At 71.3% G+C, this 56822-nt stretch carries 49 protein-coding genes (1 of these 49 cut by a window edge); 23 read left to right on the top strand and 26 right to left on the bottom strand.

Going from position 1 to position 56822, the window contains the following annotated elements:
* Positions 1 to 161: 161 nt before the first annotated feature.
* Genes AB0K12_RS16400 through AB0K12_RS16385 form a run of 4 tightly spaced genes read left to right on the top strand, consistent with a single transcriptional unit; the run spans position 162 to position 4542 of the window.
* Complete coding sequence (locus tag AB0K12_RS16400; protein ID WP_364560996.1) at positions 162 to 1106, top strand: ABC transporter substrate-binding protein; 945 nt, start codon at positions 162 to 164, stop codon at positions 1104 to 1106.
* A gap of 54 nt (positions 1107 to 1160) precedes the next feature.
* Positions 1161 to 1790 carry a TetR/AcrR family transcriptional regulator gene (locus tag AB0K12_RS16395; RefSeq protein WP_364560994.1) on the top strand — a complete coding sequence of 210 codons (630 nt, stop codon included), beginning with the start codon at positions 1161 to 1163 and terminating at the stop codon, positions 1788 to 1790.
* Positions 1787 to 3124, top strand: a complete 1338-nt coding sequence (locus tag AB0K12_RS16390; protein WP_364560991.1) for an MFS transporter — start codon at positions 1787 to 1789, stop codon at positions 3122 to 3124. Before AB0K12_RS16395 ends, AB0K12_RS16390 begins: the two co-directional genes overlap by 4 nt.
* On the top strand, positions 3121 to 4542 hold the full coding sequence (locus AB0K12_RS16385) for an aspartate aminotransferase family protein (RefSeq protein ID WP_364560988.1): 1422 nt from the start codon (positions 3121 to 3123) through the stop codon (positions 4540 to 4542). The genes AB0K12_RS16390 and AB0K12_RS16385 overlap by 4 nt, the downstream gene beginning before the upstream one ends.
* A gap of 41 nt (positions 4543 to 4583) precedes the next feature.
* Here the strand turns inward: AB0K12_RS16385 and AB0K12_RS16380 are convergent, their stop codons facing one another.
* Positions 4584 to 5669, bottom strand: coding sequence for a histidine kinase (locus tag AB0K12_RS16380; RefSeq protein ID WP_364560985.1), 1086 nt, complete (start codon positions 5667 to 5669; stop codon positions 4584 to 4586).
* Between the two features lie 54 nt (positions 5670 to 5723).
* The gene (locus AB0K12_RS16375; protein WP_364560982.1) at positions 5724 to 7658 is read right to left on the bottom strand and encodes a family 10 glycosylhydrolase; all 1935 of its coding nucleotides are present in this window, start codon (positions 7656 to 7658) and stop codon (positions 5724 to 5726) included.
* Between the two features lie 178 nt (positions 7659 to 7836).
* On the opposite strand from AB0K12_RS16375, the gene AB0K12_RS16370 reads away from it, so the two are divergent.
* Positions 7837 to 9387: an N-acetylmuramoyl-L-alanine amidase gene (locus AB0K12_RS16370; RefSeq protein ID WP_364560980.1), complete on the top strand. Its 1551-nt coding sequence runs from the start codon at positions 7837 to 7839 to the stop codon at positions 9385 to 9387.
* A gap of 352 nt (positions 9388 to 9739) precedes the next feature.
* Complete coding sequence (locus AB0K12_RS16365; protein ID WP_364560977.1) at positions 9740 to 10489, top strand: AAA family ATPase; 750 nt, start codon at positions 9740 to 9742, stop codon at positions 10487 to 10489.
* Positions 10490 to 10551: 62 nt separating this feature from the next.
* On the opposite strand, the gene AB0K12_RS16360 is transcribed toward AB0K12_RS16365, so the two are convergent.
* Together AB0K12_RS16360 and AB0K12_RS16355 are read right to left on the bottom strand one after the other, a co-directional pair.
* Positions 10552 to 10776, bottom strand: a complete 225-nt coding sequence (locus AB0K12_RS16360) for a DUF397 domain-containing protein (RefSeq protein WP_345392106.1) — start codon at positions 10774 to 10776, stop codon at positions 10552 to 10554.
* Complete coding sequence (locus AB0K12_RS16355; RefSeq protein ID WP_364561430.1) at positions 10766 to 11557, bottom strand: helix-turn-helix transcriptional regulator; 792 nt, start codon at positions 11555 to 11557, stop codon at positions 10766 to 10768. The genes AB0K12_RS16360 and AB0K12_RS16355 overlap by 11 nt, the downstream gene beginning before the upstream one ends.
* Positions 11558 to 11917: 360 nt before the next feature.
* Between AB0K12_RS16355 and AB0K12_RS16350 the strand changes: the two genes are divergently transcribed.
* Complete coding sequence (locus tag AB0K12_RS16350; protein WP_364560973.1) at positions 11918 to 12136, top strand: hypothetical protein; 219 nt, start codon at positions 11918 to 11920, stop codon at positions 12134 to 12136.
* A 155-nt stretch (positions 12137 to 12291) separates the two neighbouring features.
* On the opposite strand, the gene AB0K12_RS16345 is transcribed toward AB0K12_RS16350, so the two are convergent.
* From AB0K12_RS16345 to AB0K12_RS16325, 5 genes are all read right to left on the bottom strand, one after another.
* Entirely contained in the window at positions 12292 to 13053 is a 762-nt protein-coding gene (locus AB0K12_RS16345; RefSeq protein ID WP_364560970.1) for an SDR family oxidoreductase, read from the bottom strand.
* Positions 13054 to 13073: 20 nt separating this feature from the next.
* Complete coding sequence (locus AB0K12_RS16340) at positions 13074 to 13652, bottom strand: helix-turn-helix domain-containing protein (RefSeq protein WP_364560967.1); 579 nt, start codon at positions 13650 to 13652, stop codon at positions 13074 to 13076.
* Positions 13653 to 13732: 80 nt separating this feature from the next.
* Complete coding sequence (locus AB0K12_RS16335; RefSeq protein WP_364560964.1) at positions 13733 to 14968, bottom strand: hypothetical protein; 1236 nt, start codon at positions 14966 to 14968, stop codon at positions 13733 to 13735.
* Positions 14965 to 15477 (bottom strand): SigE family RNA polymerase sigma factor, encoded by a 513-nt coding sequence (locus tag AB0K12_RS16330; RefSeq protein ID WP_364560960.1) that lies wholly within the window; start codon positions 15475 to 15477, stop codon positions 14965 to 14967. Before AB0K12_RS16330 ends, AB0K12_RS16335 begins: the two co-directional genes overlap by 4 nt.
* A 64-nt stretch (positions 15478 to 15541) precedes the next feature.
* A complete protein-coding gene (locus AB0K12_RS16325) occupies positions 15542 to 15919 on the bottom strand; it encodes a helix-turn-helix domain-containing protein (RefSeq protein ID WP_364560956.1) in 378 nt (125 codons plus the stop codon).
* Positions 15920 to 16061: 142 nt separating this feature from the next.
* Here AB0K12_RS16325 and AB0K12_RS16320 point away from each other — a divergent pair, with 142 nt between their 5' ends.
* The gene (locus AB0K12_RS16320; RefSeq protein ID WP_364560953.1) at positions 16062 to 16913 is read left to right on the top strand and encodes an MBL fold metallo-hydrolase; all 852 of its coding nucleotides are present in this window, start codon (positions 16062 to 16064) and stop codon (positions 16911 to 16913) included.
* On the opposite strand, the gene AB0K12_RS16315 is transcribed toward AB0K12_RS16320, so the two are convergent.
* The 3 genes from AB0K12_RS16315 to AB0K12_RS16305 are packed head-to-tail and all read right to left on the bottom strand — an operon-like array spanning position 16910 to position 19181.
* Entirely contained in the window at positions 16910 to 17224 is a 315-nt protein-coding gene (locus tag AB0K12_RS16315; protein ID WP_364560951.1) for a hypothetical protein, read from the bottom strand. The genes AB0K12_RS16320 and AB0K12_RS16315 overlap by 4 nt on opposite strands.
* Positions 17224 to 18369 (bottom strand): glycosyltransferase family 9 protein, encoded by a 1146-nt coding sequence (locus AB0K12_RS16310; RefSeq protein ID WP_364560948.1) that lies wholly within the window; start codon positions 18367 to 18369, stop codon positions 17224 to 17226. The genes AB0K12_RS16315 and AB0K12_RS16310 overlap by 1 nt, the downstream gene beginning before the upstream one ends.
* Positions 18366 to 19181, bottom strand: a complete 816-nt coding sequence (locus tag AB0K12_RS16305; protein ID WP_364560945.1) for a glycosyltransferase — start codon at positions 19179 to 19181, stop codon at positions 18366 to 18368. Before AB0K12_RS16305 ends, AB0K12_RS16310 begins: the two co-directional genes overlap by 4 nt.
* Before the next feature lie 83 nt (positions 19182 to 19264).
* On the opposite strand from AB0K12_RS16305, the gene rfaE2 reads away from it, so the two are divergent.
* Positions 19265 to 20689, top strand: a complete 1425-nt coding sequence (gene rfaE2 / locus AB0K12_RS16300) for a D-glycero-beta-D-manno-heptose 1-phosphate adenylyltransferase (RefSeq protein WP_364560942.1) — start codon at positions 19265 to 19267, stop codon at positions 20687 to 20689.
* A 1-nt stretch (position 20690) separates the two neighbouring features.
* On the opposite strand, the gene AB0K12_RS16295 is transcribed toward rfaE2, so the two are convergent.
* Positions 20691 to 21512 (bottom strand): alpha/beta hydrolase, encoded by an 822-nt coding sequence (locus AB0K12_RS16295; RefSeq protein ID WP_364560939.1) that lies wholly within the window; start codon positions 21510 to 21512, stop codon positions 20691 to 20693.
* Positions 21513 to 21565: 53 nt separating this feature from the next.
* Positions 21566 to 23092, bottom strand: a complete 1527-nt coding sequence (locus AB0K12_RS16290; protein WP_364560936.1) for an IucA/IucC family C-terminal-domain containing protein — start codon at positions 23090 to 23092, stop codon at positions 21566 to 21568.
* 81 nt (positions 23093 to 23173) lie between these two features.
* Between AB0K12_RS16290 and AB0K12_RS16285 the strand changes: the two genes are divergently transcribed.
* From AB0K12_RS16285 to AB0K12_RS16275, 3 genes are all read left to right on the top strand, one after another.
* On the top strand, positions 23174 to 24673 hold the full coding sequence (locus AB0K12_RS16285) for an IucA/IucC family protein (protein WP_364560933.1): 1500 nt from the start codon (positions 23174 to 23176) through the stop codon (positions 24671 to 24673).
* Positions 24674 to 24747: 74 nt separating this feature from the next.
* Positions 24748 to 25179, top strand: a complete 432-nt coding sequence (locus AB0K12_RS16280) for an STAS domain-containing protein (protein ID WP_364560929.1) — start codon at positions 24748 to 24750, stop codon at positions 25177 to 25179.
* 57 nt (positions 25180 to 25236) lie between these two features.
* A complete protein-coding gene (locus AB0K12_RS16275) occupies positions 25237 to 26643 on the top strand; it encodes an NAD(P)/FAD-dependent oxidoreductase (protein ID WP_364560926.1) in 1407 nt (468 codons plus the stop codon).
* 5 nt (positions 26644 to 26648) lie between these two features.
* Here the strand turns inward: AB0K12_RS16275 and AB0K12_RS16270 are convergent, their stop codons facing one another.
* The 3 genes from AB0K12_RS16270 to AB0K12_RS16260 form a co-directional block, all read right to left on the bottom strand.
* Positions 26649 to 27065, bottom strand: a complete 417-nt coding sequence (locus AB0K12_RS16270) for an STAS domain-containing protein (RefSeq protein WP_364560923.1) — start codon at positions 27063 to 27065, stop codon at positions 26649 to 26651.
* Positions 27066 to 27157: 92 nt separating this feature from the next.
* Positions 27158 to 28159, bottom strand: a complete 1002-nt coding sequence (locus tag AB0K12_RS16265) for a hypothetical protein (protein WP_364560920.1) — start codon at positions 28157 to 28159, stop codon at positions 27158 to 27160.
* Entirely contained in the window at positions 28156 to 29349 is a 1194-nt protein-coding gene (locus tag AB0K12_RS16260) for a hypothetical protein (RefSeq protein WP_364560917.1), read from the bottom strand. Before AB0K12_RS16260 ends, AB0K12_RS16265 begins: the two co-directional genes overlap by 4 nt.
* Positions 29350 to 29666: 317 nt before the next feature.
* On the opposite strand from AB0K12_RS16260, the gene AB0K12_RS16255 reads away from it, so the two are divergent.
* The 3 genes from AB0K12_RS16255 (at position 29667) to AB0K12_RS16245 (ending at position 34297) form a co-directional block, all read left to right on the top strand.
* Positions 29667 to 31808 carry a transglycosylase domain-containing protein gene (locus AB0K12_RS16255; RefSeq protein WP_364560914.1) on the top strand — a complete coding sequence of 714 codons (2142 nt, stop codon included), beginning with the start codon at positions 29667 to 29669 and terminating at the stop codon, positions 31806 to 31808.
* Between the two features lie 226 nt (positions 31809 to 32034).
* The gene (locus AB0K12_RS16250) at positions 32035 to 33006 is read left to right on the top strand and encodes a LacI family DNA-binding transcriptional regulator (RefSeq protein ID WP_364560911.1); all 972 of its coding nucleotides are present in this window, start codon (positions 32035 to 32037) and stop codon (positions 33004 to 33006) included.
* Positions 32993 to 34297, top strand: a complete 1305-nt coding sequence (locus AB0K12_RS16245) for a serine/threonine-protein kinase (protein ID WP_364560907.1) — start codon at positions 32993 to 32995, stop codon at positions 34295 to 34297. The genes AB0K12_RS16250 and AB0K12_RS16245 overlap by 14 nt, the downstream gene beginning before the upstream one ends.
* 89 nt (positions 34298 to 34386) lie before the next feature.
* Here AB0K12_RS16245 and AB0K12_RS16240 read toward each other — a convergent pair whose 3' ends face one another.
* On the bottom strand, positions 34387 to 35478 hold the full coding sequence (locus AB0K12_RS16240; RefSeq protein WP_364560904.1) for a cellulose binding domain-containing protein: 1092 nt from the start codon (positions 35476 to 35478) through the stop codon (positions 34387 to 34389).
* 262 nt (positions 35479 to 35740) lie between these two features.
* On the opposite strand from AB0K12_RS16240, the gene AB0K12_RS16235 reads away from it, so the two are divergent.
* The gene (locus AB0K12_RS16235; RefSeq protein ID WP_364560901.1) at positions 35741 to 36802 is read left to right on the top strand and encodes a lytic polysaccharide monooxygenase; all 1062 of its coding nucleotides are present in this window, start codon (positions 35741 to 35743) and stop codon (positions 36800 to 36802) included.
* On the top strand, positions 36799 to 37329 hold the full coding sequence (locus AB0K12_RS16230) for a hypothetical protein (protein WP_364560898.1): 531 nt from the start codon (positions 36799 to 36801) through the stop codon (positions 37327 to 37329). Before AB0K12_RS16235 ends, AB0K12_RS16230 begins: the two co-directional genes overlap by 4 nt.
* Before the next feature lie 301 nt (positions 37330 to 37630).
* On the opposite strand, the gene AB0K12_RS16225 is transcribed toward AB0K12_RS16230, so the two are convergent.
* Together AB0K12_RS16225 and AB0K12_RS16220 are read right to left on the bottom strand one after the other, a co-directional pair.
* On the bottom strand, positions 37631 to 40426 hold the full coding sequence (locus AB0K12_RS16225) for a glycoside hydrolase family 9 protein (RefSeq protein WP_364560895.1): 2796 nt from the start codon (positions 40424 to 40426) through the stop codon (positions 37631 to 37633).
* Positions 40423 to 43314 carry a glycoside hydrolase family 48 protein gene (locus AB0K12_RS16220; protein ID WP_364560892.1) on the bottom strand — a complete coding sequence of 964 codons (2892 nt, stop codon included), beginning with the start codon at positions 43312 to 43314 and terminating at the stop codon, positions 40423 to 40425. The genes AB0K12_RS16225 and AB0K12_RS16220 overlap by 4 nt, the downstream gene beginning before the upstream one ends.
* A gap of 357 nt (positions 43315 to 43671) precedes the next feature.
* Here AB0K12_RS16220 and AB0K12_RS16215 point away from each other — a divergent pair, with 357 nt between their 5' ends.
* Positions 43672 to 45984, top strand: a complete 2313-nt coding sequence (locus AB0K12_RS16215; RefSeq protein ID WP_364560890.1) for a glycoside hydrolase family 6 protein — start codon at positions 43672 to 43674, stop codon at positions 45982 to 45984.
* Between the two features lie 156 nt (positions 45985 to 46140).
* Here AB0K12_RS16215 and AB0K12_RS16210 read toward each other — a convergent pair whose 3' ends face one another.
* The 5 genes from AB0K12_RS16210 to AB0K12_RS16190 form a co-directional block, all read right to left on the bottom strand.
* A complete protein-coding gene (locus AB0K12_RS16210; protein WP_364560887.1) occupies positions 46141 to 46542 on the bottom strand; it encodes a DUF1992 domain-containing protein in 402 nt (133 codons plus the stop codon).
* A 13-nt stretch (positions 46543 to 46555) separates the two neighbouring features.
* On the bottom strand, positions 46556 to 47455 hold the full coding sequence (gene folP / locus AB0K12_RS16205) for a dihydropteroate synthase (protein ID WP_364560884.1): 900 nt from the start codon (positions 47453 to 47455) through the stop codon (positions 46556 to 46558).
* A gap of 73 nt (positions 47456 to 47528) precedes the next feature.
* The gene (locus AB0K12_RS16200) at positions 47529 to 48002 is read right to left on the bottom strand and encodes an ATP-binding protein (protein ID WP_364560882.1); all 474 of its coding nucleotides are present in this window, start codon (positions 48000 to 48002) and stop codon (positions 47529 to 47531) included.
* A 93-nt stretch (positions 48003 to 48095) separates the two neighbouring features.
* On the bottom strand, positions 48096 to 49145 hold the full coding sequence (locus AB0K12_RS16195; protein WP_364560879.1) for an NAD-dependent epimerase/dehydratase family protein: 1050 nt from the start codon (positions 49143 to 49145) through the stop codon (positions 48096 to 48098).
* Positions 49146 to 49186: 41 nt separating this feature from the next.
* Complete coding sequence (locus tag AB0K12_RS16190; protein ID WP_364560876.1) at positions 49187 to 50368, bottom strand: zinc-dependent alcohol dehydrogenase; 1182 nt, start codon at positions 50366 to 50368, stop codon at positions 49187 to 49189.
* A gap of 96 nt (positions 50369 to 50464) precedes the next feature.
* Between AB0K12_RS16190 and AB0K12_RS16185 the strand changes: the two genes are divergently transcribed.
* A complete protein-coding gene (locus tag AB0K12_RS16185; RefSeq protein WP_364560873.1) occupies positions 50465 to 50794 on the top strand; it encodes a hypothetical protein in 330 nt (109 codons plus the stop codon).
* A 7-nt stretch (positions 50795 to 50801) separates the two neighbouring features.
* On the opposite strand, the gene AB0K12_RS16180 is transcribed toward AB0K12_RS16185, so the two are convergent.
* A complete protein-coding gene (locus AB0K12_RS16180) occupies positions 50802 to 52553 on the bottom strand; it encodes a 1-deoxy-D-xylulose-5-phosphate synthase (protein WP_364560870.1) in 1752 nt (583 codons plus the stop codon).
* A 121-nt stretch (positions 52554 to 52674) separates the two neighbouring features.
* Between AB0K12_RS16180 and AB0K12_RS16175 the strand changes: the two genes are divergently transcribed.
* From AB0K12_RS16175 to AB0K12_RS16160, 4 genes are all read left to right on the top strand, one after another.
* The gene (locus tag AB0K12_RS16175; RefSeq protein WP_364560867.1) at positions 52675 to 53724 is read left to right on the top strand and encodes a polyprenyl synthetase family protein; all 1050 of its coding nucleotides are present in this window, start codon (positions 52675 to 52677) and stop codon (positions 53722 to 53724) included.
* Between the two features lie 13 nt (positions 53725 to 53737).
* A complete protein-coding gene (locus AB0K12_RS16170) occupies positions 53738 to 54679 on the top strand; it encodes a 4-hydroxy-3-methylbut-2-enyl diphosphate reductase (RefSeq protein WP_364560864.1) in 942 nt (313 codons plus the stop codon).
* Between the two features lie 27 nt (positions 54680 to 54706).
* Positions 54707 to 56128: a family 2B encapsulin nanocompartment shell protein gene (locus tag AB0K12_RS16165; protein WP_364560862.1), complete on the top strand. Its 1422-nt coding sequence runs from the start codon at positions 54707 to 54709 to the stop codon at positions 56126 to 56128.
* 82 nt (positions 56129 to 56210) lie between these two features.
* Positions 56211 to 56822, top strand: the beginning of a protein-coding gene (locus AB0K12_RS16160; RefSeq protein ID WP_364560858.1) for a terpene synthase family protein. It continues 1605 nt past the right edge of the window; the window shows 612 of its 2217 coding nt (coding positions 1-612); the start codon lies at positions 56211 to 56213; its stop codon lies beyond the right edge, outside the window.

Genomic DNA, 56822 nt, shown 5'->3' with positions numbered 1-56822 from the left:
CCGCAGGGGGCCGACTTCCTCAAGTACACACTGGTGTACGACCGGCGCCGCGTCAGCCGCTACTCTTTGCCCGCGACCTGGAAGCCCGTGGCGGGCGACCTGGAGCGGGCGATGGAAAGTACTGGGCGCCTGACTGAGCCGGTCGCGGGCAGGAGAACGGCGTGCTCAGCATCGGGGTCCCGCTCTCGCTGTCCGGCCGGTACGCCCGGTTCGGCGGCCAGGCCGCGCGCGGCCTCGACGCCTGGCGGTCGCTCACGGACGGCGTGGAGCTGGTCGTCGAGGACGACCAGAGCGACCCCAAGATGGTCGAGCGTGTGCTGCGCGACCTGGCGGGGCGCTGTGACCTGCTGCTGGGGCCGTACTCCGCGGGGCTCGCCCGCCGGGCCGGCCGGGTCGCCGTGGAGCAGGGGCTCCTGCTGTGGAACCACGGCGGCTCCGGAGGTCCCGCCTTTCCCGGTCACGTGGTCCCCGTCCTCACCCCGGCGAGCCGGTACGCCGAGCCGTTCGTCCGGCACCTCGTACGCGGCGGCGACTCGCGCCCGCTCTGGATCGTCCAGGGCACCGGCCGCTTCGCCCGCGAGGTCGCGCTGGGCGCGGAGCGGCGGGCGAGGATCGCGGGCCTGCCGGTGACCAGGCAGCGGCCGCGCGACCCGTCGTGGCACCTGTTCAGCGCGGGCTCGTTCGACGAGGACGTCACCACGGTGACGCACACGGAGGTGCCAGGCGCGGTGTGCGCGGTGGCGGCGGGCGTGCGCGCGTTCGGCGAGTCCGTACCCGATCCGCGCGGCGTCTACGGCGTCGGCCAGTGGTTCCCCGGCAGCGGCGCCGAGGCGGCGATCGGGTGCGCCGAGCCGGACTTCATCGCCGCGTACGGCGGGCCGCCCGACTATCCCGCCGTCCAGGCCGCGGCGGCGGCGATCCTCGCCGTCCACTGCGCGGAGCTGGCGGGCGGCACCGCGCCCGATGACCTGTGGCGGGCCGCCGCGGCGCTGCGGACCACCACCCTGTACGGCGCCTTCGCCCTCAACCCCGGCACCGGCGTGCAGACCGGCCACCGGACGGTGCTCACCCGCTGGGAACCCGGCGGCCCGGTCAGTTACGAGTAAAGCTCTCCATCAAGTGATTGACCAAGAGGCCGGACCAGAACTACCGTCGGCTCCATGACCCCTGAGGAGAGCACGCAGGCCGCCCTGATCCTCAAGGTCGCGACCCACCTGTTCGCGGCGCTCGGCTACGACGGCACCTCCACCCGCCAGATCGCCGAGGCCGCCGGGCTGAACATCGCCACCGTCAACTACCACGTGGGCGGCAAGCGGGAGCTCTATCTCGCCGTCATGGAGGCCGCGCACCAGGCGGAGAAGGCCGCGCTGGAACGCGCGCTCGAACGCCTGCCCGGCGACGACCCCGTGGCCGCCCTGCACCGGCTCACCGACGACTACCTCGACTTCTGCGTCGACCACCCCGAGGTGCCCGCCCTGTGGATGCACCGCTGGCTCTCCGACGCCGGCGACATCACCCAGCTCGAACGCCAATACGTCAAACCCCTGATGGAGACGGTGACCGCGGCCCTGCGGCCGGCCGTCGAGTCGGGGCTGATCTCCCCAGACGCCGACGTCGAGTACACCGTCTGGACCGTCATCTGGGCCGTGCACGGCTTCGCCAAGGGCGGCGTGCTCGACGCGGAGGGCCGCCGCAGGGCGGCCGGCGACCGTGCGGCGCTGCGCCGCTTCCGCGCCCACCTGCACCGCGTCGTGCACCGCACGCTCGCCCTGCCCGGCGACCCCCGGTGACCGCCCGAGCAGCCGCCCGCGGCGCCGCGCCGCTCGGGCGCGGCCGGCTGCTCGGCTACGGCGTCGGCTCCGTCGGCACCGGCGTGTTCTCCGCCGTGCCCGGACTGCTCCTGCTCTACTACCTGACCGACATGCTCGGCGTGCCCGCGGCCGTGGCCGGCGTCGTGCTGGTCGCACCCAAGATTTGGGACGTGCTGCTGAACCCGCTGGTCGGCGCCGCCAGCGACCGCGAAGCCGTCAGGACGGGCCGCAGAACGCGGCTGCTGATGACCGGGGCGCTGGCGCTGCCGGTGGCGTTCGCGCTGATGTTCGCGGTGCCGGGCGACGTGCCGGGGGCGGTGTGGGCGGGGGCGGCGTTCCTGCTCGCGGCCACCGCGTTCGCCTGCTTCCAGGTCCCGTACGTGGCCCTGCCCACCGAGATGTCCCCCGACCAGGGCGAGCGGACGCGGATCATGTCCTGGCGGGTGGTCTGCCTGACGGTCGGCATCCTGGTCGCGGGCGGCCTGGCCCCCGCCCTGGTCGAGCTGGCGGGCGGCGGGCGGGCCGGTTACGCCGTGATGGGCGTGACGATCGGCGCGATCATGGCGGCGGCGCTGGTCGCCGCGACGCTGGCCACCCGGTGGGTGCCGTCGCTGCCGGGGCCGCGCCAGCTCGGCCCGGTGGCGGCCTTCAGGCTGGCCCGGGGCAACCGGCCGTTCTTCGTGCTGCTGGCCGCGTTCGTGACGCAGGCGCTGGCCGTGGCGGTGATGCTGGCGGGAGCGCCGTACGTCGCGGCGTACCGGCTCGGCGACGACGGCCTGACCTCGGTGATGTTCGTCTGCCTCGTGGGGCCCAGCATGCTCGCCGTGCCCGCCTGGGCGTGGCTGGCGCGCGTCCACGGGCCGGTGCGCTGCTACCTGGCAGCGTCGATCGGGTTCTGCGGGGTCGCCGTGGCGCTCGTCCCGGCCATCGCGGCGGGCGGGCTGCTCGCGACGCTGGCGCTGACCGCGCTGGCCGGCGTCTGCTACGCGGCGCTGCAACTGCTGCCGCTGTCGCTGCTGCCCGACACCGTGCACGCCGACGCGGCGCGTACCGGGCAGGCGCAGGCCGGGGCGTTCACCGGGTTGTGGACTGCCGGCGAGACGGCGGGCCTCGCGCTCGGCCCCGGCCTGTACGCGCTGGTGCTGGCCTTGTCCGGGTTCGTCTCCGCGGCGACCCCCGTCGCGCAGTCCCCTGGTGCGCTGACCGGGCTGCTGCTCGGCTTCACCGCGCTGCCCGCCCTGCTCATGCTGATCAGCCTGCCGTTCGTCCTCCGTTACGGCAGGCTCACCCTCACCGGAAAGGAGGCCGTGTGAACCTCCCCCCTGCCGGACGGCCCGCCGAGGACCTGCTGGCGGAGATCGCCCGGCTCAAGGAGCACGACCTGCCCGTACGCGGCGGCCAGGTGACCGCCTACGTCTACGACACCGGCCGGGCCGCCGTACACGACGCCGCGACCCGGGCGTACCTGGAGATGCTGGAGGTCAACTGCCTCGACCCGACCGCGTTCCCCAGCGTGGTCGAGATGGAGCGGCAGGTCGTCGGCGCGGTGTCCGACCTGCTCGGCGGCGGCCACGGCATCTTCACCAGCGGCGGCACCGAGTCGATCATGCTGGCCGTGAAGGCCGCCCGCGACCGCGCCGCCCTCGACCGGCCGAACCTGGTGCTGCCCGTCACCGCGCATCCCGCCTTCCACAAGGCGGCCCACTACCTGGGCGTCGAGGTCAAGGCCGTGCCGGTGGACCTGGAGACGTACAAGGTGCGGCCCGCCGACGTGGCCGCCGCGATGGACGAGCGCACGGTGCTGGTCGTCGTGTCCGCGCCGTCGTACCCGCAGGGCGTGATCGACCCGATCGAGGAGGTCGCGGCGCTGGCCTCGGCCGCCGGGGTGCCGTGCCACGTGGACGCGTGCGTGGGCGGGTGGCTGCTGCCCTGGTTACGGGAGGCGGGCGCGGCGGTGCCGGCGTTCGACCTGTCGGTGCCCGGTGTCACGTCGCTCTCCTGCGACCTGCACAAGTTCGGCTACGCGCCCAAGGGCGCCTCTGTGCTGCTGTTCGCCGATCCCGCGATGCGGCGCAAGGCGTATTTCGCCTCCGCCGCCTGGCCCGGGTACACGATCATCAACGCGACCGTGCAGAGCTCGCGTTCGGCCGGGCCGCTCGGCGGTGCCTGGGCGACGCTGCAGGCGCTGGGCCGCGAGGGGTACGTGGCGCTCGGCCGGGCCACGCTGGAGGCGACCCGCCGGCTGCGCGACGGCCTCGCCGCCATCCCCGGGCTGCGGGTGCTCGGGGAGCCCGAGTCGTCGCTGGTGGCCTTCACCGGTGACGACGTGGACGTGTTCGTGCTGGCCGACGAGGCGCGGGCGCGCGGCTGGTTCCTGCAACCGCAGCTCTCGTACGCCGGCATCCCCGCGAACCTGCACATCACGGTCACCGGCGTCACGCTGTCCGGGGTGGAGGCCATGCTGAAGGTCATCGCCGAGTCGGCCGACGCCGCCCGCGAGCGCGGGCCCGCCGTACTGCCCGACGGTCTCGTGGAGCTGGTCGCCGGGATCGACCTGGACGCGATCGACGACGCCACGTTCGCCGAACTGAGCGCGTCGGTCGGCGTCGATCTGCGGCCCGGCTCGGGACAGCCGGAGATGGCCGTGGTGAACGCCGTCCTGGACGCCCTGCCACCCGCGTCCCGGGAGGCGGTGCTGGTGCGCTTCCTGTCGGTCATCTACGGCGGCTGACCCCCGGCGCCGGGTTCGGCCGTCCACGGCCGGTCCCGGCGTCAGGTCGGGAACGTGGCCTCGATGCGGTGGCCGCCCTCCGGCAGGGGGGCGCACTCCAGCGTGCCGCCCGCCAGCTCCACCTGGCGGCGCAGGTCGAGCAGGCCCATGCCGGAGGTGGCGGTGAAGTGGGGCACGCCGGCGTCGGGCCGGCCGCCGGTGTGCCGCACGGTCACGCGTACCGCGCCCGGCAGCCACCGCACCAGCACGCGCGCACCCGCCCCCGGCGCGTGCTTGCGGGCGTGCGCCAGCGCCGCCTCCACCACCACGTACGCCGTCCGCCCCACCAGCCCCGGCACCGGCACCGGCGTGCCGTCCACCGACAGCTCGACCGGCAGCCCCTCCCTGGCCGAGTCGATCACCAGGGGCCGCAGGTCGGGCAGCGGCAGCCCGAGGTCGAAGCCCTCGCCGGTGCCGCGCCGTAACAGCGCGACCATGTGGCGCAGCTCGTCCAGCGCCTCCGACCCCGCCGCCCTGATCTCCTCGGCCGCCGCCCTGGCCCGCTCGTCGCCGGTGTTCATCGCCATGACCCCTGCCTGGAGCACCATGCGGCTGACGCGGTGGGTGACGACGTCGTGCAGCTCGCCGGCGAGGCGCTCGCGTTCGACGCGCTGGTCGCGCTCGGCCAGCTCGGCGCGGAGGCGGTCCCTGACGCGGACGTAGCGGCCGTACATGACGGACAGGGCGATGACGGCCTCGGTGCGTCCGGCCAGCGGGAGCCGGTCGGAGAGCGCCAGCACGCCGAGCGCCAGCACGATCACCGGCAGCCAGCGCGCCAGCGGCCGCCCGCCGGAGGCGAACGCCATCGCGGCGTACGCGGCGAACGGCCCGGCGGGCGGCCAGATCGGGGCACCGGGCGCGGGCGGCGGCACCACCGAGGGGAAGAGCACCGCGAGGACGGGCAGCGCGACCGCCGTGGCAGCGCCGACCCAGGCCACCGCGAGCGGAGCGCGGCGCAGCCACAACACCGGGACCGCCGCCGCCAGCAGGATCGCCAGGACCGCACCCGTATGGCCGGTCGCGAGCGTCAAGCCGGCCGCGACCAGGACCGCGATGGCGTCGATCGGTCGCGGGCGGGCACCGTCCACCGCCTCATCGTACGATCACCCGCCGTGCCTGCCCACCCCCGATCCGGTAGCCGCTCAGACCCGAGTGATGCGGACGGCGTCGGCGATGACGTACCCGGTGGTGGACGTCCAGCGGCTCACCCCGACCACGTTGTACGTGCCGGCGTTGAGGGAGAAGGTGCCTATCGACCGCCAGGCTCCGCCGTTGCTCCGCTGGTCCACGGTGACGGTCTGGTTCCCGCCCGAGGCCGCCACCACGTACGGCGTCGCGCTGTTGTAACCCGTGTTGGCCGGATACCACACCTCGACCCGGTAGCTGCCCGCGCTCGGGATCGCGGCGCGGAACCACGCGGGATCGCTGGCCGCGACAGGATCGGCGAAGCGGTAGTCGGTGCCGTGCAGCTGCCCCGAGTACGTCGAGGTACCCCACGCGGAACCGGCCGTGAAGGCGGCGTCGGCGTTGTCCACCACCACGCTGAAGCCGCCGCCGCCACCGCCCGGCGCGCGGCCCTGGCTGGGCGCGCTCTCCTGGTGGGTGCGGTTGAGCGCGGCCACGTGGTAGGTGGGCGACGCGGTCGGGGCGGGGTCGGTGAACGTCTTCTGCCTGGTCGTCCCGATCAGGTTCTTCGCGTCGGCGAACGAGCACTCGCCGGCCGTCCCGTCCACCCGGTAGACCGCGTACGCGGTGCCCGAGCCGGTCCAGGCGAGCTGCACGCTCCCGCCCGAGCGGGTGGCCGACGTGATCGACGGCACGGCGGGCGCGGCGGCGGACCCGCGCGCGGGCACCAGCGCCGGCCTCGTGTAGTGGTCGCGGACGACCTTGGTGAACGCGCCGATCCTGTCGGCCTTGACGTCCTTCGCGCTGAAGAAGACGTCCCCGGTGATCTCGGGATGCCGGCGGTTGTCGAGGAGGTGGTCGCTCAGCTCGGCCGGGTCCTGCCAGGCGGCGTCCTGCCCCGACGCGCCCGCCCGGTAGGCGGCCTGGCCGACGACGAGCTGCACTCCCGTGCCCCTGACCACGTCGGACCACCAGGCGGTGAGCACCTCGTACGCGGCCGTCGGGAAGCCGATGTGCCAGTAGATCTGCGGCGCCAGGTAGTCCACCCAGCCCTGCTTGACCCAGGTGCGGGTGTCGGCGTAGATCGCGTCGTACGACTGCAGGCCCGTCGTGCGCGAGCCGAGCGGGTCGGTGGCCGCGTTGCGCCAGATGCCGAACGGGCTGATGCCGAACGCCACGTGCGGCTTGGCGGCGTGGATGCGCTGGTCGAGCTCGCGTACGAGGCGGTTGACGTTGTCGCGGCGCCAGTCGCCGACGTTGCCGAACGAGCCGCCGTAGCGGGCGTAGGCGTCGGCGTCGGGGATGTTCTGGCCGCTGACCGGATACGGGTAGAAGTAGTCGTCGAGGTGCACGCCGTCCACGTCGTACTTGCTGACGGCGTCCATGATCGCGTCCTCGATGAAGGCGCGGACCTCGGGGATGCCCGGGTTGTAGTAGAGCTTGCCGCCGTAGGCGAAGCGCCAGTCGGCGTGCTGCCGCGCGGGGTGCGTGGAGACCAGCCTGGACGGGTCGTCGTGGTTGGCGATCCGGTACGGGTTGAACCAGGCGTGGAACTCCAGGTTCCTGGCGTGGGCCTCGGCGACCATGAAGGCCAGCGGGTCGTAGCCGGGGTCGCGGCCCTGGGTGCCGGTCAGCCACTGCGACCATGGCTCGTACGGCGACGGCCAGAACGCGTCGGCCGTCGGCCTGACCTGCACGATCACGGCGTTCATGCGCTTGGAGACGGCCAGGTCGAGCCAGGCGCGATACTCGGCCTGCTGCGCGGAGACGCTGAGCCCGGTGCGGCTGGGCCAGTCGATGTTGGCGACCGAGGAGATCCACATGGCCCGGAGCTGGCGCTTCGGGGTGGCGGGGTCGGGGGTGCAGGCCGCGGCCGCGGCGACGAGGGGGTTCACGAGGCTGAGGAGTGCGGCGGTGAGCGCCGCCAGGACGATACGCGGAAGCGCGGTCACGAAGGAAAGTTTCAGCGCAATCGACGGATTGCGCAATGGTCTTCAGAAACATCGGAGGACCCACACATCCGTTGAAGGGCGAGAAGTTTCACTTAACTCGGAAGTAATGTCAATTATCGACATTTGTCAGGAGATTGCCGTAGCGTGCTGCCGTCACGTCTGTGAACGAGGAGCCCCCATGACTCTCGCCCGCACGCGATTAGCAGCCCTCGCCACCGCGATCCTCACCCTCATCCTCATCGGCGCAGGCCAGCCCGCCTGGTCCCAGGCCGCCGAGCCCCCACTGCCCGCCGCCTTCACCAAGGCGGCCGAGACGCACGACGTACCGCGTGACCTGCTGGTCGCGCTCGCCTACGCCGAGACCCACCTCGACGGACACGGCGGCGAGCCCAGCGCCAGCAACGGCTACGGCGTCATGCACCTGGTCAGCAACCCGACCAACCACTCGCTCGAACAGGCCGCCAAGCTCACCGGCATCCCCGCCGACCAGCTCAAGAAGGACGACGCGGCCAACATCCTCGGCGGCGCGGCGGTCCTGCGCGCCCACGCCGACGCGCTCGGCCTCGACGACAGCGCCCGCAAGGACCCGGGCCGCTGGTACCCGGCCGTCGCCAAGTACGGCAACGCCTCCTCCCCCGAGCTGGCCCGCCTGTACGCCGACGCCGTCTACGAGCAGCTCGGACTCGGCATCGACACCAAGGGCGTCCGCGTCGCGCCCCAGGAGATCACCGCGGACCGCGGCGAGTACGCCAAGGCCCGCGACCTGAACGCGCGCGCCGGCGACAAGTCAGGCCAGGAAGCCGAGACCCCCGCCGCCATCGCCAGCGCCGACTACCCGCCGGCCGCCTGGGTCGCCGCCAGCTCCAGCAACTACCGCGTCTCCAACCGCGAGACCAGCTACAACATCGACAAGGTCGTCATCCACGTCACCCAGGGCTCCTACGCCGGGACCATCTCCTGGTTCCAGAACCCGGCCGCGCAGGTCTCCGCCCACTACGTGGTCAAGTCCTCCAACGGCGCCATCACCCAGATGGTCCGCGACAAGGACGTCGCCTGGCACGCCGGCAACTCCACCTACAACAACCGCTCGATCGGCATCGAGCACGAAGGCTTCGTCAACGACGCCTCGTGGTTCACCGACGCGATGTACCGGGCCTCGGCCGCGCTCACGCGCTACCTGTGCGACAAGTACAACATCCCGAAGAACCGGACCGGCATCATCGGCCACAACGAGGTGCCCGGCGCCACCCACACCGACCCCGGCTCCAACTGGAACTGGACCACGTACATGAACTACGTGACCGGTGGCGGCGGCACCCCGAGCTGGACGACCACGGTCGACAACAGCACCTCCGGGCAGTTCACCGCCAGCGCGAACTGGGGCACCTCCAGCTACTCCAGCCAGCGCCACGGCACCGACTACCGCTTCGCCGACCCGGTCGCCTCCAGCGACCCGGCCTGGTACTCGGCGACCATCCCCAGCGCCGGCACGTACCGGGTCGAGGTCTGGTACCCGGCCGACCCCGGCTACAACAGCTCGGCGCCGTACATCGTGGCAACGTCGAGCGGCAACCAGACCGTGTACGTCGACCAACGCTCGGGCGGCGGAGCCTGGCGCTCCATCGGCACCTTCTCCCTGAACGCGGGCACGTACAACGTGGTCGGGGTGAGCCGCTGGACCTCAGGCACCGGCCTCGTCATCGCCGACGCCGTCCGCATCAGCCGCTGACCCTCTGAATAACCCCGGCCCGCGCCCGCTCACCTCCCGGGCGCGGGCCGCATTCCTCCCAGCGACCGTGCCCGTCTCGCGTAGGCTCTCGGTCCTTGGGAGGAGGCTCGGCATGTACGTCTCGAAGCTGACCGTCCACGGCGTCCGCGGCTTCCCCGGCGCGCGGGAAGTCGATCTCGACTTCGCTCGCCCGGACGGCTCGTACCGCCGATCAAACGCAATGACCTGCGCTTCAGCCCCGGCGAAGACTGCTTCCTCACCGGCTACGGCGCCTTCCGCCGCCTCTCCCCAGCGACACTGAGTCGCCGGCCTACGCAGCCTCTTCGACGACGACGTCCCGCTCCTCGAAGGCGTGAACTGGCTCATCCAACAACACCTGTACGCCTTGGAGCAACGACCAGGCGCCGCCGACCTCCTCGAAGCAGCCCTGGCCATCCTCGCCGACGGCCTACCACCCGACGACCACAGGGTCGTCAGGGTCAACTCGGACGGCCTGTGGCTCAGAGACGACAAGGGCGACGACCTACGGCTCCAGCAGATGAGCGAAGGCCACCGCACCATCACCGCCCTGGTCGCCGACATCATGCGCCAACTGCACCTCGCGTACGGATCCCTGCGGGTCACCTACGACGACGGCACCCCCACCCTGCTCTACCCGGGCGTCGTCCTTGTGGACGAGATAGAGAACCACCTGCACATCGGCTGGCAGAAGAGGATCGGCGACTGGCTCAAGACACATTTCCCGCTGGTCCAGTTCATCGTGACGACCCACAGCCCGTACATCTGCCAGAACGCCGACCCCAATGGGCTCATAGCGCTGCCTGGCCCGAACGATCCGCGAGGGCCGTACGTCATAGACCAGGACCTGTACCAACGCGTCGTGCTCGGCAGCGGCGACGACGCCATCCTGACCGAGCTCTTCGGCATGGACAGCCCTTACTCCCGGCACGCGGACAACCTGAGACGCACACTCGGAGACCTCGAAGAGCAGGTCCTCAGCGGCTCGGCGTCACGAACGGCAGTGGATGCATATCGAACGCTCAGCGAGATTCTGAAAAGCTCGCTGAGCGCCCGCGTAGACGAAGTCTCAAGCCGACTCTGAGCGCACCGGGTCACGCGCCCGGCCTGCCTCTCACCCGGGCTGCAGTCCCCCGCCGTCACGACTCAGAAGTCGAACTCCCCGAGCTTCGCACCACCCACAAAGGCTCGGAACACCCCACCCCGCAGCACCATCGGCGGAACGTCCGGCTGCTCGGAATCCCGGATCGCATACCGGTCGCCGTTCAGCTTGGCGGCGTAGAGGCAGTCCCCACCATCCGGGCCGGAGAGCGTGGACTTCACCCATCGAGCCTGCGACAGCTCGGCACGCAGTTCGTCACTAATCCCCATACCGTGCCGCCACCTCATGCAGTAGACACTGGCTTATATGTACTGGTTGTGCCCATTTGTGGATCGCGTCATACCTAACCTTGAGAAGCCGCACGATATCCTCCCGAGCCGAGACAACGTCCTGAGCTGCGGCATTGATGCTGACATGGTCGGGTATGCCATCACCTTGAGCTATTGAAAAGCCTCCAGCCACCCCTGCCGTGGCTCCCACATCAAGCGGGACGACCTGCAACGAAATATTGAGGCGCTGAGTCATCGAGAGCAGATGCTGTAGTTGCTCTCGCATCACGTCCTTACCGCCCACCGGCCGGAGGAGGGCGCATTCGTCGATGAGCCCCCAGTACAGGGGCGGCTGCTCGCGGTCGAACACGACCTGCCGCCTCATCCTCGTCTCAACGGCCTCTTCGATCCATCGCTCGGTGGCTTGCGGCGCGGCGGCGAGGACGGCGCGCGCATAACGGGCGGTCTGAAGAAGCCCCGGCACCAAGAGCGGTTGCCAGGTTCGTATGGTGTGCGCTCTTTCTTCGACTTTCGGCCACTCACTGAACCACTTCGGCACGGACATGGCCGTGGTGTTGGGGAGGAGGTCGAAGAGTTCGCCGTTGAGGCCGAGGACTGCTTCCGCGGTGAGCGTGAACTGCCTGGTCGGTCTGCGTTTTCCGCGTTCGATCAGCCCTACCAGGCTTTCGCTGCACGAGAGCAGCTCTCCCAGAGCCGTCTGCGAGAGGCTTGCTCGCTCGCGGGCCTTTCGCAGGATCTCGCCGTATGTCCCCTCGGCCATGGTTCTCACGCCCATCCGTCCGGGTACAGACCGTGACTTCGCGATTACAAAATAGCGGTGAAGCGCCACGCTGGTAAGGGCGTGCGGACAACGGGCTCACCTGCTGTCGGCACGAAACAGCGGCAATTCACAGCAAAGTCGGTGATCGCATGCGTACGGCAACGGAGATTCCAGACGTTCACCTATGGCGGGATATGACCCTGCGTCGAAACGACAGGACCTCGTGGCAGGCGCGGCAGGCGATCGGGCTCTGGCTGGTCGACAGTCACCCCGCCCTGCGAGCGGACGCCCTCCAGGTCGTCGCCGAGCTCGTCGCCAACGCCGTGCGGCATGTGCCGGGTGGGAGGCGGCGGGGCTTGGGTGAGGGTGCGGCTCGGGTTCGGGGACCGGTTCGTTCGGGTGCAGGTGATCGATCCGGGGACGCGGACGGCGGCGCCCTGCTACGCCGCCGCGACCGGGGGTCTGGAGGAGTCGGGGCGGGGGCTGGGGATCGTGGCCGCTCTGAGCATCAGGTACGGGACCGAGGTGCTCAAGCGCGGCCACCGTCTCGTCTGGGTCGATCTCGCGGCCACGCTGTGAACAGACGATTCCCCGGGTGGGAGATTCTGGAGGGTGCCGGGGGCGGGTACATCGCGTACCGGACTGTTCTCGTGGCCCGGACCGGTGGGTTGTCCAATGTCCGGTGTGGGGCCACACTCGATGAGTTGTTCCGGCACCTTGCTCAGGACATGGCGTCAGGCGGTGGCGCCGCCGTCTATGACGTGGTCGGTGCCCACCACGAAGCTTGACTCGTCCGACGACAGCCACAATGCGGCGGCGGCGATTTCGTCCGGGGTTGCGACGCGGCCGATCGGGAGTGAGCTCTTCATGCGGGTGTCGCGGTCTTCGCGGGTTTCGCCGGGGCGCATCGACATGGGGGAGTCGATGGGGCCGGGGCTCAGGGCGTTGATGCGGATGCCGTCGGTGATGTGGTCGCGGGCGGCGGTTCTCGTCAGGTGGCTCACCGCGGCTTTTGAGGCGGCGTAGGCGCTGGCCCCTGCCAGGCGCCAGTGGGCTCCCAGGTTCGACGCGACGTTCACGATCGTGCCGCCGCCGTTGGCTCGCATGTGAGCGATCTCGTGCTTCATCGACAGGAACACGCCCTTGAGGTTGACGGCGACCACGTCGTCCCAGGTGTCCTCGTCGTAGTCGGCCAGCGGGGCCACTGTGCCGAAGATGCCGGCTGCGTTGAGTGCGATGTCGAGGCGGCCGTGGCGGGTTATGGCGGCGTCCACCATGGCGGCGACCGACGTCGAGCGCGTCACGTCCACCGCATACGAGCTCGCTTGCCCGCCGCTCTCCTCGATCAGTTTCACCAGCTCCGTCAGCCGGGCCTCGTCGCGGCCGGCGACCAGGACCGCCGCGCCCTCCCGCGCGTACGCCAGCGCCGCCGCCCGTCCCACGACCCCGCTCGCGCCCGTGACGAGCGCGACCTTGCCTTCGAACCTTCGCAACATGAATTCCATACCAATCGTTCTCATATTTGGACGGCCATCATGGCCTGGTCGACCGCATCGCGCAGGCGGCGCGGGTCGGGGTCGGCTCGGGCGAGGACCTGGAGACCCTGCAGCAGGACGAGGAGGAACGCGGCCAGCGCCTGCGGGTCCTTCCCCGGAGGGATCTCGCCCTGGGCGCGGGCCCGCACGAGCGCGCCGGTCAGCGCCGTCTCCAGCTCCGTCCAGCTCGCCGCCACCTTCGCCAGCACGGCCGGGTCGCGGGCGGCGAACTCGACGGCCGAGTTGACCACCATGCAGCCCCGCCGCAGCTCGTCGGCCAGGCAGGTGGCCACGTACGAGTCCAGGAGCGCCCGGATGGCGGGCACCGCGGGCCCCGGCTGGGAGAGCGGGCCGATCACGTCGCGCCCGCGCACGTAGCGGTCGAGCGCCTTGACGTAAAGCTGCCGCTTGCCGCCGAACGTCGCGTAGATGCTCGCCTTCGCGACGCCGAGCCGCTCCACGAGGTCGGCCATCGAGGTGGACTCGTAGCCGCGCTCCCAGAACAGCTCCAGCGCATGCTGCAGCGCCACGTCCGGGTCGAACTCCTTGGTCCTTGCCACGGCCGTGACGCTAGCAGTATCGAGACTGATCGGTCAAAAATACGTCTCGCCGAGCTGCCGGTAACATCGGCTGCCGCCCCTCAGCGCGGCGTGAGGACTGCCCTCCAGGCGCCGTCCGCCTGGCTGTTGGAGTTGGCGGCGAGCTGGGTGGCCCTGGAGCCGTCCACGCTGACGAGCACCAGCCCGTTCTTGAACTCGTTCTCGCACTTGCCCGCACACCCGAGCGCGATGACCTCGTCGTCGCCGGCCCAGGCGTGCAGCTGCAGCACCCGCTGACGGCCGGCCACCTCGCCGGTCCTGACATCGGTGATCTTCGTGGGCAGCCCGTCGTCACCGAGCAGCAGGCGGCCGTCCGGTGAGAGCGCCGAGTGTCGCGAGTGGCCGACGTAGTGCTGCCCCGCCGGTGCCTCAGCCTCCTTGCCGTCGATCGTGTACCAGACGCGGTCGGGGTGGGTGTTCGTCAGGCTCCAGATCAGCGTGCCGTCGAGGCTCCAGCCGAGGTCCTGGCGGGCGTTCCCCTCCAACTGCCGCCTGCGGACGGCGGGATCACCCGGGGCGCGTTGGGGTAGGAGGGATTCGCCCATGGTGGGCAGCGGCGCCAGCTCGTGGTAGTCGGTGGTGCCCGCCGGCACGTCGATGACGTAGTAGCCGGTGCGCGGGCTGGGGGCCATGCGCGGGCCGAACTCTTCGCCCAGGGATTCCTGCAGGTCAGGGTATTCGGAGTAGGCGGTGGCGAGGATCCTGGTGCCGTCCGGAGACCAGGCGACCGAGGCCACGTCGTGCTCCAGCTCGTACCAGGCGAGCATCTGCCGGGTGTTCATGTCGAGCACCCCCACCCGCTTGCCCATCACGTCGCCCTCGACGACGGCCGCGACCTGGAGCCCGGGGGCGACGTCCACCCACGCGTACGGGGTCCGCTCGTAACCGCCGGTGCGCGGGTCGTACAGGGACCAGGCGTACCGGACGCGCTTCAGACCGTTCTCGATGAGCTCGACGCTGTACTGGTAGTACGCCGACACGGCCATGGTCCCCGCGGCGATCAGCTTGGCCGGCGGGACGTTCTCCGTGTCGGTACGCACGTCCGTCGGCGCGGGCGACGGACGGGCGGGCAGCTGCACCCCGTCGGCGGGCACCACGACGGGGTCGGCGCGCCAGGTCACGAACACGGCGACGGCCGCGATCATGGCGCCCACCAGCAGCGCGGCCCCGATCGGCAGCCACGGCGCGCGCCTGCGCAGCGCCCGGTCGGCGAGGTCGCCCGGCACCTCGGCCTCGTCCGCCCATTCCTCGAACGTGTCACGCAGCAACCTGGTCATCTGGCCGCCTCCTCCATTCCCTGTGCCAGCTCGGGGGCGATCTCGCGCAGCCGCGCCAGCGACCGGTGCGCCGTGCTGCGCACGGTGCCGACGGTGCAGCCCAGCATCTTCGCCACGTCCTGTTCAGGCAGGTCCTCGAAGTACCGCAGCACGAGCACAGCCCGCTGCCGGGCGGTCAGCCTGGACAGGGCCGAGCGCAGCACGAGGCGCAGCTCGCTCTGGTGGTGGGCGTCGCGCGCCGCACGTTCCGGCGGGCTCGCCTGCACCACCTCGGGCCGGCGCACGCTCGCCCGCCACCAGCTCACCTGCTGCCGGTACATGATCTGCCGGACGTACGCCTCCGGCGCCGCCACCCGCCGCCATCTGCCCGCCAGCTTCGCCAGCGCCGTCTGCACCAGGTCCTCGGCCGCGTGCTGGTCCCCGCCGGTCAGCAGGTACCCGAGCCGCATGAGGGCAGGCGATCGCGCGGCGACGAACTCGCGGAACAGGTGTTCGTCCGCGGCGTCCACGGTCACCTCCAAGGGGATCGACAATCACCCTTGCAGACGCCGCGGGGCCGCCCAGCTATGCGACCTATCGAAAATCGTAGCGATGCTGGGCGGCCTGCAGCGCCGGGGTGTTGTCGCTGAACCAGCTCAGCAGCGCGCACAGCTGCCGCGCCAGGCTCCGCCCGAGTGGCGTCAGGCGGTAGCTGACCTGCGGCGGGACGGTCGGCTCCACCAGGCGTTCGGCCAGCCCGTAGCGCACCATCGACTTGAGGTGCTGCGACAGCATCTTCTGGCTGATGCCGCCGACGTGCCGGTGAAGAGCGGAGAAGCGCATGGGCCCGGGAACCAGCGCGGCGATGATCAGCGCACCCCACCGGCCGGTCACCTCGGCCATGACCGGCCGGGTCGGACAGTCCTTGTCGAAGGAGTCCGCCGGAAGCTCGAACTGCTCACTCACCGTCATGCCATGAGCTTACAAAAAGGTACGTACTTACGAAAGGTGAGCCGCAGCCCTAGAGTCGACCCACCGAAACCCGACGAATGGATTCAAAGTGGTAGCAAGTCGTGTATCCCCGGCCTTTCTCGGCTGGGACCTCGGAGGCATCGTGGTGCGCCGAGTCGACGAGATCGACATGTCACCGGCGACCAGTCAATGGCTGCTGCCCGACGCCACCCCGGAGCACCTGCACCACCCCTTGCTCCACCCCGGCTTCACCGCCGTCGCGATGCACGTCCACCTCTTCGCCATCGAGGCGAACGGCAAGCGCATCCTGGTCGACACCGGTATCGGCAACGACAAGCCCCGGCAGATTCCCGACGCCGACCACCTGCGGACCCCGCTGCTGCACCGGCTGACCGCCGCGGGCTTCGCCCCGGACGCCGTCGACCTGGTGATCACCACGCACATGCACGTCGACCACGTCGGCTGGAACACCCACCTGGCAGACGGACGCTGGACGCCGACCTTCCCGAACGCCCGCTACCTCGCCGACCGCAGGGAATGGGACCACTGGACCGCCGTCGCGGAAACCGACGAGGACGTCGCCCAGGTGCACCGCGACTCGCTGCGTCCCATCCGCGACCACGACCTGTACGACCTGCTCGACATCCCCGCCTCGGGCCTCGACGTGGCCGACGGCGTCCGCCTGGTGCCGACCCGCGGCCACACGCCCGGCCACCTGTCGGTGAAACTGACCGGCACCGGCCGCAACGCACTGATCAGCGGCGACAGCCTGCATCATCCCGTGCAACTGGCGTACCCGGACATGGGAAGCGTCGGCGACGTCGATCCCGCCGAGGCACGGACCACCCGCCGCCTCCTGCTGACCGAGCTGGCCGGCACCGACGATCTGCTGCTGGGCACCCACTTCACGCATCCCACCGGCGGACGGGTCCGGCAGCGGGACAACGGATTCCAGCTGCTGGACGCGTCCCCCGCCCTGCTCCCGCCCGCCTAGCGATCTTCGCCTTCGGGGCGGGTCGGCGTGGGATTGAGGTATTCGAGCGACGCGTCGTCTCCCGGCACCTCCAGCAGGCCGAGCGTGTCCTGCTCGCCCCTGCGGGTGATGACCGCGTTGATGGCCTCGGTCAGCTCCTGCCTGTCGTAGGCGCCCTCGGGCAGCTCATTGAGGTGCCCGAGCAGGTCGGCGGGCAGGCTGACGTGCCGGGACGCCTGCGCGTACACGTCTCTCATCGCCACCCGCTCACGCCCCTGAAAGGCCTCGTCGATGGCCTGGCGCAGCTCGTCGAGCACCGCGTGTTCCGTCATCAGCTCTCCCCCGGAGTTCCGTGGAGCAGGTCGTCCGCCTGCTCCGCCACCATGTCCACCGTGACGTCGCGCACCCAGGACTCCACGTGCGGGCAGCGCTCGGCCGCCGGGTCCACGCCGTCCGCGCCGCAGGCCGGGCAGGACGTGGTCCACGAGATCAGCGGCCGGTGCGCGGCCCTGCTGAGCGGGCCCGCGTTGATGAGGTTGCCGCACCAGTAGACGGCGACCGTGGGGGTGCCGACGGCCGCGGCCAGGTGGCGCGGGCCGGTGTCGTTCGCGATGAGCAGGTCGCAGCGCTCGTAGAGCGCGGCGAGGCCGCCCAGCCCGAGGGTGCCGACGACGGGGATCGCGGGCCGCCGCATCGCCGCGACGACGCCCGTGACCAGGTCCTCCTCCGCACGGGTGCCGGTCACGACCACCGGTCTTCCGGTACGGTCGGCGGCCTCGGCGAAGCGCTCGACCGGCCAGCGCCTGCGCGGGTCGGTGGCGCCGGGATGCACGGCGACCAGCCCCTGCGGCGTCCTGCCGAGCACGCGGGCCAGCTCGGCCCGGTCGCCGTCGGTGACCTCGACGCGCGGCTCCAGCCCGCCGCCCACCCCGCCGACCAGCGCCGCGACCTGGAGGAAGCGCAGGGTGTCGTGGTGGTAGTGGATGTACGGCAGCCACCGGTCCAGGCTCTCCGCGCCCGGCGCGCGCAGCCCTGCGGTCACCCGGGCGCCCAGCCGGCGCACGAACGGGTTGGAGTAGCGCCCGCCGCCGTGGATCTGCACCGCCAGGTCGAAGCGCCGCTCCCGCAGCTCGTCGTAGAGCACGTCGGGGGCGCTGCGCCCGCTCTCGTACGTGGAGACGCCCGTGATGGGCGGCAGCGCCACCACGTCGTCCACGGGCCCTGGACGCCCGGTGAGGAACGCGGCATGCCACGGCGTGGCGAGCAGGGTCAGATGCGCACCGGGATAGGCGCGCTTGAGCGCGTCCAGCGCCGGGACGGCCATGAGGTAGTCGCCGAGCGCGTTCGCCCGGAGCACCGCGATCCGCCGCACATCCGCCACCAGCCCGCCGCCCGCTTCCGAGCGCGCCGCAGGGCCTCGCCCGGCGGCCGGTTCTGTGCCGGCCTCATGCACCCGACCGGCGCCGATCATGGTCATGACGGCTCCATCACGTAGTCGTAGCACTCGGCGGCGCGGTCCACGACGGTGGTCGGCAGCTCCAGGTGGTAGGCGCGGCTGGGCAGCAGCCCGGCGCCGCCGTGCCGTTCCATGACGCGCAGCTGCGCCACGACGTCCTCATCGGCGTGCGCGACCGGCACCGACCGCCAGAACTCGAACCCGCCGCACCCCTCCACCAGGGCCCGGTCGTAGAGCACGCACCCGCCGATCCAGGCCACCTTGTACGCCCGCCACGCCGCCCTGATCCCCACCTTCTCGGCCAGGTGCAGCGGGTTGGCCGCGTTGTGCAGGGTGTGCCGCCGCCAGGCGGGGCTGTCCCTGCGCACCCGCTCGGGCCACACCTGCCGGGCCCACTCCTCGTACGGCGCCAGCTCGTGGGGCCGCCGATCGTGCCGGTAGGAGAGCCCGTGCAGCCCGTACCCGACGAACCCGCACCCCAGCTCCCCGAGAGCGGACACCAGCACGGAGACCGCACCCGGCTCGAGCCACACGTCGTCGTCCAGGTAGAGGCACCACCGCCGCTCCGTCTGCTCCAGCAGGAACTGCCGCTGCTCGGCGAGCCCGCGCGCGGGCACGTGACGCAGCAGCGAGACGGGATGGCCGCGGTGCTCCAGGATCCGTACGGCGCTCGCCACCAGCGGGTCCCCGGTCACGGGCACGGACGACTGGTCGGAGATCACGACCCGGAACCCGCGCGCGTCCTGCGCCGCGAGCCCGGCCAGCGTCACCGCCAGCGAAGCCGGGCGGTCCTTGGTCGGTACGAGCACATCGAGGTCTCCAGGGCCGTGCATAGCCGCCTGGCTACCCGCCCCCTATCGCGCCTAACTTCCGGTATGCCGGGTTTGAGCAGGGCTTTTACTGGTACCTCCCCCTCATGGGCACAGACAAGATCCCCAGCGCCGTGGTCGTCGGCGACGTCATGCTCGACTCGTGGCTCCATGGCTCTGCCAAGCGTCTCGCCCCGGAGGCGCCGGTGCCCGTGATGAGCCTGGAGACCACCGAGGACGCCCCCGGCGGCGCCGCCAACACCGCCGCCAACCTGGTGGCGCTCGGCGCCCGCGTCCGGCTCGTCGGCGTGGTGGGCGACGACGAGTGCGGCGCGACGCTCGTCGAGTCGCTGCGCCTGCTCGGCGTGGGCGTCGATCTCGTGACCGTGCCCGGCCGGCGGACGGCGCACAAGCGGCGGCTGATCACCAGCGGCCAGCTCACCGCCCGCTACGACGAGGAGGACCACGGCGAACTCCCCGAGGACGCCGAGCGCGAGCTGCTCAGCCGGCTGACCGACGCCCTGGCCGGAGCCGACGTGGTCGTGGCCTGCGACTACGGGGGCGGGGTCTGCACGCCGGCGGTCCGCAAGGCCCTGGCGGGACTGCCGCTGCTGGTCGTGGACGCGCACGCGGTCGCCCCTTGGCGCGAGTGCGGCCCGTACGCGGTGCTGCCGAACTTCGCCGAGGTCGTCCGCCTGCTCGACGACGAGGACGAGACCGGCGACCGGCCCGCGTACCTGATGGCCAGGTCCGAACAGCTCCTGGAGCTGACCGGCGCGCGCATGGTCGTCACCACCCTCGACGGCGAGGGCACGCTGCTGCACCGCCCGGGGCAGCCGCCGTACCGGACCTACGCCCAGCCCGCGCCGCAGCACATGGCGACGGGCGCGGGCGACACGTACACCGCCGCGTTCGCACTCTGGCTGGCCGGCGGCGCGGCCTCCGAGGAGGCGGCGCGGGCCGGGCAGGCGGCGGCCGGCGTGGTCGTCCGCCGCCAGGGCACCGCCGTCTGCACCCGGTACGAGCTCCAGCGCGCCCTGCGCCGCCAGGAGGGCCAGGAGGGCACCGTGCAGGCCGCCGAGCAGCTGGCCGGGCTCCTGGACGAGCACCGGCGCAGGGGCGAGCGGGTGGTGTTCACCAACGGCTGCTTCGACGTGCTGCACCGGGGGCACGTGACGTACCTGGAGCAGGCGAGCCGGCTCGGCGACGTGCTGGTGGTGGCGGTGAACGGCGACGCCGGCGTGGCCAGGCTCAAGGGCCCCGGCCGTCCGGTCAACCCGTGCGAGGACCGCATGTCGGTGCTGGCCGCGCTCACCTTCGTGGACTACGTGACCGAGTTCGACGAGGACACCCCGGAGCGGCTGCTGCGGATGATCCGCCCGGAGCTGTACGTGAAGGGCGGCGACTACACCGCCGAGATGCTGCCCGAGGCGCCGCTGGTGCGGGCGCTGGGCGGCGAGGTGCGGGTGCTCGACTACCTGCCCGACCGCTCCACCACCGCCATCATCGGCCGCCTGCGCCTGCTGCCCTGACTCATCCCAGCGCCTTGGACAGCCACGGACGCAGGACCGGCAGCACGTTGACCGGCTGCATCGCGCTCATGTGATCGAGCCCGTCGAGCACCTCGACGTCCCAGCCCCGCTCCACCAGCTCGGCGCGGTGCCGGACGAGCGGGCCGCGCAGGTCCACGGTCACGCCGCCCCACTTCTCCTCGTAGCGGATCTCGTCCTCGGATCCCGCGAAGCACAGGCGCGGACAGGTCAGCCCGGCCTTCGTGTCGTCGAAGCCCTGCAGCCCCTCGTAGAGGGTGACGAACTGCCTGGCCTGCTCCTCGCTCGGCAGCCCGTCCGCCGACGACCAGGGGTCGTCGCTCTGCTCGGGCGCGGGCGGGTCGACGGCCATCTCGTACGTCGCCATCGTCACCTTGAGCATCTCCGCGTACGGCCCCGCGTACGGCGGGAACCCGCCCATGACCAGCGCGGAGAGGCGGTCGGTGCGGAGGGCGAGCTGGAGCCCGCTGAGCGCCAGCCACGAGTACCCGTAGTAGGCGAACCGCTCGGCCCCCGCGGCGTCGGCCACGGCCAGGAGGTCGCGGGCGACGTTCTCGGGGGTGAGGGTGCCGGGTTTGGGGTGGTCCATCACGTGCCCCTGGTAGTCGAAGACCACCACCTGGAAGGCGTCCGACAGCCCCTCGACGAAGGTGCGGCCGAGCGCCGGGTCCATGCCCCACTTGCGCATCTCCTCGGCCCGCTCGCCCTCCACAGGCTGTGGATCGACCGGCAGCAGCACGGCGGGACCCGACCCGTGCACCTCCACCTCGATCGTCTCGCCGTCGTGCATCGTCGCCTCGGCCATGGCGCCCTCCCCTGATTCGTTACGCCATAAAGAGTTAATGAGGAGACAATAGCTTATGCCGTAAAGAGTCTCAACGGATTGGGGACGGGCACCCAGCGCATGGCCGCGCCGTCGGCGTCCAGCCAGCGCAGCAGCAGGTTGGCCTTGGCCGGCACGGACGCGGCGGCCAGCAGCTCGCGCAGCTCCCGGGGATCGCCGTACTCCTTGCCCGCCGCCGCGAAGACCGCCCTGGCCCGCGCCCACAGCTCCGCCCGCAGCCCCGGATGCCGCTCGGTCAGCGCGCCCGCGATCTCGCACAGGTTGTTGGTGACCAGGCAGTAGACCAGCCGCTCCCACGCCCGTACGGCGCCCAGCAGCGGCCCCGCCGCGTGCCGCTCGGCGACCAGCTTGACGCCCTCGTAGTCGCGGAACAGCGCCTGCGCGGGCAGCCCGGCCGCGTCCACCGCGACCAGCACGTTCTGCAGGTGGCATTCGAGGACCACCCCATGCCGCAGGTACGCGTGCAGCACCGGCGGCACCACGTGCTCCAGGTAGCGCTGCCACCACACCAGGGCCGCGTCCTCGTCCAGGCCGTCCAGCGGGTTACCGGGGAAACCTTCCGCGATCCCGGCCGCCAGCAGCGGGGTCAGCCCCGGGCGTACGTGCTCGCCCAGCCCGTCCCTGACGATCACCGCCAGCGCCTCGCCGCCGTCGCCGTCCCGCTCGGCGCTGCGGTGACCCCGATCCCGGAGCAGCGACGGGCCGGGCAGGTCGTCGAAGACCGTCTCCAGCAGGGCCGCCACGACGGGGAGGTGGCGCAGGTCGTGCAGCCACAGGCGGCGCACGTCGTTGGTGATCCGCACGTCCAGGCTGAACTTGAGGAACAGGTCCGCGTCCGGCAGGTAGACGGTGCGGATGGAGGCCGTCGCCACCGCCATGCCCTGCGTGTGTCCCAGCCTGCGCAGGTCCGGCAGCCCGCCGAGCAGCTCGACCTGCCAGGGATGAGCGGGCAGCGGCCCGCCGAGCCGGTCGAGCGCGCTTACGTCCCCTTCTTCGATCAGCCTCCCGTCCGGCACGTCCAGCAACGTCAGCGGAAAGCTCGCCCGCACCTCCGGCGAGTACGGCAGCCACGACTCAGGCCCCATCCCGCCCCTGGCCTTAGGGGCGGGATGGTAGGGGTGCCCCGCCATCAGCGCCTGCTCGGAGCGCAGGTAGAGGTCGGCGGGCAATGGCGCGTCCCGCCTGGCGGCGAGCAGGGCGGCGGCGACGTCGCGGCTGTGCAGGATCTCGGCCGGCACCACGTCGTTGCCCACCCCGGTGCCCGCCCGCAGCTCGGCTGCGGTCAGCTCGACCAGCTCGTCCAGCGTCAGGGGCCGCCACCCGCCGGCGGCCCGCAACAGCGGCGCACCCGGCCGCCGACCACCCGCCACGCGCAACAGCTGCCCGGTGGCAGGCAACCGATAGACCTGCGCGGGCTGTGCGGGCTGGGCCACTTCCCTGATCAGGCAGTTGAGCAGGGCCGTCGTCGCGAGTGCGGAGGCTTCGCCGGCCCCGTCGGATGGCGGGCCGGTGGGTGGGAGTACGTCGTCGGTGGCTGCCATGGCGACCGTACTCCTACCCTTTTGTCCCCGTTGGTGCCCACAGGGTAGCCAGCGGGAATGGGGACGCGGAAGGTGGAGATCATGAGGCCGGTGGAGGCCGCGTTCGCCGGGGAGCTGGCGCGCGTACGGCCCGAGCTGTCGGGCCGGTACGCCGCCGAGCTGCCGGGCGCGCGGGCCGCCGTCATGGGGCGGCTGTGGCGGGGACTGCTGTACGAGCCGCTGCCCGGCCTGAGAGCGGCCGGACCCGGGTGGGTGATGCTCGCCGACGGACGCCGGCTCATAGGGCCGGAGCGGCGGCCGTACGACGTCCGGGACGAGCCCGAGCTGCTGCTGGACGGAAAACCCTGCACCCACCCGGCCGCGCTGCTCGAAGCGCTCGCCCTGCCGGGCACCGCCGCCCTGGTCGAGGACCTGGACAACAGCGTCGCCTCCCTCGCGCTCTCCCGCGCCGGCGCGTCGAAGGAGGCCCCGAAGACGGCCGAGGAGCACGAGCAGAGCGTGATCGACGGGCATCCCTACCATCCGGGGTGCCGCAACCGGCCAGGGGTGTCGGTGGCCGAGCAGCTGGCGTACATGCCGGAGCACCGCCCCACCGTCCACCTCGACCTGCTGGCCCTGCCCGCCCGCGACTGCCTGGTCACCGGGCCATGGCCCTTCGTGGACGGCGACCGGCTGCTGCTGCCCGTGCACCCGTGGCAGACCCGCCACGTGCTCGCCGGACTGGGGTTCCGTCCCCATGCGACGGGAGCGCTGCCCGCGCGGCCTCTCATGTCCGTACGGACGCTCGCCCCGCTCGACGGCGGCCCCCATCTCAAGACGGCCTTCACCACCCGCATGACCTCGGGGGTCAGGGACATCTCCCCCGGCTCCGTACGCGACTGCGTCCCCCTGTCCGCCTTGCTCACCACGGTGGCCGGGCAGGGCGGCGGGCTGCGCATCGCCCGCTACCTGGCCGGGGCCGCTGGGCCGGTCGACGGGCGGCCCAGCGCGGACGTGTCGGTCATGCTCCGCGACCCCACCCCAGAACCGGGCCCTGTCCTTCCCCTCGCCGCCCTCCCCGCCCAGGCAACGGCCACCTGGCTGGGGGCGCTCGCGCGGCTGCTCTGGGAGGGCGCGCTGGGGATGCTGGCCCACGGGATCGCGCTGGAGGCGCACGGCCAGAACCTGCTGGTGGTCCTGGACGGCGACGGGCGGCCGTACCGGCTGATCTACCGCGACCTGGCCGACGTGCGGATCAGCCCGGAGAGGCTCGCCCGCCACGGCATCGAGACCCCGCCGGTCAGCGCGCGGCTGCTCACCGACGACCCGGCCGTCCTGCACGCCAAGCTGCTCGGCTCGCTGGCCGCGACCACGTTCGGCAGCCTGATCTCCGCCGCCGGCCGGGGCGACAGGGCCGTGGAGGGCGAGCTGTGGCACGTCGTGGCCGCCGCCGCCCGCGACGCCGCCGACGTGCTGCCGGCCGCCGACCGGGCCGCCCTGTTCGCCGAACGGCTCCCGGCCAAAGCTCACCTGCTCACGCGGGTGAGAGGCACCGGCGATCACTGGACGAGCCTGCCGAACCCCCTTCAGAACGTGCTTTAGGACCTATCCGATCGCGCGCGGCAGGAGGAGGATGGGGTGCGCTGACGCGCCCCGGACATGAGAGGGGGCTCGCAATGATGCAGCTTTCCGTCCGTCTCGTCCCCGTGGACGGCCACACCTTGGTGGTCTCCCTGACCGGCGAGCTCGACCACACGACCAGGCCCGTGCTGTCCTCGGTCCTCGACCCCGTCCCCCGATCACCGCTCATGCACGTCCTGGTCGCGGCGGCCGACCTGTGGTTCTGCGACCTCAACGGCCTCGAACGGCTCACGCTCACCCACCGCGCGCTGCGGGCCAAGGGCGGGCACCTGGCCGTCGCCGAGGCCCGCCCGCCGCTGCGCCGCCTCATCGCGCTGATGGGCGAGCAGGCCGGCATGCCGGTGCACGCCACGATGGCAGACGCGCTGGCCGCCGCCCACGTGGCCGCCTACCGCCTCCTCACGCCCGCCCGCCGCCACCTTCCCAGCCTCCGCCGCATCCAGCCCACCCCCCGCCACGCCCGCTGACAGCCGCGACATGAAAACATCTCCTCATAGGCCGAGCGAGTGCTTGGGGAGGCAGCGGTGGCTGACGAGTTCGATGTGATCGTGATCGGCGCCGGACCCGCCGGCGAGAACGTGGCGGACCGCGCGGTGCGCGGCGGGCTGACCGCCGCGATCGTCGAGGAACGGCTGGCCGGCGGCGAATGCTCCTATTGGGCGTGCGTCCCCAGCAAGGCCCTGCTGCGGCCGGTCGATCTGGCCGCCGAGGTCGCCAGGGTGCCGGGGCTCACGCTGGGCGAGATCGACGTCGCCAGGGTGCTGGCCAGGCGCGACGAGGCGGTCTCCGGCTACGACGACGGCGGGCAGGTGCGTTGGATCGAGGGCGTGCCGATCGAGTTCTTCCGCGGGCGCGGGCGGCTCGACGGCCCCAAGCGGGTGCGGGTCACCACCGAGGACGGCGATGAGCGCGTGCTGACCGCCCGCCAGGCCGTCGTGCTCGCCACCGGCAGCACCGCCGCCGTGCCGCCCGTGCCCGGCCTGGCCGAGGCGAACCCGTGGACGAGCCACGAGGTGACGGCGGCGTCCTCGGTCCCCGAGCGGCTGGTCGTGCTGGGCGGCGGCGTGGTCGCCTGCGAGATGGCGCAGGCCATGCACGGGCTGGGCGCCCGGCAGACGACCGTGGTGGTACGCGGGGGGCGCCTGCTCGGCCGCATGGAGCCGTTCGCCGGCGAGCTGGTCGCGGAGTCGTTCGCCGAGGCCGGCATCGACGTGCGCTTCCACGCGCAGATGGAGCGGGTCGAGCGGCCCGAGCCGGGCGGCAAGGTCACCGTGCACCTCGGCGACGGCCCGCCGCTGGAGGCCGACGAGGTGCTGGTGGCCACCGGCCGCGACGTCGCCACCCGGGGGCTCGGGCTCGACACGATCGGCCTGCCCGACGACGCCCCCGTCGAGGTCGACGACAGCATGCGGGCCACCGGCGTGGCCGACGGCTGGCTCTACGCCGTGGGCGACGTCAACGGGCGGGCACTGCTCACGCACATGGGCAAGTACCAGGCGCGGATCTGCGGTGACGTGATCGCCGCCAGGGCGCGCGGCGACGAGCTGCCCGCGATGCGCGACCTGGCCGGCTCCTACGGCTCGCCCCAGGTCGTCTTCACCGACCCGCAGGTCTGCGCGGTCGGCCGCACGGAGGAGCAGGCCCGCCACGAGGGCTTCCAGGTGCGGGCGGTCGAGTACGACATGGGCGCCGTCACGGGGGCCTACCTGCTGGGCGACGGCTATCGCGGCAAGGCCAAGGCCGTCGTGGACGAGGACAGGAAGGTCCTGCTGGGCGTCACCTTCGCCGGGCCAGGCGCGGCGGAGCTGCTCCACGCGGCCACGATCGCGGTGACGGCCGAGGTGCCGCTCGACCGCCTCTGGCACGCGGTCCCGTCCTTCCCGACGGTGAGCGAGATCTGGCTGCGGCTGCTGGAGACGTACGGGCTCTGAGGCGGTCAGCCCGTGGCGCGGCGGGCGGCGCCGGGGTGTTGTTCCTCGGGCTCCGAGGGGTGCAGGGTCAGCTCGGTGACCGTCTCGGCGACGCTGTCGCGCAGCTCCACGTGTGACAGCAGGTCGGTCTGCCGCAGCACGGTCAGCAGATGCGCCGACGGCCGGACCAGGATGATCCGGCCGCTGCCGCCCTCCTCCTCCATCCGCTGCAGCGCCATGCCGAGCACCCCGATGATCGAGGCGTCGTAGAAGTCCAGGTCGGCCAGGTCGAACACGAGGACGGGGCCGACCGACCAGTTCCAGACGAGGTCGATGCAGGAGCTGAAGCGCACGCGGCCGGAGTGGTCGAGCACTCCGCCGGCCCGGACGACCGTGCAGTGCAGGTGCCGGGTCGTCTCGATCCGCAATCCGCTCGTTCCCACAGAAGAACACTGCCCGCTGAGCGGCGTTTTCACAGGTGATCACGATATAAGCCGCTAAAACTGGGCGGATCCGGCATGCGACCTGGGGCGGGTCAGACCGACTGCGTACCGGACTCCAGCGTCGCCACGCAGTCGGGGCACGGCCCCAGCATGACGAGCAGCGGCGAGGTGGACGGGCTCGGCACCACCAGCTCGGTCACGTTCCCCTGCACGCTCTGCGCGGGCTCGCCCAGGGAGCCGTTCCTGACGCTGAGCACCCGCTCGACCGGCGGCGCGGCCGAGTGCAGCAGCTTCCTGGTGGCGTGCCGCAGCCAGCGCAGCTCGCTGTTGACCCGCTTCCACGTCGCGGGGATCATGCTGACCGCCTCGGCCCGCGTGCCGAGCCGCAGCGTGATGTCCCCGCTGGAACCGAACCGGTCCTTGAGCACGGGGTTGACCACGAACATCCCCGAGCGCAGCACCCGCGCACCCTGCCGGTTGACGTTCGCCAGCCCGCCCGCGCTGATCAGCGAGTAGAGCTCGCAGCGCGACCCGTCGAGCGTGTCGGGGTCGTAGTCAACGGGCGGCGGCTCCTCGAAGACGACCTTGTCCAGGCGCACCCCGGCCACCCCGTCGGACGCGATCCGCCCGGAGACGGCCTCGCGGACCTCCTCGCTGATGCCGTCGCCCTCGGTGATGTCGAGGACCTCGACGCAGATGAGCCCGTCGTCGGGGATCTCCTCCGGCGTCAGGTCGAAGGCCACCCTGGCGTGCGCCCTGCGGCCGCGCAGCAGCACGCACTGCCGCAGCCGGCCCTGGGACCTGACCTGGAGGAAGCGCGGCACGGGCCCCAGCGGCTCGGCCCGCCCCTCGTGCCAGCCGCTCACCGACCGCTCGTCGGCCGACAGCGACACCTGCACCCGCAGCGGCCGCCCCTGCGCCGAGACCTTGAACCCGGCCAGCCCCGACGTCTCGAACCTGCCCACGATCTGGCTGCCCCTGCGCAGCCGGTCGGTGACCTGCAGCGGGGCCACCTTGCCGCTGCTCAGATGCACAGGCGGGATGGCGGGAAGGATCACCGGGTCCACGTCGGTGACTGATCCTGAGCTGCTCATCGGGTGTTCCTCCAGGGGGTGCACGTGATGTCCTGATCGTGGAAGTCGAAGCGGGTGAGCACGGGGTCGCGCCGCTCCCACAGCCGGGCGACGGCGCTGAACAGCGGGTCGCCGTCCGGCTCGACGTGCCGCAGGTTGACGGCGAGCACCCGCGCGTAGTCGTCGCCCTGCTCCCAGTGGGGCAGGAGCTGGCTCGGCACGTCGGCGCCGCAGCGGCGCAGCCAGAGCCAGAGGCGGGCGCGCTCGCGCTGCTCCGGCCCGAGGATGCTCTCGCCCTTCGCGTGCCTGGCGATGGCCTCGCCCAGCAGCGCCCGCAGCTCCGACGGGGTGGCCGGCGCGTGCACGGCGCCGCACGCGCGGCCCGCCGACCAGCCGGCCTGGATGACGGGGATGCCGAACGCGGGCAGGTCGCTGTCGCCGAACGTGACGGCGGCGTCGGTCATGCTCCACAGCAGGTTCGCCGAGAGCTTGCCGTCCACCCGCCGGGTGCGGGCGTGCCAGGTGACGGGGTCGTGGAAGAGCCAGTTCGCGGACTCGTCGGAGGCGGCGTACTGGGTGATCGCGGCGAACATGCGGTCGTCGCGGCCGGGCGCGTGGGCGTGCACGGCGATCGTGGGGCGGTCGGGGTCGAGGCCGAGCCTGGCGCAGCCGTAGTGGCGGAGCTGGCGGCGCTCGGTCTCCGTGCGGACCTGGTAGCCGCGCCGCGCCCGCCTGGTCACCCGCTCGGCGCCCGGCCTGATCGCCTCGCGGCGGGGCCAGACGTGCCGCTCGAAGAACGCGCCGACCCTGGCGGGCAGCTCCTCGTCGATCGAGCATGCCCCCTGGTCGGGGAAGAGCGCGTACGCCTGGAGCGAGCCCGTGCCGTGCACGTGCAGGACGGGGATCTCCCTCGGCACCGACCGGTCGGCCACCGTGGTGACCACGGCCGCGGGCGGCTGGTCGGGCGGCGTGTCTGCGGCGCCGAAGGCCACCGCGAGCCGGGCCCACGACGGCCGGGTGCGCGCGACGAGCCGCGTCCCCAGCAGGCCGCAGAGCGCCCGCCCCACCAGCAGCGTCCTGGCCACAGCCCGCAGGTCCTCGTCGTACGCCTCCACCGCGACGTACCCGTCTCCGCCGGGGCGCTCCCCCCAGCAGGTCCTGGCGGCGGCGAGCAGCCGATCGACGTGCTCGCCTTCCCCGACGTGACGCATGAAGCCCCTCCACCAAGGCGCGGGAAGAAATGGCCTGGTAGACGTTGCCAGATCGGCGTACGGGGACACGGCGGCCGACACGCTTCTTTGCCCGGGGCTGGACGGAATCACAGCCGCCACAGAAGATCACTGGAACCGCAGCGGCCTCAAGCTGGGCAAACATCGGTTATACCCAGGATCCCGGCAAAAAACGCCGATGTGGATCAACTTTCCGGGGTCAAGGGACGTCCAAGGTTTTACGCGGAGCATGTCATGCCCGGGTTTAGGATGCACCCTATTGCCACGAGGGGGAGGGGATTACCACCATGGGTTCCCGTTTGTCGAGTGTCGCGCGCCTGACGGCGGCCGCTGCAGCGGCCGGCGTTCTGGCCGCCGCGGTCGCGTTGCCCGCGGTCGGCGGCACCGGAGCGATATTCGTCTCGGCATCCGAGGACCTCGGGATCAAACCCGAAGAGCTCAAAGAGCCCCCGCTCGCGGAGAAGACCACCGTCGTCGACGCCAAGGGCAACCCGATCGCGCAGTTCTACGAGCAGTACCGCGAGTCGGTCACGCTCGACCAGGTCGCGCCGATCATGAAGACGGCCATCATCTCCATCGAGGACTTCCGCTTCTACGAGCACGGCGCCATCGACATCGAGGGCACCATGCGCGCCCTGGCCAAGAACTTCGCCTCGGGCGGCATCGCGCAGGGCGGCTCCTCCATCACCCAGCAGTACGTCAAGCAGGTGCTGCTCAACTCGGCCACCACCGACAAGGAGCGCAACGCCGCCCTGGAGGCCAGCTACGCGCGCAAGCTCAAGGAGCTGCGCTACGCGATGGCGGTGGAGGAGAAGTACACCAAGGACGAGATCCTGGAGAAGTACCTCAACATCGCCTACTTCGGGGCCCACGCCAACGGCGTCGAGGCCGCCGCCAAGCGCTTCTTCGGCGTCAAGGCGTCCCAGCTCAACCTCGTGCAGGCGGCGACCCTGGCGGGCGCCGTGCAGGACCCCAACGCGACCGACCCCAACCTCGGCAAGGCCCAGCGCAAGCGGCTGCTCAACCGGCGCAACGTGGTGCTCGACCGGATGGCCGAGCTGAAGAAGATCACGCCCGAGGAGGCCGAGGAGGCCAAGTCCAAGCCGCTCGGCTACAAGGGCACCCCGCTGCCCGGCGGTTGCGGCGCGAGCCAGTACCCGTACTTCTGCATGTACGTGCGCAACGAGGTGCTCAACAACAAGGCGTTCGGCAAGACGGCCAAGGCGCGCTCGCAGTTCCTCAACCGGGGCGGCCTGACCATCCAGACCACGATCGACCCGAAGATGCAGCGGGCCGCCGAGCGGGCGATCAAGAAGTACGTCTTCGCCAAGGACAACCCGGTCGCCGCCGAGGCCCTGGTGCAGCCGGGCACCGGCGAGATCAAGGCGATGGCGGCCAGCCGCAAGTACGGCAACAACAAGCGCAAGAAGGAGATGTCGTACAACGTCGTCGCCGACGCGAAGCACGGCGGCGGCACCGGCTTCCAGGCAGGCTCCACGTTCAAGACGTTCACGCTGGTCACGGCCCTGAAGAAGGGTTGGAAGATCAACGACGGGTTCACCGTGGGCAGCGGCTACACCGCGCCGTACTACTCCTCGTTCAAGAACTGCAAGGGCGAGAGCATCGGCGACCCCGGCCACACCGTCACCAACGACGAGGGCGGCGGCGGCTTCAAGACGCTGGCCACCGGCACATGGCAGTCGGTCAACACCTTCTTCGTGATGCTGGAGCAGAAGGTCGGCCTGTGTGAGACGGTCCAGACCGCCAAGTCGCTGGGCATCCACCGCTCCGACGGGCTGGACCTGCTCGAGTTCGAGACGTTCACGCTGGGCACCAACGAGATGGACCCGGTGACGGTGGCCAACGCGTACGCCACGCTGGGCGCGCGCGGCAAGTTCTGCGAGCCGATGGCGATCACCAAGATCACCGACCGCAACGGCAAGGTCACCACCTACAAGCCGGACTGCAAGAAGGCGCTCGACCCCGAGGTCGCCGACGCGGCGGCGAACATCCTGTCGGGCGTGTTCACCAAGGGCACGATGTCGGGTGTGGGCGGCATCGGCCGGCCCGCCGCCGGCAAGACGGGCACCACGGACAACCAGGCCACCGCCTGGTTCGCCGGATTCACCCCCGACCTCGCGGGCGCGGTCAGCATCGGCGACCCGCGCGGCGCGCAGGACCACAAGCTGAACGGCGTCACCATCGGCGGCAAGTACTACGGCAACGTCTTCGGCGCCACGATTCCCGGGCCGATCTGGAAAGACACCATGCTGGCCGCGCTCAAGGGCGTGCCCGCCACCGAGTTCCACCCGGTCAACACGGCCCGCTTCGGCGGCTGCGGCTCGGGCTGCGCACCGGTGCGCCAGACGCAGCCGGACGACGCGACGAACGACGTCGGCGACGGCCCCCTGGACGAGGCGGACATCGCGGACTTCGGATGATCACAATGGCAGGGTTTCCTGATTGTCGGATACGACAAATCGGGCACGGAAATATCTCCGTGATCTCGTTCCTGCACAGAAACCTCTGACGGTTACCACCGCCTCTAGCTGAGCAAATTCGGAGTGCGTCCGCACAAGCGGACGCACTCCTAGCAAAGGCCCTATTAACAGCGGCGAAACATTGGTAACGTGGGAGCGCTCCCAGGATCTTTCCGCGAGGTGCTCCATGACCGAGCAGCCCACACTGGCACAGGTGGCGGCCGCTGCAGGGGTTTCCCCCGCGACCGCATCAAGAGTCCTCACGGGCTCGGTGCGGGTCAGTACCTCGACCCGCCGCCAAGTCTACGACGCCGTGTCCCGAATGGGATACGTCCGACAACGCGCACCCCGGGGAACGGCCGCCAAGACCATGGCCGACGGAGTCACGGCGGTGATCTGTGACCACCTGCCCCGGCTGTTCTCCGAACCCTACTACGCCCGGCTCCTGTCCGCCGCAGGCGCGGTGATCAACGAGCATGGCACCCACCTCATGGTGACCACCGTCACCCCGACCTCGTCCACGCTGCCCGCGTTATCCGGCGCGGTGCTGATCATCGGCGCCAGAGAACGCCATCCCCTGGCGATCAAGTTATCCACCTCGGGCATCCCGGTCCGCAACATCGGCCGCCCGCCCCACGACCTCAAGCTCCCGTTCGCCGACGTCGACAACCTCGACGGAGGCCGCCAGGCGGCCGAGCACTTCCTCCTCTCCGGCCGCCGCAACGTCGCCGCCATCGGCGGCCCGCCCTCCTTACCCGGCGCCCGCGACCGGCTGGAAGGTCTCGTCAGGACCCTCCAGGCGGCCGGGGCTCCTGACGTCCCCGTCGCGTACGGGGACTTCACCGCCGCCTCCGGCACCCACGCCATGCAATGGTTGTTACGCCACGCGCCCGGTCTCGACGCCGTGTTCGTGGCCAGCGACTTAATGGCGGCGGGCGCCATCCAGGCCCTGCGCAGAGCAGGGCGCAAGGTGCCCGCCGACGTCGCGGTGATCGGGTTCGACGACGCGCCGGTCGCCCGGCACACCGTCCCCGCCCTGACCACCATCCGCCAGCCCGTCGAGGAGCTCGCCACGGTCGCCACCCGGCTGCTCCTGACAGGAGCCTCGGGCGTCGACCCCGTACTCCCCACGGAACTGGTCGTCCGTGAGTCGGCTTAATCCAGGGGACGTCCTGGCCCGGCGGTACCTGTTGCTGGACCCGCTGGCCCGCGGGGGCATGTCGGTCATCTGGCGTGCCTTCGACCAGTCCCTTCACCGGATGATCGCGGTCAAGGTGCTCACGGCCTCGCTGCACACCGACCCGGGAGAGCGGGTCAGCGTACGCAGCGAGGCCAGGGCAGCGGCCCGTTTCATCCATCCCGATTCGATCGAGATCTACGACTACGGCGAGACCGTCACCACCAGCGGCGGCGTCGCCGCGTACGTGGTGATGCCGCTGCTCGACGGCACGCCGCTGGCCGAACGCATCGAGCAGGGCCCCCTGCCCTGGCAGGAGGCCGCCTCCATCGCGCTGCGGCTGGCGAGGGTGCTGATGGCCGGGCACGCCCGCGGCCTGGTGCACCGGGACGTCACCGCCGAGAACGTGCTGCTCACCACGAGCGGCCCCAAGCTGCTCGACTTCGGCATCGCGGCCTGGGCCGGCGATCCGGAGGACGACCGCGGCACCCCGCCCTACGTCGCCCCCGAGCGGCTGCTGGGCGCCCCCACCCATCCGGCGGTGGACGTCTACGCCTTCGGCGTGCTGCTGCACCTCATGCTGACCGGGCGGACGCCGTACCCGGAGACGACGTGGGAGGAGATCGAGGCGGCGCGCAGGACCGAGCCGCCGCCCCGCGTGCCCGGCGTGCCGAACGCCGTCGCCACGCTCTGTCAGCGCTGTCTGGCGCACCGGCCGGAGGACCGGCCGGCGGCGGCGGAGATCGTCTCCGCGCTGACCTCCGCGCTCGGCACCGCGTCGCTGGGCCGTCACGTGCGGCGCGGGCTCACGGTGGCCGGGTCCGCGGCGCTCGCGCTGTCGGCGCTGCTGTGGTTCCAGCAGTCGGGGACATCGCAGGAGACGATGCGCGACCCTGGGGTGGCACCGGTGGCGCCGGTGGTGCCGGAGGTGCCGGTGGAGCCGCCGTCGCCGACCGCCCGGCTGGTCGAGCGCTCTCCGGCCTCCGCGCGCACGGTCGAGCAGGCCGCCGCCGAGTTCACCACCACGCTGGAGGCCAGGACGCCGTGCGGCGCGACGGACGACGACGTGGTGCTCGACCTCAAGCAGGTGCTGGCCACGGTGGTCTCCCACGGCCAGGCGCAGGCGCACGGCCCGTCGGAGGAGGTCTCCAGGACGCGGGACCTGCGCCAGAAGCTCTCCGACCGGCTGCGCGAAGGCCGCCTGCGTCCGGCCTGCCTGAGTGAGCTGCAGGCCCGGCTGGACGACATCGAAGCCGCCCTCCGGCGCGACTGACCGAGAATGTGATGAGGGGTACGGCAGCACCAGCCGTACCCCTCGTTCGCGCGGACTGGGCCCCTCGCAAAGCGTGCCCGCGCGAGCCTTTATGCGCAGGTGTATCCGCTGGGCACCTGCGTGTTCCCGTCAGGCCGCGACGCCTGGAAGCCGAAGGAGGTCGCGGCGCCCGGCGCGAGTCCGCCGTTGTGCGACAGGCTCCTGACTGTGACGGTGCCGCCGCTGACCGAGTAGTCGGCGTTCCACATGCCGGTGATCGTGTGGCCGGACGGCAGCGGGAAGGTGACCGTCCAGCCGTTCAGCGCCGAGGTGCCGCGGTTGGTCACGGTCACGGGCTGGACGACGTAGCCGTTGTTCCATGAGCCCTGGGTGGTGGCGGTGGCCGTGCAGCTGCCGGTGCCGCCCCCACCGCCGCCCCCACCGCCACCGCCGGTGTTGGTGAAGGAGAAGGAGTTGACGCTCAGCCCGGCGCCGCCGATCCAGGGCTCGAATCCGGCCTGGACGCTGGTCAGGTACCACGACCGCTGGCCGTAGCCGCGGTTGACCACGTCCGAGAAGAAGGTGTCGACGGTGAAGTCGAGCGAGGTGGCGGGTGAGGTGCGCACGTACGAGATGACGTTCCAGCCGGTGTTGCCGAACCAGACCTCCCAGGTGGAGTCGGCCAGGTTGGCGGTGCCGACCCGCGAGCCGATGGGCTGGATCGAGCCCTGCCGGTTGAGCCAGATCATCAGCTCGGCGCCGGTGTTCTGGCCGTCGGTGCGCGGCGTGGGGTCGAACCACAGGTCGTAGGAGGCGTTGTAGGTGCCGGAGCCCGGGTACGACATGCTGACGCTGCTGCGCAGCGCGGCGAAGCCGGAGGAGTTCGCCCGCATGGGCAGGTTGCTGCCCGAGGTGCAGTTGCCGTAGTGGCAGCCGGCGTAGATGGCGGGGTAGCCGGCCGGTGCGCCGCTGGTGGAGTTGTTGTGCGCGGACTGGGTGACGGTGAAGCCGCCGCTCTGGTTGACGTCGATGCACTGGGCCGTGCTCGCGCCCCAGACGTTGTTCATGACGACGTAGCGGCCGTTCTGGATGCTCGTGGAGCCGTACTTCTCGCAGATCACCGGCGCGGCCTTCGCCGGTAAGGCGAACAGGCCGAGGCTGAGTAACGCCCCGATGATCAGGTAGATGTGCGCGTGCCTCATGGCGTGTAGCTCCCGCCTCTCTGACAGGGGAGTGTAGTGGGAGCGCTCCCAGTACGTCAGCCTCCAGCCGCCATGAAACTCCGGCAAGCATGTCGTACGTGCTTCATGGCCCCCAGGTACGACCACCAGCACAAACCATGACCAAGATCGGCTGAAAGTTTCACGGAAGATTGTCGAATCCCAAAAAAGCATGATTCAATGCGCAGGCCGGGCGGGCAGGTCGTGGGCAGGTTTCCTCTGTCGTCAGCGCAAGGGAATCTCCATGAAGTTGTTCAAGTCGGCGGCACTCACCGCCGTCCTCGTCCTCATCACCTCCGCGTTAATGGTGCCCACGCAGGCACAGGCGCACGGCGTGTCGATGTTCCCCGGCAGCCGTACGTTCCTGTGCTGGCAGGACGCCCTGCGGGAGAACGGGCAGATCCTGCCTTACAACCCCGCGTGCGCCTCCGCCGTCAACCAGAGCGGCGCCACCCCCCTCTACAACTGGTTCGCGGTCCTGCGCTCCGACGGCGCCGGCCGGACCACCGGCTTCATCCCCGACGGCCAGATCTGCAGCGGCGGCACCGGCGGCCCCTACGACTTCTCGGCCTACAACGCGGCCCGCACCGACTGGCCCACCACCCACCTCACGTCGGGCGCCAACATCCAGATGCGGCACAGCAACTGGGCCGAGCACCCCGGCAAGTTCGACTACTACATCACCAGGAACGGCTGGAACCCCAGCTCGCCGCTGAAGTGGTCGGACCTGGAGCGCTTCGGCAGCGTCACCAACCCGCCCAAGTCCGGCGGAGCGGGCGGCCTCAACTACTACTACTGGAACGCCCAGCTCCCGTCCGGTAAGAGCGGCCGGCACATCATCTTCACCCACTGGATCCGTTCCGACAGCAACGAGAACTTCTACAGCTGCTCCGACGTCGTCTTCGACGGCGGCAACGGCGAAGTGACCGGCGTCGGCCCCGGCGGCAGCTCGCCCGGCCCCGACCCCGACCCCGACCCGACGGACCCGCCGCCCACCGGCGACTGCACCGCCACGTGGAAGGCCACCGACACCGGCTGGGCCGGCCACTTCCAGGGTGAGGTGACGGTCAAGAACAACGGCACCGGCGCCATCAACGGCTGGACCGTCAAGTGGACCTACACCGGCGGGCAGAACTTCGACGGCTCACCGTGGAACGGCGTGCTATCCGGGCAAGCGCCCAACGTGGCGGTCAAGAACGCCACGTACAACGGGCAGCTCGCTCCCGGCGCGTCCACCACGTTCGGGTTCAACGCCACCGGCTCGGTCCCGAACCCCGCACCGAGCCTGACCTGCACCAGCCCGTGATCACATCGCGTCGCGGGCTCATCGCGGCGACCATCACCCTGGCCGGGGTCACCCTGGCCGGGGTGATGTTCTTCGCGGCCAGGCAGCCGTCCTCCACGCTGAACGACGAGCTCGCCGCGCAGGTGACCCTGATACTCGAGCAGGCCTCACCCGGCGAGCACCACGCCCACGGGCACAGCTTCGACTCCGGCGTCGTGTGCGCCGTGGAGCCCTTCGGCACCGAACCCCCGAACGCCGCCTCCCTGGTCGAGGTGCGCTGGGTCTACGCCCGCCACATGTGCGCCATCACCGGGGAGAGCCCCGAGTGGGCGTCGTCCGTCCGGGCCTCGGGGCCGATCGCCGTGAAGATCAGCATCCCGCCGCAGATCCGGGTGCCCGAGGCGGGCGCCGGCTACCCCGACAGGGTCAAGCGGCTCATCCCCGAGCGCTACCACCAGGAGGCGTTCGAGGACTTCTCCGACGACGCCGCCATCGAGGCGGCCCGCGAACGCTTCGCCCTGGCCACGTCGGCGGCCGGGAAACCCTGAAGAGCACGCGGCCGGGACGGAAGCCCCGGCCGCGCCTCCTTGAGGCCCTCTGGTCCGGATGAAGGCGGTCCACGTGACGGTGGCCCGCGCGAGAACGGGCCCACATGGGAGGCCCGCGTGTGCGGCTCGGATGCGAAAAACGGACGCGGCCGAGTGGAGGTTCGGCCGCGTCCGTCCCATCCGGGCGGGGATGGTGTTCGGGCAGGGATGGAAGGGTTCGCCTCACCTCCTCATACGCACGTGCGGGCCGACGGGTTCAGTGGAACCGCCCCCGCCGCTCCTGCGGCGGGGGCGGGGTCTTTCATGCGGGCGTGCAGGTGAGCTCCGGCGTCGTGGACGTCCCGTTGGCGATGAAGCCGAACGTCGCCGACGCGCCGGGCGCGAGCGAGCCGTTCCACGACTCGTTCCGCACCGTCACCGTGCCGCCTGACACGGTGTGCCGGCCGCCCCAGAGCTGCGTGATCGTGTTCTGCGAGCTCCAGGTGACCGTCCAGCCGCTGATGGCGGACGTGCCGGCGTTGGTGACCGTCACCTCCGCCTGGAAGGCGCCGCCCCACGAGCCGATCACCTTGTACGCCGCCGCGCACCCGCCCGACGACCCGCCGGACGTGGTGAACGAGGTGGCCTCGGAGGCCGGCGAGCTGTTGCCCGCCGCGTCCCGCGCCACCACGGTCACCGTGTACGCGGTGCTCGCGGTCAGCCCGGTGAGGTCGAACGACGTGGATGTGGCCGTGCCTGCCTTGGTGGACCCCAGGTAGACGTCATATCCGGCCACGCCCACGTCGTCCGTGGACGCCGCCCAGCTCACCCGGGCGCCGGTCGCGGTGATCCCGGACACCGCCGGCTTCCCCGGCCTGCTGGGCGGCGTCCCGTCGGTGGACTCCGTGGTGGTGAAGGCGGTCGCGTCGGACTCCGCCGAGGTGTTGCCCGCCGCGTCCCTGGCCACCACGTGGGCGGTGTAGTCCGTGGCGGGGGTGAGCCCGGTCAGGTCGAAGGACGGGGATGTGGCCGTGCCTGCCTTGGTGGACCCCAGGTAGACGTCATATCCGGCCACGCCCACGTCGTCGGTCGAGGCCGTCCAGGTCAGCCGGGCCGACGAGCCCGTGATCGCGGAGACCGCGGGCTTGCCCGGCTTGCTGGGCGGTGTCGTGTCCTCTTCCTCCTGACCCGGGGGCTCACCCCAGATCTTGGTGGCGCCGCTGTAGAGGGCGATGCGGTCCGTCCGCACCGGCGTGGTGCCCGGCGTGGTCGGGATGTTCTGGTACGACCAGTCGTTGGCCGGGTCCCACGTCCCCGAGCTGGCGATCCTGAACTGCACCTCCCTGCGGTGCTGCGACTGCCCGGCGGGCGCGATGGCCTGCCCCGAGCAGTCGATCTCCGCGTAGTACGTGCGGCCGCTCGCCTGGCGCAGCACCGGCGCCGCGCACTGCGTGTAGGCGGACGAGACGGTAATCTGCGAGGCGGTGGTGTCGCCGTCGAGCGTGAAGTAGTAGCGGAACTTCCCGTCCGACAGCACCCGCGCCGGCCACGCCGACTGGTTGCGCACGATGGCCTTGATCTCGGTGAACGTCGAGCCGGAGGCGTTCACGCCGGCCTCGACGAAGATCTCGGGGCCGTCGGGGGTCTCCTCGGCGGGGAAGTTCGCCGCGGGCTCGCCGCCGTACTCCTTGTAGAGCCGGGCCACCGCGCTGGTGAAGCCGGCGTTGTAGTCGGTGGCGACCTCGTTCATCACGTAGTCGTCGCGCTTGTCGGTGTAGGCGTCGTTCGGTTCCGGCGGGCCGCCGACGAGAGCGCCGTACAGCGTGTGGCGGGTCTGCTCGGGATTGGTGAGCTGGTCGGTCCACGAGCCGTGCGCCGTACGGTGGTGCGGGTTCTTCGGCGGGTTGGCGCCGAAGCCGATCACGTACGAGGAGTTGCGCGGGTTGTCGCCGAGCGCGTAGTCGATTTGCCCTACCGCGAAGTCGTGGTAGCGGGCCTTACGCGTGGCGTCGGTGATCGTGTCGCTGTGCACCAGCGCCGCGAACGCGGTGTTGGCCGCGTAGCGCAGCGAGCCCCACCGGTCGAGCACGGCCTGGCCGCCCGGCGAGTACGGCACCTTCTGCCCGTTCACCCCGACCGTCCAGTAGTCGAGCCACCGGTTGGCGTCGTCCAGGTATTGCTGCTTGCCGGTCAGCTTGTGCAGCAGCACGTACGCCCCGTACGACTTGTCGTCCCAGGCGATCGTCCACTTGTACGACTTGGTGCTGGTCTGCGGCTCGGTGCCGAGGTTCGCGTAGCCGGCCTCGGCCTTGGCCAGGTAGGAGGCGTCGTTCGTGGCCCGGTAGAGCCAGATCGCGCCCCACACCAGCTCGTCGTTGTAGCCGCTCCAGGAGTTGTAGAAGCTGGAGGCGTCGGTGATGCACTCGGTGTACTTCTTCCTGACCGTGTCGGCGAAGGAGTACAGCTGCTTGGCGTGCGTCACCAGCGTGTCGGCGTAGGAGGGGTTCGTCGGGCGGAAGACGATCGAGGAGGCCGCCATCGCCGCCGCCGTCTCCCCCGCGAGGTCCGACCCGCCGCACGACGCGTCGATCTTGTACGCCGGCCGGTTCATCGCCATCGCCTCGGCCGGCCCCCACCAGGCGTGGTCGGTGCCGCCGTTGCCGACCTGCCCGTAGAGCACGTTCGCCGACGGGTGGGCCTTGATGAAGTAGTCGTTGACGAACTTGAGGTTGTTGAGCAGGTGGGTGAGCTGGCCGGAGGAGGCGTAGGCGTCGCGGTACTCGACCGCGCCCCAGGCCAGCATGGTGGCGGAGAAGGCCATCGGGAAGCCGAACTTGACGTGGTCGCCCGCGTCGTACCAGCCGCCCGTCAGGTCCACCCCGACGTCGTCGCCGTCGTCCAGGCCCGAGTCGCCGCGCCAGGAGACGCGGTTCCAGTCGGGCAGCGCGCCCGACTGCTGGGCCTCGTAGAACCAGAGCGACTTCTGCAGCGCCTCGCCGTAGGCGAAGGCGGGCGCCGCCTGCGCGGTCTGCGCGGCGTGTTGCCCGTGGGCCGCCGGCCCCGCCCCCAGAAGGGGCAGGACCAGCGACGCCGCAGCGATCAGTGCTGCTTTTCTCACGGGAAGAGCCGCCCGTACTCGGCGAGGGCGACGGCGACGTCCACCTGCGCCCAGAACCGGTGGTAGTTGAAGACGGGGGCCGGGCCGCTGCCGTCGAGGTACGCCTCGACCTTCGGCCAGTCCGGGTCGTCCTCGTAGAACGACCTGATCGACAGGAACGTGGAGTTCGAGTTGATCGGGTCGCCGTTCGGCATCGTGCCGCTCCAGCCCGGCGGGACGTAGACGGGGTCGTCCACGCGCCGGTAGTCGGCCTTGGTCTCCGGCACCGAGACGCCCTTGTCGTCACGGTTCTCCCAGACGCCGTCGAGCAGCGCCTTGGCCGTGTCGCGCGCCTCGGCGTGGTTGGCCCTGGCCGCGTAGTACATGAGCACCTTGGCGTACGCGCCGACCACGCCGACGTCCTGCGTGTAGTCCTTGACGGTCACGTGCAGGCCGGGGTTGGCCGGCGGCATGCCGGTCGTGGCGTTGAAGTTGCCGGCCGGCTGGCCGGACCACTCCAGCGTGGAGGGCACCTCGTAGGTGCCGTCGGCGTTGACGGTGGTGTGGTCGAGCGCCCACGCCACCCACTTGTCGAGCAGCGCCTTGGCGTCGGCGTTGCCGGTGGCGTAGTAGAGCTGCGCCACGCGGTCCATCGTCCACGCCTGGAAGCCGAACCACTGGTTCGACGGCGGGTCGTGGTAGACGGGCTGCCAGTCGTAGGTCATGCCGTGGAACTTCGGCAGGTTCGACGGCGGCGTGCCGTAGCCGCCCTCCCAGCTGTTGGTCGCGCCGCCGGCGATCGCGCCCTCATCCGACTGCAGCCAGGTGTAGAACTGCAGCTGCCGGGTGAGGCTGGTGCTCCAGTCGGTGGCGCCGGTGGCGCTCTTCGGCTTGAGCTCGTTGACGTTCGACAGCGCCCAGGCCGCGAACGGGTTCTGGTAGCCCGCGTGGTTGTGGCTGGAGCCGATGCGCCAGGCCCAACCGGCGTTGGCGTCGGTCGCGCCGCCCCACGCGTAGTACCAGCTCAGCAGGTAGTTGGAGGCGTTCTTGCCGGTGCCGGCCGGGCACGAGGGGCTCGTGCAGCCGGGCTGCTTGAAGTACTTGTCGTACATCGCGTACCGCAGGTAGTCGCCCATCTTGGCGGCCTTGGCCACGGTGGCGGAGATGTCGCCGGCCTTGTTCTGCTCCTTGGCCCAGGTCAGCGCCCAGTAGGCGGCCTGCACGGCGCGAGCGTCCGCGTCGGGGGCGTTGGTGTACTTCCACTGCTTGGCGTACGAGGCGTCCTTGGTGAACAGGTCCAGGTAGCCGTTCGGGCCGCCGTGCTCGAAGGTGTCGCAGGACGGCTGCGGGATCGTCTCGAAGACCGACTCCTCGGCGCCGCGCTGGTAGGTGTTGATGTAGGCGGGCTTGGTGGTGCCGTCGCCGCAGCGGCCGAAGCCGTAGGTGTTGTCGACGTCCAGCAGCCAGTGCATGCCGTAGATGTCGCGCGTGCCGTACGCGCTCTGCAGCTCGTTCGCGATCGGGTCGGTGCCGACGCTGACGCCGGTCTCCAGCTGGGTCGGGTACTGGCTGATGTCGTTGTGCTCCGACGCGTACGTGGCCGGCTTCGACGGGTCGTAGAAGGAGTTCGTCGGCTGGTCGGCCGTGGACGGGATGATGTACTTCTCCATCGACGCCCACGCGGTGTTGAACTTCGACCAGTCGCCGGTCACCCGCCCGTAGGCCGCCTCCAGCCACAGGTAGTAGCTGTAGGCCTCGGACGTGGTCTCGTGCCCGTGGTCGGGCGCCTCGACCATGAACGTCTCGATCGAGTGGTAGGGCACGCCCTCGGGTGAGAAGTAGCCGTTGGCCGGGTCGTGGATCTCGTTGTAGAGCTCCACGAAGCGCTGCACGTACTCGTTGTCGCCGCCGACGTCGTCGTCCGCCTCGTTGGCGGTCACGTCGACGGCGGTGTAGCCGGTGGCGCTGACCCGGAAGACGGCCGAGCCGGCGGTCGTGTCGTCGTCGTCGGCCGCGCTGATCGTGAAGTTCTGCGCGGTGTTCCAGTTCGACGTGGTGAACGTCCTGGACGACGGCGAGACCGTGAGGTCGGCGTCACCGCTGGCGCGGGCGACCGAGACGGTCACGCTCGACGAGGGCGCCTGCGACAGCCGCACGCCGAAGGTCGCCTCGCCCGTCTCGGGCACGGACACCGTCGTCGGGCTGACGACCAGCGCCGGGCCGGTGTTGGGCGAGACCGTGATGCCGACCGGCGACGAGGTGGTCACCTGGCCGGAGTTGTCGGTGGCGCGGGCGGTGATGGAGTAGCTGCCGGCCGCCACGTTCGCCCAGCTGTAGCTGTAGGGCGAGGAGGTGTCGGTGCCGAGCAGGGTGGAGCCTTGGTAGAAGTCGACCTTGGTGACCGTGCCGTCGGAGTCGGAGGCGGTCGCCGCGATCGGCACGGTGGCCGGGGCGGTGAACGTCTGGCCCGCGGTCGGCGAGGTCAGCGCGACGCTGGGCGCACTGCCCGTGCCGCCACAGGTCACGCCGTTCACGCTGAACGTCTCCGGGCTCGGGTTGCTGCCCGTCCAGGTGCCGTTGAAGCCGATGTTGGTGCTGGCGCCGGTGGCCAGGCTGCCGTTCCACGGCATGTTGGTGGCCGTGACGCGGGTGCCCGACTGGCTCCAGTTCGCGCCCCAGCCGCTCGGCGTGTAGCGCTGGCCGGTGGTCGGGAAGTCGAAGGCCAGCGTCCACGACGTGATGGGGTCGCCGGTGTTCTTCAACGTGACGTTCGCGGTGAAACCGCCCTGGCCCTGGCCGCTGGTCCACTGGTTGGCGGCGTACGTCACGTCGCACGCCACGGCCGCCTGGGCGGGGGCCGCCGTGATGGCCGAGGTCAGCCCGGCCGCGAGGACCAGGGAGGTGGCCACGGCGAGCCGCCTCGATAAGCGGGTCAAGAGGATCGGAGGTCTGTGCTTCACGGGGTCTCCATGGGAGTAGGGATGTGGGAGCGCTCCCAAACGGGATTGTGGGTGACCTCGCTCGTATGTCAACGGAATGGCGTCGCGGTAACCCTCGCGTTTCCTCTCACCAGGCTGCCCGGGATGAAAGTTTCATCCACGTTCCGGGGCATTCAGCGAGCATGCGGGGCGGCAGCGGCCTTCCTGAGGACCGGCCTCTGTACACCGTCGCGAGGGCGGCAGACCATGGGAGCGCTCCCAGCCATCTAGTACTGGAGATGATCGCAAGTGAGACTCCACCGCGGCCTCCGCAAATGGGCCGTGACCATGACCGCCGCGAGTGTCGCGGCCTTAGGGCTCGTCGCAGGCCAGAGCACGGCCGCGAACGCCGCCGTCGCCTGCGACGTGACCTACACAGCCAACTCGTGGACGAGCAGCCCTGGTCAGGGCGGTTTCACCGCGAACATCACGTTGAAGAACACCGGCGACCCGCTCTCCTCGTGGACGCTGGCCTTCGACTATCCGACCACAGGCCAGAAATACACCCCCAGCGGCTGGGGCGCGAACTGGAGCCAGTCGGGCGCCCGCGTCACCGGCACCAGCATGCCGTGGAACGGCAGCCTGGCCACCGGCGCGTCGGTCTCCGTCGGCTTCAACGGCACCTGGACGGGCACGAACCCCAGCCCGGAGACGTTCTCCGTCAACGGCACCACCTGCGGTGACACCACGCCCACCACCCCGTCGGTGATCCTGTCGGCCAGCTCCGTGGCCGTCGACGAGGGCGGCACGGCCACGTTCACCGCGCGCCTGTCGGCCGCGCCCAGCTCGAACGTCACCGTCACCACCGCCCGCACCAGCGGCGACACCGACCTGACGGTCAGCTCGGGCGGCTCGCTCACCTTCACCCCGAGCAACTGGAGCACCGCGCAGACGGTCACCCTGGCCGCCGCGCAGGACTCCGACACCACCGCGGGCACCGCCGCCTTCAGCGTCGGCGGCAGCGGCGTCACCGGCGCCACGCTCACCGCGACCGAGGTGGACGACGACGCCACGGTGGAGCAGGCCATCGTCGTGACGCCGGCCTCGGTGACCGTACCCGAGGGCTCGACCGGCACGTTCACCGCGCGCCTGGCCGCGCAGCCGTCCTCCAGCGTGACGGTCACCACGACGGCCGGCAGCGGCGACTCCGACCTGACCGTCAGGTCCGGCGGCTCGCTCACCTTCAGCACGTCGAACTGGAACACCCCGCAGACGGTCACCCTGGCCGCCGCGCAGGACTCCGACTCGGCGAACGGCACCCGCACCTTCACCGTCGCCTCGACCGGCCTGACCTCGCGTACGGTCACCGCCACCGAGGCCGACGACGACGGCGGCCCCATGCCCGTCCACGTGGAGAACCCGTACTCCGGCGCCACCGGCTACGTGAACCCCACCTGGAGCGCCAGGGCCGCGGCCGAGCCGGGCGGCGACGCCGTCGCCGACACCTCCACCGCCGTGTGGATGGACCGCATCGCCGCCATCGAGGGCCCGGGCGACGCGCTGAGCCTGCGCGAGCACATGGACGAGGCCCTCAGGCAGGACGCCGCCAACGGCTCCGCGCCGCTGACCATCCAGGTCGTCATCTACAACCTGCCGAACCGCGACTGCTCGGCGCTGGCCTCCAACGGCGAGCTGCGCATCTCGGAGAACGGCTTCAACCGCTACAAGACGGAGTACATCGACCCGATCGCCGACATCCTCGGCGACTCCGCCTACGCGAACCTGCGCATCGTCACCATCATCGAACCCGACTCGCTGCCGAACCTCGTCACGAACCTCGACAGGTTCGCCGACTGCCGCGAGGCCAATGGCACCGGCGGCTACCGTGACGGCGTCAGGTACGCGCTCGACCAGCTCCACGCCATCCCCAACGTCTACACCTACGTGGACGCCGCCCACCACGCCTGGCTCGGCTGGGACTCGAACTTCCAGCCCTCCGTCAACCTCTTCTACGAGACGGTGGCCGGCACCGCCGCCGGCGTGGACAGCGTGGACGGCTTCATCGTCAACACCGCCAACTACTCCGCCACGGTCGAGCCGCACTTCACCATCAACACCACGGTGAACGGCACCTCGGTCCGCCAGTCCAAGTGGGTCGACTGGAACTACTACGTCGACGAGCAGTCCTTCGCCGTCGCCCTGCGCAACGCCCTGGTCGCCAAGGGCTTCCGCTCCGGGCTCGGCATGCTGATCGACACCTCGCGCAACGGCTGGGGCGGCAGCGCCCGCCCGGGCGGCCCGAGCACCGCGACCAACGTGGACCAGTTCGTCGACCAGTCCCGCGTCGACCGGCGCATCCACGCCGGTAACTGGTGCAACCAGAGCGGTGCCGGCATGGGCGCCCGCCCGACCGCCGCGCCCGCCAGCGGCATCGACGCCTACGTCTGGGTCAAGCCTCCGGGCGAGTCCGACGGCTCCAGCGAGGAGATCGACAACGACGAGGGCAAGCGGTTCGACCGGATGTGCGACCCGACGTACGAGGGCAACGACCTCAACGGCAACAACATGTCGGGCGCCCTGGCGAACGCGCCGATCTCCGGTCAGTGGTTCTCGGCGCAGTTCCGCCAGCTGCTGCAGAACGCCTACCCGCCGATCAACTAAAGGACCCGGCCGACCGGCGTCCCGCCTGACCCGGGGCGCCGGCCGGTCAGAGGGACCCGCCTGATCCGGGTCCCTCAGCAACCGGACCGGGGTCCGGGCCGCCGCGCCCGGACTCCGGTCCCATGCATCGCGCCGCCCCGGCGCCTTCAAGGGTGGTCAGCGGTGGGTGCGGCGCCACTCGGCGGCGACGTCGTCCACGTCGAACGGCATCAGGTTGAGCGGCGGCCCCGACAGCCCCGTGCGGATCGCCTCGCGGATGCGCTCGTTGATCTCCTCGACGATCCGCCGCGCCTCGGCCTCGGACCGGGCGTCGCGCGCCGCGGCCAGCGCCTTCTCGGCGTCCTTGCGCAGCGCCAGCGTCGGGGGCAGCGGCATCGACAGCCCCTCGCTCTCGATCTTCTGCTTCACCCACCACATCTCGTCGAGCGGCTTGCCCTCTCCGGGCAGCGGCTTGCCCTTGCCGGGCAGGTCGTCGAACTCGCCGCGCTCCTCCGCCTCGCGGATCTGCCGGTCGATCCAGCTCTCGAAGGGCATCCCGATGGGCTTGCGCCGGGTCACGTGGGGAACCTCCTCATGCCAGGTTGTGACGGGGTGCGAGCGGGCCGCGCCAGCCGAGCACGGCCTCGGTCATGCGGATGGAGGCGACGGTGGCCGCGACGTCGTGGACCCGCAGGATGCGCGCGCCCTTGAGGACGGCGACCACGTTGGCCGCGATCGTGCCCTCTTTGCGCTCGCCCTGCGGCCGGTCGAGCGTCTCGCCGATGAAGTCCTTGTTGGACAGCGCGACCAGCGTCGGGTAGCCGATCGCGGTGATCTCGTCGAGGCGGCGGGTCAGCTCAAGGGAGTGGAAGGTGTTCTTGTTGAGGTCGTGGCCGGGGTCGATGATGACCTTCTCGGGCGCGATGCCGGCTTTCAGCGCGTACGCCACCCGCTCCCGCAGATAGCCGGCCACCTCGGTGACGACGTCGGCGTAGCTGGGCCGCAGCACCCGCCGGCCCGGCCCGCCCAGGCTGTGGGTGACGACCACGGCCGCGCCGGTGGCCGCGGCGACCTCGGCGATGCCCGGCTCGCGCAGGCCGTTGGTGTCGTTGATGACGTCGGCGCCGGCCGCGACGGCGGCCTCGGCCACCTCGGGCCGGTGGGTGTCGACCGAGATCACGGCGTCGGTGGCGGCCCTGACCCTGGCGATGACGGGCGCCACCCGGTCGATCTCCTCGGCCACGCTGATCGGAGCCTGGGCGGCGCTGAAGGCGAACCCGCCGATGTCGACCCAGTCGGCCCCCTCGGACACGGCCTTCGTGGCCGCCGCGACCGCCTGGTCGAGCTCGAAGGTGCGGCCCTGGTCGTGGAAGGAGTTGGGCGTCCTGTTGACGATGGCCATGATCGCGACCTGGCGCTCGAAATCGAACTCTCGCCGGCCGAGACGCCGGACGGGAGCGATGATCTCGGGGGATGGCATGTCGCCGCTCACGTGGTGATCCTCTCCGTCCCTACGAGACTACCCGGCGCCTGCGCTGGTCAGCCGCGCGCGGGACGGTGAATGATCAGGCGGTGAAGTGACCGGAGTGCCCGTCTCCTGGGGCGACGACCCTGATCCGCCGCATGCCCCTGCGCACGGGCAGGTCGGCGCCGCGCGGTAACCGCATGGTGAGCAGCACGCGGGTGCCCCCCGGCCCGGTGCGCAGGTCGGTCGCGTCGCACAATCGGTGGATCAGGTAGAGGCCGCGTCCTGTGCACGCCTGTCCTGACGCCTGCTTGTCGCCGTCCACGTACGGCTCGGGGATGCCCGCGCCCCGGTCGCTCGTCTCGGCCCTGATGACGCCGTCGATCGTCCACAGCCGCAACCGGCCGTGCCCGCCCGCGTGCTCCACTGCGTTGACCACGCTCTCGTGCACGGCGAGCACGAAGTCGTCGAGTCTCACCCCGTGGAGCCCGCAGCTCCCGGCGTGCTCGGCGACCTCGTGGCGCAGCCTGCCGACGTCGTGGAAGCTGAAGGTCTGGCTGAACAACACGCGCATGCGCTCCTCCGTGCCAATTCCGACACAGGCCGCGCTTCAGGACCTCACGTGATCCTTTTCCCCGACCCCCGGAATTTACACAAAGTCAGAGTGTCAAGGACGTCTGCCCACGCCCGAGGCCATCTCGCGGACCCGCCCGGCCGGGCCGCCATCGGGGGCCAGCGGCGCGGTGTCCATGCCCGCGCCCTCCCGCAGCCCCTCGAACAACGCCTGCATCGCCTCGTACGACGAGTGCTCCGGCGTCCAGCCCAGCACGTCTCTGGCCCGGTCGGTCCGCATGAGCGGGATCCGCAGCGCCATCTCCAGCAGCCCTGGCGAGGCCGGCACGAGCCGCAGGTTCCAGGCGGCGGAGACGGCCGCCATGGCCAGCTTGGGCGGCACCCGCACCGTGCGCGTGCCCAGCAGTTCGGCGAGGTCGCCCGGGTCCAGCACGGGCTCGGCGGCCAGGTTGAACGCGCCGTCCACGGGCCTGGTCACAGCCAGCCGGTACGCCTGCGCCGCGTCCTCGGCGTGCAGCACCTGCAGCCGCAGCCCGGGGATGTCCGGCACGAACGGCACCCGGCCCGCCTTGATCATCCGCCGCGGCACGAGGGGCCCGCCGAACAGCCTGCGCTGCTCGGTCGCCGCCGCCCGCTGAAAGATGAAGCCGGGCCGCATGCGGACGACCCTGATGTTCGGATGATCGTGCTCGAAGACGTCGAGCACCCGCTCGACGTACGCCTTCTCCCGCCCGTACGCCGCCCCGGGCCAGCCGTGCGTGGGCCAGCTCTCGTCCACCGGCCGGTCCTTGGGCCCCGGCGAGTAGGCCCCCACCGACGAGGCGTGCACCAGCGCCGGCACCCCGGCCTCCGCCGCGGCTCGGAAGACGCGCATGCTGCCGAGCACGTTCGCCCGCCAGGTGATCGCCGGGTCCCTGGTCGGCTGGAACAGCCACGCCAGGTGCACCACGGCGTCGGCGCCGTCGAAGACCCTCGTCAGGTCGGCGGTCGCCACGTCGGCCTGGTGCCACTCGGTGCGCTCCGCCCGCCAGCCCGGCAGCCGGCGGGCGACGCCGACGATCGAGGTGACGTCGTCGTCCGCGGCCAGCGCACGCACCACACTGGTGCCCACGTTCCCCGTGGCTCCCACCACTACGACTCTCATGGCAGCACCGCTGCCCGAGCCTGGGGCGGCGAAACCAGCGGTCAGGGCTTGAGCAGGATCTTCACCGCGCCGTCCGCCTTCTTCTGGAACATCTCGTACGCCTGCGGCGCCTGTTCCAGCGGCATCCGGTGGGTGGCGAGGTCCATCACGCCCAGCGGGTCGCTGTCGTCGGTGACCAGCGGCATGATCGGGCTCACCCAGCGCTTGACGTGCGCCTGCCCCATGCGCAGCGTGACGCCCTTGTCGAACAGGCGCAGCATGGGCAGCGGGTCCGTCATGCCGCCGTAGACGCCGGTGATGGAGATGACGCCGCCGCGCCTGACGGTCTCGATGGCCTGGTTGAGCGCGTGCAGCCGGTCGACGCCCGCGTTCGCCATGAGCGGCGCGGCCACGGCGTCGGGCAGCAGGCCGGTGAGGGCCTGGGCGAGCTTGGCGGCGGGCGAGCCGTGCGCCTCCATGCCGACCGCGTCGATGACGGAGTCGGTGCCGCGCCCGGACGTGCGTTCCCTGACCTCGCCTGGCACGTCGGTGACCTCGCCGGCGTCGATGACCTCGATGCCGTGGCGGCGGGCCAGCTCCAGGCGGGCGGTGATGCCGTCCACGGCGAGCACGCGGTGGCCGAGGTGGCGGGCGATGCGGGCGCACATCTGACCGATCGGGCCGAGGCCGAACACGGTGACGCTGCCGCCCTCGGGGATGCCGGCGTACGCGACGGCCTGCCAGGCGGTGGGCAGCACGTCCGACAGGTAGACGAACCGCTCGTCCGGCGGCCCGTCCGGGACCTTGATCGGGCCGAACTGGGCCTCGGGCACCCGCAGGTACTCGGCCTGGCCGCCGGGGACCTGGCCGTACAGCTTGGTGTAGCCGAACAGCGCGGCGCCCATGCCCTGCTCGCGCACCTGGGTGGTCTCGCACTGCGCGTACAGCTCCAGGCCGCACATGTGGCAGTGGCCGCAGGAGATGTTGAACGGGATGACGACGCGGTCGCCGGGCTTGAGCGTGGTGATGGCGGAGCCGACCTCCTCGACCACGCCCATGGACTCGTGACCGAGGATGTCGCCCTCGGTCATGAAGGGGCCGAGGACCTCGTACAGGTGCAGGTCGGAGCCGCAGATCCCGGTGCTGGTGACCCTGATGACCGCGTCGTTGGGCTCCTTGACGGCGGGGTCGGGCACTTCCTCGACCCGTACGTCGCGCTTGCCGTGCCAGGTGACTGCCTTCATGCTCGGCTCCTCGATGCCGGGGACAAATGCCGCATACCCCCACGCAGAGCGCCAAACGGCGCCGCGCGCCGGGCTCGCCGCCCTAGACTGCGCCGCATGGAGAACCCCCTGGAGCCCCGTGCCGCCGATTCCGTCCTGGAGCCGCACGTCGTGCACCGTCCCGCGCCCGGGACCGGTCGCGTGCGGCCGGCCCCGCTCGACGCCGATGAGGAGGCACGCTTCTACACCTCCATGGCGCAGTGGCTGGCCCAGGAGCTCGCACAGAAGGGCTCCGTCCGCCTGGCGTCCGCCGACACCCCCGAGCGGCAGCGCCAGTTCCAGGAGGTGGCGCACCGCGCGAGCGAGCTGCTCCGCCGCCCGGTGACCACGACCGCGAGCAGCCACGGCATGACCTTCGAGCTGGGCCGTCCACCGCGCACCGCGTGAGGCTGCCTCAGGCGCGGTCGAGGGCGCGCAGGGCGTCACCGGCCGCCCGCGCGATGCCCTGGCCGGTCAGCCCCGCCTCGGCCAGCAGCTCGAAGCGCCCGCCCTGGCCGATGAACGCGCACGGCAGGCCCAGGTTGAGCACCCCCTGGCCGGGCGCGCACACCTGGCGGACGAGCGCGCCGACCCCCGAGGAGGCGATGCCGTCCTCGACGGTCACCACCAGCCGGCTGCCGCCGACCGCCTTGCGCAGGTCGGCGGAGACCGGGATGACCCACCGCGGATCGACCACGCTCACCCCGATGCCCGACTCGGCCAACAGCGCCGCCGCGCTCAGGCACGGCCCGGCCATCGCGCCGACCGCGACCAGCAGCACGTCCTGACCGCCCGACGCCAGCACGTCCACCTCGCCCACGCTGCCGACGGGCGGGATCTCCGCCTCGACCGCCGCCTTGGGGAAGCGCAGCGCCGTGGGCCCGTCGCAGGCGACCGCCTCGTCCAGCAACTCCTCCAGCCGTACGGCGTCGCGCGGCGCGGCCACCCGCAGCCCCGGCACGACCGCCAGCGTCGCGAGGTCCCACATGCCGTGGTGGCTGGGCCCGTCGGGCCCGGTGATCCCGGCCCTGTCGAGCACGAGCGTCACGGGCAGCCGGTGCAGCGCGATGTCCATCAGCACCTGGTCGACGGCCCGGTTGAGGAACGTGGCGTAGATCGCGACCACCGGATGCAGCCCGCTCATCGCCATGCCGGCCGCCGAGGCCATGGCGTGCTGCTCGGCGATGCCGACGTCGAACATGCGCCCGGGAAAGCGCCGCCCGAACGCCGCGAGCCCGGTGGGCCCCGGCATCGCGGCGGTGACGGCGACCACGTCGCGGCGGCGCTCGCCGAGCGCGCACAGGTGGTGGGAGAAGGCGTGCGTCCAGGTGCCGCGCGCCGGTGACAGCGGCTGTCCGGTGGCCGGGTCGGAGGCCGGGATGGCGTGCAGGTGCTCGTCGAGGTCCTGCACGGCGGGGCCGTAGCCGCGGCCCTTGCGGGTGACGCAGTGGACCACGACCGGCGTGCGCAGCTCGCGGGCCGTGCGCAGCGCCCGCTCAAGGGCGGCGATGTCGTGGCCGTCGACCGGGCCGAGGTAGCGCAGGCCGAGGCTCTCGAAGACGCTGATGCCGGGCGCGGCCCGCAACCGGCCGAGGTGCTCGGCCCACCCGCCGACGGTGGGGGCGTAGGAGCGGCCGTTGTCGTTGAGCGCGATCACGACCGGCAGGCCGCGGTCGGCGCCGAGGTTGTTGAGCGCCTCCCAGGCCACGCCGCCGGTGAGCGCGCCGTCGCCGACCACCGCGACCACGGAACGGCCGCCCGCGCCGGCCAGCCGGCGCGCCTTGGCCATGCCGTCGGCGTAGGCGAGCGCGGTGGAGGCGTGGGAACTGTCGACGTGGTCGTGCGGCGACTCGTCCCTGCTGGGGTAGCCGCTCAGCCCGCCGCGCACGCGCAGCCCGTCGAAGGCGTCGCGGCGGCGGGTGAGGATCTTGTGGACGTACGCCTGGTGCCCGGTGTCGAACACGATCGCGTCGTCCGGAGAGTCGAAGACCCGGTGCAGCGCGATCGTCAGCTCCACGATGCCGAGGTTCGAGCCGAGGTGGCCGCCCGACGCGCTCACCTTCTCGATGAGGAAGTCGCGGATCTCGCGGGCCAGCCCCGGCAGCAGCTCGGCCGGAAGGGCGCGCAGGTCGTCGGGGGTGGACACGTGAGTCAGCAGCGTCTTCATGACATCCCCAGGCCGTGTGACTGCTGTGGCAAAAGAAAGCTTGGGCCGCAAAAGCTACTTTACACACTCCGTATTCAGTGAGTAACTAGGGGTAGTGACGGACGACAGAAGGGCCGCGCGTATGCCCGTGAGCTTCCCGCAGCACTCCCTTGGTGCCCGCATCGACCAGCGGCTCTGCGGCTTTCTCGAAGACTGGGGCAACCCGGTTTCCGACCCCGGGGTCGAGGCCGCGTACGGGCTGCTGGCGGACTTCATCCTCGGCGGCGGCAAGCGTGTGCGGCCCCAGCTGTGCTACTGGGGCTGGCGCGGCGCCGGCGGCGACGACTGCGAGGAGATCATCAGCGCCGCCGCCGCGCTGGAGCTGTGTCACGCGGGGCTGCTGATCCACGACGACATCATGGACGGCAGCGACCTGCGCCGCGGGCAGGCCACCGTGCACCGCAGCCTGTCCGACCTGCACCGTGGTCCGGGCGCCGAGGCGTTCGGCCGGGCCGGCGGCATCCTGCTCGGCACGCTCAGCCTGGCCTGGTCCGACGCGCTGCTGTCGTCCTGCGGCATCGACCCGGCCCGGCTGCGTGCCGCGCACCACCTGTTCGACGCCATGCGCACCGAGGTCATCAGCGGCCAATACCTCGACGTCCTCGCCCAGCTGCGCTCCGGCGCGACCGAGGCGCAGGCGCTGACCGTGATCCGCTACAAGAGCGCGAAGTACACCGTCGAGCGGCCGCTGCAGATCGGCGGCGCGCTCGCCGGAGCGCCGCCCGACCTGCTCGACGCCTACTCAAGGTTCGGGGTGCCGCTCGGGGAGGCGTTCCAGCTCCGCGACGACGTGCTCGGCACGTTCGGCTCGGCCTCGGAGACCGGCAAGTCGGCGCTGGACGACCTGCGCGAGGGCAAGCAGACCGTGATGTACGCGCACGCCGTGCAGCACGCCTCCCCCGCCCAGCTCGCCCACCTGCGCACCTGGCACGGCAACCCGGAGCTGACCGAGGAGCGCGCCGCGGAGGTGCGCCGCATCCTCATCGACACCGGGGCGCTGGCCCGGGTCGAGGACATGATCGAGGACCGCGTCCGCCAGGCCATGTCGGCACTGAGCGAGGCGCAGGTCAAGCCAGAGGCGGCCGGCGTGCTCGCCGAGATGGCCGACCAGCTCGCACATCGCAGCAAGTGAGGGGATCCCCAACATGGGACGGGTACTTCTCGCCGCCCCGCGCGGCTACTGCGCGGGCGTCGAACGCGCGATCGTCACGGTGGAGGAGGCGCTGCGGCGCTTCGGAGCGCCGGTCTACGTGCGTAAGCAGATCGTGCACAACACGTTCGTGGTGGACGACCTGACCAAGCGCGGCGCCGTCTTCGTCGAGGAGCTGGACGAGGTGCCCGACGGGGCGCTGGTCGTCTTCTCGGCGCACGGCGTCGCCCCCGCGGTGAAGGAGGCGGCGGGACTGCGGGGCCTGCGGACGATCGACGCCACCTGCCCGCTCGTCACCAAGGTGCACAAGGAGGCGGCCAGGATGGCCGAGTCCGGGCACCGGATCGTGCTCATCGGGCACGCCGATCACGAGGAGGTCGAGGGCACGCTGGGCGAGGCCCCCGAGCGCATCCACGTCATGGATCCGGCCAGGCCGGAGGAGCTGGAGCTGGACGGCTCCGGGCCGGTGAGCTGGCTGTCACAGACCACACTGGCCGTGGACGAGACCATGCGGGCGGTCGAAGGGCTGCGTGAGCGGTTCCCCGGCCTGGTCGACCCGCCCAGCGACGACATCTGCTACGCCAGCCAGAACCGTCAGGAGGCGGTCGCGCGCATCGCGCCCGAGTGCGAGCTGGTGGTCGTGGTCGGCTCGGCCAACTCCTCCAACTCGCGGCGGCTGGTCGAGGTCGCGGTCAATGCGGGAGCGGACGCGGCCCACCTGGTCGACCGGGCCTCCGACGCCGACGAGCGCTGGCTCGACGGCGTGCGCACGGTCGGGGTCAGCTCCGGCGCGTCCGTGCCGGAGCCGCTGGTCACGGAGTTACTCGACTGGCTCTCGGCCCGCGGGTTCGCCGACGTCCAGCCGGTGACCCTGACCGAGGAGACCCTGACGTTCTCCCTTCCGCTCGAACTCCGAACCTCCCGCAACCGCGGCTAGCCCGCACATCCAGATTGGTGGTGCACGATGACAGAAACGACCCACTCGACCGCGCCGAGCAACGGCAGCGCCAACGGCAACGGTCAGCTCAGCCTCAGCACCGATGCCGCCAAGCAGCTGGCGACGACGACCAAGACGCCGCCGCAGATGCAGGAGATCACCTCCCGCTGGCTGCTGCGGCTGCTGCCGTGGGTCCAGTGCTCGGGCGGTGTGTTCCGGGTGAACCGGCGACTGACGTACACACTGGGTGATGGCCGGATCACCTTCAGCACCACGGGCGCCGACGTGCGGGTGATCCCGGCCGAGCTGACCGAGCTGCCCATGTTGCGCGGCTTCGACGACATGGAGGTGCTGGAGGCGCTGGCCGACCGGTTCACCCAGCGCGAGGTCGCGGCCGGCGAGGAGATCGTCGCCGAGGGCGCCGAGGTGGACCGGCTGGTGCTGATCGCCCACGGGCGGGTGGCCAAGGTCGGGCGGGGCGCGTACGGGGACGACCAGAACCTCGGCGTGCTGGCCGACGGCGACCACCTCGGCGAGCAGGTGCTCGTCCAGGGCGGCCAGTACGAATTCACCGCCCGCGCGAAGACCGCCACCACCGTGCTGACGCTGTCCAGGCAGGACTACGAGCAGGTCGCCGAGCGCTCCCCCGCCCTGCGCGAGCACGTCGAGACCTGGCGCACCAGCGGGAACCACGCCCAGAACGACTACGGCGAGGCCGCGATCAACATGTCCGCCGGCCACACGGGCGAGGCCGAGCTGCCCGGCACGTTCGTGGACTACGAGCAGACGCCCCGCGAGTACGAGCTGAGCGTCGCCCAGACCGTCCTGCGCGTGCACAGCCGGGTCTCCGACCTCTACAACCAGCCGATGAGCCAGCTCGACCAGCAGCTCCGCCTCACGATCGAGGCCCTGCGCGAGCGGCAGGAGGACGAGCTGGTCAACAACCGCGACTTCGGCCTGCTGCACAACGCCGACTTCAGCCAGCGCATCCGCACCCGCTCCGGACCGCCCACCCCCGACGACCTCGACGACCTGCTGTCCACGGTGTGGAAGGAGCCCTCGTTCTTCCTCGCCCACCCGCAGGCCATCGCCGCCTTCGGCCGCGAGTGCAGCAAGCGCGGCGTCTACCCGCAGCAGAGCGAGGTCAACGGGCACCGCGTGCCGGCCTGGCGGGGCGTGCCGATCTTCCCGTGCAACAAGATCCCCGTCTCCGCCGCGCGCACCACGTCGTTCCTGCTGATGCGGACAGGGCAGGAGAACCAGGGCGTCGTCGGCCTGCACCAGACCGGCATCCCCGACGAGTACCAGCCGAGCCTGTCGGTGCGGTTCATGGGCATCAACGAGAAGGCGGTCATCTCCTACCTGGTCAGCGTCTACTACTCGGCCGCCGTCCTGGTGCCCGACGCGCTGGGCGTGCTGGAGGACGTCGAGCTCGGCCGCAACGGCTAGACCGTCCCACGGCCCCGTCCGCCACCTCTGGCGGGCGGGGCCGCTTGCCGCCCGAACCGTTGACGACGCGAAGGAGACGACCATGACGCAGCCGTTCGAACTGCCGGACTTCTACCTGCCGTATCCGGCCCGGCTCAACCGGCACCTGGACGAGGCCCGCGTGCATTCCAGACAGTGGGCGCGCGACATGGGCATGCTCGAAGGCTCGGGCGTCTGGGAGGAGGCCGACCTCGACGCCCACGACTATCCGCTGATGTGCGCCTATACCCATCCCGACTGCGACGCGGAGGAGCTGGGCCTGATCACCGACTGGTACGTGTGGGTCTTCTTCTTCGACGACCACTTCCTGGAGTTCTTCAAACGGACCGGCGACCTAGAGGGCGGCAAGGAGTATCTCGCGCGGCTGGCCCGCTTCATGCCCATGGGGCTCGACCTGGCCGTCCCCGAGCCGGAGAACCCGGTGGAGGCGGGCCTCGCCGACCTGTGGCCGCGTACGGTGCCGAGCATGTCGCTCGGCTGGCGGGCCCGCTTCGCCGAGAGCACCCGCAACCTGCTGGACGAGTCGCTCTGGGAGCTGGCCAACATCAACAGGGGCCGCGTCGCCAACCCCGTCGAGTACATCGAGATGCGCCGCAAGGTCGGCGGCGCGCCCTGGTCGGCCGGGCTCGTCGAGCACGCGGTCGGCGCCGAGGTG

Source organism: Nonomuraea sp. NPDC049419, from assembly GCF_040676995.1.
GTDB lineage: Bacteria > Actinomycetota > Actinomycetes > Streptosporangiales > Streptosporangiaceae > Nonomuraea > Nonomuraea salmonea.
The sequence above is the reverse complement of the archived record's forward strand: the minus strand, read 5'-3'. Positions and strand labels throughout refer to the sequence as shown.

Bases quoted from the DNA above. Each gene is read 5' to 3' on its own strand.
- AB0K12_RS16395 (WP_364560994.1), top strand. From the start codon at position 1,161: ATGACCCCTGAGGAGAGCACGCAGGCCGCCCTGATCCTCAAGGTCGCG.
- AB0K12_RS16370 (WP_364560980.1), top strand. From the start codon at position 7,837: ATGACTCTCGCCCGCACGCGATTAGCAGCCCTCGCCACCGCGATCCTC.
- AB0K12_RS16360 (WP_345392106.1), bottom strand. From the start codon at position 10,776: ATGGGGATTAGTGACGAACTGCGTGCCGAGCTGTCGCAGGCTCGATGG.
- AB0K12_RS16355 (WP_364561430.1), bottom strand. From the start codon at position 11,557: ATGGCCGAGGGGACATACGGCGAGATCCTGCGAAAGGCCCGCGAGCGA.
- AB0K12_RS16345 (WP_364560970.1), bottom strand. From the start codon at position 13,053: ATGTTGCGAAGGTTCGAAGGCAAGGTCGCGCTCGTCACGGGCGCGAGC.
- AB0K12_RS16335 (WP_364560964.1), bottom strand. From the start codon at position 14,968: ATGACCAGGTTGCTGCGTGACACGTTCGAGGAATGGGCGGACGAGGCC.
- AB0K12_RS16325 (WP_364560956.1), bottom strand. From the start codon at position 15,919: ATGACGGTGAGTGAGCAGTTCGAGCTTCCGGCGGACTCCTTCGACAAG.
- AB0K12_RS16315 (WP_364560951.1), bottom strand. From the start codon at position 17,224: ATGACGGAACACGCGGTGCTCGACGAGCTGCGCCAGGCCATCGACGAG.
- AB0K12_RS16310 (WP_364560948.1), bottom strand. From the start codon at position 18,369: ATGACCATGATCGGCGCCGGTCGGGTGCATGAGGCCGGCACAGAACCG.
- AB0K12_RS16305 (WP_364560945.1), bottom strand. From the start codon at position 19,181: ATGCACGGCCCTGGAGACCTCGATGTGCTCGTACCGACCAAGGACCGC.
- rfaE2 (WP_364560942.1), top strand. From the start codon at position 19,265: ATGGGCACAGACAAGATCCCCAGCGCCGTGGTCGTCGGCGACGTCATG.
- AB0K12_RS16295 (WP_364560939.1), bottom strand. From the start codon at position 21,512: ATGGCCGAGGCGACGATGCACGACGGCGAGACGATCGAGGTGGAGGTG.
- AB0K12_RS16290 (WP_364560936.1), bottom strand. From the start codon at position 23,092: ATGGCAGCCACCGACGACGTACTCCCACCCACCGGCCCGCCATCCGAC.
- AB0K12_RS16285 (WP_364560933.1), top strand. From the start codon at position 23,174: ATGAGGCCGGTGGAGGCCGCGTTCGCCGGGGAGCTGGCGCGCGTACGG.
- AB0K12_RS16280 (WP_364560929.1), top strand. From the start codon at position 24,748: ATGATGCAGCTTTCCGTCCGTCTCGTCCCCGTGGACGGCCACACCTTG.
- AB0K12_RS16265 (WP_364560920.1), bottom strand. From the start codon at position 28,159: ATGAGCAGCTCAGGATCAGTCACCGACGTGGACCCGGTGATCCTTCCC.
- AB0K12_RS16260 (WP_364560917.1), bottom strand. From the start codon at position 29,349: ATGCGTCACGTCGGGGAAGGCGAGCACGTCGATCGGCTGCTCGCCGCC.
- AB0K12_RS16250 (WP_364560911.1), top strand. From the start codon at position 32,035: ATGACCGAGCAGCCCACACTGGCACAGGTGGCGGCCGCTGCAGGGGTT.
- AB0K12_RS16240 (WP_364560904.1), bottom strand. From the start codon at position 35,478: ATGAGGCACGCGCACATCTACCTGATCATCGGGGCGTTACTCAGCCTC.
- AB0K12_RS16235 (WP_364560901.1), top strand. From the start codon at position 35,741: ATGAAGTTGTTCAAGTCGGCGGCACTCACCGCCGTCCTCGTCCTCATC.
- AB0K12_RS16215 (WP_364560890.1), top strand. From the start codon at position 43,672: ATGACCGCCGCGAGTGTCGCGGCCTTAGGGCTCGTCGCAGGCCAGAGC.
- AB0K12_RS16200 (WP_364560882.1), bottom strand. From the start codon at position 48,002: ATGCGCGTGTTGTTCAGCCAGACCTTCAGCTTCCACGACGTCGGCAGG.
- AB0K12_RS16195 (WP_364560879.1), bottom strand. From the start codon at position 49,145: ATGAGAGTCGTAGTGGTGGGAGCCACGGGGAACGTGGGCACCAGTGTG.
- AB0K12_RS16190 (WP_364560876.1), bottom strand. From the start codon at position 50,368: ATGAAGGCAGTCACCTGGCACGGCAAGCGCGACGTACGGGTCGAGGAA.
- AB0K12_RS16185 (WP_364560873.1), top strand. From the start codon at position 50,465: ATGGAGAACCCCCTGGAGCCCCGTGCCGCCGATTCCGTCCTGGAGCCG.
- AB0K12_RS16180 (WP_364560870.1), bottom strand. From the start codon at position 52,553: ATGAAGACGCTGCTGACTCACGTGTCCACCCCCGACGACCTGCGCGCC.
- AB0K12_RS16175 (WP_364560867.1), top strand. From the start codon at position 52,675: ATGCCCGTGAGCTTCCCGCAGCACTCCCTTGGTGCCCGCATCGACCAG.
- AB0K12_RS16170 (WP_364560864.1), top strand. From the start codon at position 53,738: ATGGGACGGGTACTTCTCGCCGCCCCGCGCGGCTACTGCGCGGGCGTC.
- AB0K12_RS16165 (WP_364560862.1), top strand. From the start codon at position 54,707: ATGACAGAAACGACCCACTCGACCGCGCCGAGCAACGGCAGCGCCAAC.